The following is a 57,671-nucleotide window of genomic DNA, read 5'->3' as shown; positions in this document are numbered from 1 at the left end:
AACTTCTCTCAATCATTGCCATATCTATTGCCCCATCAATAATGTCTACTAAACGGTACTCTTTAAATTCTGTCTTATCATCTATGCTTGTAACCTCTTCTATTAAAGCAAACTCTGTTATTAAAGATTCTAGTCTTCCAAAAATAGAACTAAACCTATCTCTTTGTTTTTGAGATTCGAGCATTTGCGTGGCAATGGTCCCCTTTGCTATTGGTGTTTTTAGCTCATGCATAATATTTCGCAAAAATAAAGTTCTAGATTCCAATATATTATTAATTTTTCCTCTCGTTGCTTCAAGCTCGTTAGATATCAAAGCTATTTCATCTTTTCCATTTGTTTTAAAGGAGACATTCATATCTCCATCGCCGTAGAGTGCTATCTTTTTTCTAAGTCTTATTAGTGGTCTCAATCTAATGAGTATCAAAACAAATGATATGAAAATTATTAAAATAATTATCAAATAAGCATAAGCTAACGGATAATATTTGTACGGTTTTAACTCTTCATCAAGTATTAATACAGAAGTTGACGGTGATTGAATATAGAAGTATATTTTTTTATCTAACTCCAACATTGTGGCAGTCAAGTCTGTTACAACTTTTTGGGTGTAGAGACCCTCTTGTAGCATCATCAAAGAAGCATCAACACTTTTAAAATCTTTTGTCTTTAAAACTTTTGCTATTTTTGTAATATATTTTCTTGTATTAATATCTTTTTCTAAAACAAGGTTATATACAGCCAAGTTTGCTTCAAGCATAATTTCAGAATTAGGATTTTGTTGATGCTGACGAAGAATTTGAGTTATAGTTGTATGTTTTGAAAAAATATAATTTATGTAACGCTGTTTATTTAATAGAAAAAATTCCCAAAAAACAGCGCTCACACTTAGGAGGGTAACAACAAGTGCAAACAGTACAGTTATTAAAACAGCATGTTTTCTCATTTATTGTTCTCCTTTATAAAGGCAGTTTTCACTTAAGAAGTTTATAACCAACGCCTCTTACCGACTCTATAAGAGATTTGTCACCAAGCTTATTTCTAATTCTACCGACCATTACGTCTATGCTTTTGTTTGATGAATCTTCATTAATCGCATTAACATTATGAATCAAATCTTCTCTTGATACAACAAGCCCCTGCTTAGCAATCATATATGACAAAATTCCAAACTCTGCATTTGTCAAATCAATGTTTCTATTTTTATATGTAATCATCATTGATGATGTATCACACTTAAAATCACTCTTCGATTCTTGCTTTTCTTGGCTTTTTGCTTCATAACGTCTTAAAACAGAGTGTATTCTGGCTTCAAGCTCCCTAGGGTCATAAGGTTTTGGCAAATAATCATCAGCTCCCAGTTCAAGTGCCTTTACCTTGTCTGTCACATCGCTTCTAGCTGATGAAATAATTATTGGTATATCCTGTCTCTCTCGAATTGCTTCACAAACCTCTAAACCATCCATACCTGGAAGTGTTAAATCTAATATAACTAAATCGAAAGGTTCTAGTTTTAATATACTGACGGCTTTAAATGGATCATCTTCAGTTACTACCTCAAACTCAAATTGCTCAAGATATTCCGTCAGTATCTCTGCAAGTTCTAAGTCGTCTTCAATCATTAATATTTTTTTCATAAATGAATCTTAACCAATATGAACTAATAATGAGTTAATATTCATCCATAGATCATAGAAGTTACATTAAATGCAATAAAAGCTAGCCCATAAGCTACTATTGACGTGAATGCAAAAAGGTAAAAAAAGTATTTTATCCCACCTGCTTCACGGGTAAATACAACCGATGCAGCTAAACATGGCAAATAAATCATAATTACTACTATAAAAGCGACTGCAGATGCAAAAGGTATATTTTTGGATATTACCGTAATTAAAGAGCTGTTTTCTTCATCTACTTCACTTCCCAAAGAGTATAAAACTCCCAATGTTGAGACTACTACCTCTTTTGCAGCAAGCCCTGTTTGTAGAGCAACACTCATTTTCCAATCAAACCCAAGTGGTGCAAAAATCGGTTCTGAAAATTTACCTATCGTTCCTAAATAGCTCTGCTCAAGAAGCTCTTGAGATAACTGATTTTTTAATACCGACTTCTCATCTTCGCTTATTGCTTTTTCTACCTTAGCCCCATACTCCTCTTCAAGAATCAAATTGTGGGGATAGTTACTTAAAAACCATATCAGCATTGAAGCTGCCGCTATGTATGTACCTGCTTTTTTTAGATACATCAAAGTTTTTGTCACAACCGTATGCCAAATCAACTTCATGGAGGGGAGTCTGTACTTTGGCATCTCCATTACAAACGGCTCATTAGCCCCTTTAAATGCTGTCATTTTAAGTACTTTTGCTGCCATAAGCCCCATAATAGCACCGCTTATATAAATAAGAAACAAAATATTACCAGCCATCTCTGGACCGAAAAACGCACCTGCAAAAAGAACATAAACCGGAAGTCTTGCTCCGCAACTCATAAATCCTATAATAAAAAGGGTCAATAGTCTATCTCTGTCATTTTTTAAAATTCTAGCTGACATGTAGGCTGGGATTGAACAGCCAAAACCAGTAACCAAAGGGATAAATGACTGTCCGTGCAAACCGAATTTATGAAAAAATCCATCAAGCAAGAAAGCAACTCTCGACATGTAGCCTGTCCCCTCAAGTAGTGCAATACCAATAAAAAGAATCACAATATTTGGGACAAACAAAACAACTGCTCCAACACCCGCGATAATTCCATCTACTATAAGCGAACGTACATCTTCATTGGCTATCGTTGGACCAACCGTGTCTCCTAGCCATCCAAAGAAAGCATCTATCCAATCCATCGGTATTGAGCCTATCTCAAATGTAAGCTGAAACAGCCCCCACATAAAAAACAAAAAAATTGGAATACCAAATTTTGGATGTATTAGCACGCTGTCTAACTTATCAGTCAGTGTTCTTTTTTCAACTATTTTTTCCTCTTTTAAAACCTCGGCTACAACTCCCCGATTAAATGAGCTGTATTCTGATGCAAAAGCCTCTTTTATATCATCGCTATCGTGATGAAGTTCAATATGGTGTGACGCTTCTATAAGAATGGGCTGAAGCTCCGTCCATATAGGATTATCATGAAGTTTTGCATAAGTCACTTTGTCATTTTTTAAAAGATTTATTGCTATATTTCTGTATGAATTTTCATCTATATATTTATGTTTTGCAAGATAGTTTACAATTTCAGAGATCTCCTCCTCTACTGCCTCACTGAAAATAAGTTTTTGTTCGATGCCTTCACTCTCATACTCTTGTAAAATGGAGTCAATAAGATTTTCTATTCCATACTTTGTTGCGGCAGAGACTTTTACACAACTAATACCGATAAGTTGGGACATATATTTTTCATCTATTTTAATCCCCTCTTTGTCAGCTTCATCACTCATATTCAGAGCAATAACCATTTTTTTGCCAACACTCATAAGTTCAGCTGTAAGTTGAAGATTTTTTTCTAAATTTGTAGAGTCAACTACATTTATAATCACATCATAATTTTCTCTTGCCAAATACTCGCTTGTTACCCTCTCCTCTATTGTATAATCGTTAAGAGCGTAAGTACCTGGTAGGTCAACTACGGTAAAATGATAATCTTTATAATCAAAAAGAACTTCTCTTTTTTCCACCGTTACGCCGGTAAAATTCCCTACATGTAGATGTGCATTCGATATAGAGTTAATAAGCATACTCTTGCCTACGTTTGGCTGACCTACTAATGCAATTTTAATGTGATTTGCTGTTATTGGACAAACTTTTGCTTGGGGTTTCATATATCTTCTACCTCTATTAGCTCAGCTTCTTTGGCTCTAAGAGCTATTCTCATCTTGCCAACTTTAATCTCTATGGTGCTCTTTGCCGGAGAGTATTCCAAAACTTCAACAACAACCTCTTTCATAATACCAAAAGAGATAAACCTTTGTTTGAGTTCTGAGTCAGCATGCAACTTTAATATTTTTACTTTACAAGCTTTTTTACAATCACTTAATTTTTTCATATTTTTTCTTTAAATTATATATTTTTATAATGATAACTAATATCATATTAATAACAGATTAAATTTAGAAGTTGTAAGCAACCATTAACTGCAAGCGGCTCCAATCATTAGATGAATCTTCTTTGTCTTCTTGTATAACATATATAGCTCCTAAAAAGAAGTCTTCCTTCCACTCATACTCACAGCCAATATTATGCTCAACTATATGCGCTTTTTCTCCAAGAGAATTTTCTTTTCCTTTAAAATCTCCATATGCATATAAGAAGTTGAGTAAATTCCATTCACGCGAAACAGAAGCTAAAATAGCTCTTGCTTCTCTATCATCAGCTATTTCATCAAGTATCATAGTATCCATACTAGTAAACAGTGTTCCCCCACCATTTCCAGAATGACTGTGCTTTCCTACTTTCTTATTTGATATATTGTATGCTAGCTCAAAGCCAATGTTATAAACTGAAAACCCAGCTAAAGCGCCATAAATTTCTGCTTCTGCATTACTTACACCAATCTCTGATTCATTAAGATATTGAGCTGCAGTGTCAATAGAAAAATCTTTAGTAATATCAAAAGTATATGCAATATCAAGATAGACTGCATTAGTTAAATCTATAAAATTATAATACCAAGCATTTATTTGAACATCATATGTATAAGTTATACCACTAACATATGCCCCTTTAGAACCAACATTTACCCATTCCCCATGCTTTAGCCCAGCATCTACACCCTGCCATTTCATTAAATGACCTGCAAAAAATTCAAAATTATCAACATAATATGTAGCAATATAAGCTTCAAATGTATTTTGTACCATTCTAATATTATCACTATCAGCCAAAGGAGTATTTATAACTTGAAGACCTGCTCTAAGATTCAAATTTCCATTTCTATAGTTTATATAAGCTTCTGTTAATTCTGTATACTCCTGAGTGTCTGATGATAACTCAGTATTGTGCTTAGTGTCCTCACCCGTTGCAAAGTCAAGATCTTGTGACGTTGTAAAAGCAGCAGCAGCATTAAATCCATTATATTCTGCAAGCTCGTATTTAAGCATACCGCCAATTGCAGTTGCATATTCATTAGGATTATCTCCCTCTCTAAAATATCCAGCATACATTGATTTAAATTGACCACTCACTTTCCCATCGGAAACCATTCGCCTAAGGTTATCTACAACTGAAATCTCTTTTTCATAACCCTGAGCAAACTTATCAAGTTTTTCATGAACAGAGATCTGTTGATCTTCATGAAATCTCCCTGTTTCTGCCATTAATGGTACAGAACTAACTAAAACCAGCCCTACTGGTAAAATATGTTTTAACATTTAAAATTCCTTAAATTTATTTTCTAAGCTCACAATCACTTTTAGTAAACTAATGAAATACGAGCACCCACAATTGTTGAATCATCTATGGTTTTATCCATTGAGGGGTTTAGTATATGTTGAATAAGTGGTTGAACTACTAGCCATGAATAAAGCTCTACTTCGTAAGTAAGCTCAATAGCTGTTTCAGAAGAATCTACAACATTATCCTTAGTTAATTCATAATCTTTATACTCATTAGAGTTTATAGCACTTCCTACCGCTAAACCAAGTAAATCATCACTACGCCCAGAAAGTAGACCCTTGTAGTTTAAACCAACTCCCCAATATCTATCTACTTGATTTCTGCCTGAATCTGCAAAACCTAGTTGAAAAAAAGCACCTAAAGCTCCATTAGAGTTAGCAAAGATAGTTTTCTCACCAATTAAATAAACACCACTGTTTTTATCATCAACAATACCTGCAAAATTTTCTACTTTTGCTGTATGTTGCCATACACCTAATGCTAGTTTATAATAATCTGCTTCATAAACTTCACTACTTACCAATCCTGCTTCAAGAGATGCAAAAACTCCATCACTATTGTTTAACTCAATTGTTGTTTTTTTTGGATAATTAGGATCACCCGCAACTCCATCATACACAGCTGCTAGAACATAACTATTTTGTGTTGGTTTTACTGCAACTCTTGTTGCTAATGATGCAATAGGAAAAATGGATGGTCCAACTTGTGCAACATCAGGCTGAATACCAAATGAACTATGTGTAAATAATAAACCATATTCTAGTACAATAAATTCGCTGTTATAATCATGCATACCCACTAGAAGAGAAAGGCTGTCTGAAAATGTATGGTCATACCAAAATTCATAAAGTCTAAATGCTTCAACAGCTTCTAAACTGCTTGAAACCTGCCAGTCACCAACATGGCTAGTCATCCACTCATTGGTATATAAATTTCCCAAAAAATAAGCGAAAAATGTACCATTATCCCACAGTCCTGCTTTTTGTGTATCAAGCTCTATTGTTAAGTCAAAGTTTCCAAGTATTGTCCCATCTTCTTCAATCCCACCATCAATATTTCTTATAAAATCTGCGCTAAGTACCGCGTCAACTGTAAATCCGTCTTTGTAACTTTTTTCTTCTGCCAATAAAGATGTAAAACCTACTGAAAATAGTAAACTTATAAGTAATATATAGCGTAACATAATAAAGATTCCTTGAATTTCGAGATTATATTATTTTATACTTTAAACTCTTCCATCTTTTTATTCAACTGCTCAGTCAAACCATTTAAATGCTCTGCTGCTGCAGCTATCTCCTCAACACTTCTAGCATTTGAGGCTACAATCTCATTAGCATCGTTTATCTCATGTGATATAGCACTCACTGAAATACCGGTGGCTTCGAAATCAACAACTATTTTTTCGGTAGCTTCTGATGCTATATGCATTAAATTCAGAGTTTCAGTTATTTTTACTTCCACTCCAGAAGAGATATTAGCCAGTGACTGAATATTTTTGGAGTTTATATTCATCTGTTGACTTGTATCAGAAATAGATTGTACAATAATTCCTATACTGGATTGTATCTCTGTAAGGCTTTTTTGTGTTCTCTCTGCTAGTTTTCTAACCTCGTCGGCGACAACAGCAAAGCCTCGCCCATGTTCTCCGGCCCTTGCTGCTTCTATTGCGGCATTCAAAGCTAACAGATTTGTCTGGTCTGCTATATCTCCAATAACGTTTAAGACATCTTTTACCTGCTCTGCGTCACTACTGAGTTGGTCTATCTTTATAGCTAAATCTGCTTCAATATTTGCCGTTTCTTGAACACTTGATGTTAAATTTATAATCTCCTTAGTCGCTTCATCAAGGTTATTATTTGCCTTAACGCTGCTTTTAAGATTCTCTTTGGCATAACTAACCGATATTGCTATTTCATTTGTTATATTTTTGGCCTTTTTAGTCGCATTGTCAACTATCTGCATTACATTTTCAACTTTTTGACCCACGATAGTAGAGGTAGTTGATAGTTCGTGAGATATTGATGAGTTCTCGGTAGAAGATTTTTTTGCTTCAGTGATAAAATCTTTAAAAGAGTCCATGACCTTGGATATATTTTGAATAATCTGCGTAACCTCATTTTTAGAACCTGTTTCTAGAGTAAAATCAATATTTGAAACCTTAGCCAAAAAGGCATCTACCCCTTTAATGGAACTCAATAGTTTGTTGATAACTCCAAACGCAATAAATAATACAATTACCAATAGAGTCGATGTATAAATATTTTGTAGTTCAAAATCAGACAAACTTTTATTTAAATTCTGGGCAGATTTAATCGAATTTTCCTTATATACGGCAACCCACTCTCCGAGCTGATCGGAAAGCTTTGCTGCATAAGGGTCAAGCTTTAGCATAAGCTTATTCCCCTCTGTCGGTCCATCTTTTATATATGCATTAGCCATCTCAACACCAACATTATAGTAGTTTTGCATGTCGGACTTAAACTTTTTAAGCTTATTTGCCATCTCCTCTTCACCAATCTTGATATGCGTGGCTACAAGTCTATCTGTAATTTTATTAGCACTTTTAAAGTATTTTGCTGCCTCATCAAAACCATCATCAACACCCTCTGCTGCCCTTGTAGCAGAGATATCTGTCAACCACTGCTGTATCTGAACAACACTTAGTTGCAACTCTAAAAAGTCATAGATATTTGGCAAAACCACCTCTATCTGTTCATTAGATTTTTTTTCTATGTCACGTACACTATAATGGTTTAAAAAAAAGCTAATAAATAATATCGCAAACACCAAGCCTGATACAGCGATAATAATATTCTTTATTTTAAAATTATTTAACATTTTTTCTCCATATAATTTAACATAACAAGATTTATGCAAGAATGTCACAATTGCGATACATTTTATAACCAAGATTGTATCTTAAAAAATCTATAATCATATATAAATTGATTTTTTTTAATTACTAAATGATATAATTGCGCAAACAAAGGTAACTAATGAAATTTTTATATCAACCATCTTCACACTTCAACTTGGCAAACCTCTTTACGTTTGTAAATATTACAGCTGGCCTGCTAGCAACCTACTTTATAACTCATAACAATTTTTTTATTGCAATTTTACTAGCATGGATTGGTGGTGCTTTTGATATTTTTGATGGTAAGATAGCTAGAAAATACAACTTGTCAAATGAGTTTGGTGTTCAACTAGACAGCTTTGCAGATTTTTTAAGCTTTGTTCTTGTTCCTGTATTTTTAATATTTCAAGCTGTTTACTCTGTTTCACTCTCGGGCATATCTCTTTTATTTGCAGGCGTTGTAAGTATATATTATGTGATTTCAGGGCTTAGAAGACTTATTCACTTTAACATTAACGCAGAGGCTGGTAAAGTTGATAAGTTTTTTACAGGAGTCCCTACGCCTCTTGGTGCAATTTTGCTTTGGTTAGTTTACTTGGGTGCTACTTATGCTTTTGTACCTGCTTTTGCTGTAATAGCTATTATGGCTGCAGTTGGATGGAGTTTAAACTCCAATATAAAAGTTCCCCACCTCTAAACAGCTCTACATGTAGATATTTTTTACTTGCTGTTTACAGCGTACTTTCCACTTCCAAGCAAGAAAACAACAACAGAAATAATAAAGTATAAAAACGGCAACTCAATTACCGGTGCCCCATGCTTACCTAGTTCAAATATAGAGCTATGATAGGCTAAAAAGATTGCCATTATCATGTTGAATGCCAATATAACCGATGCGACTCTGGCATAAAGCCCAATTATAATTAGGAGTGGAAGAACAACCTCTCCAACATAAACTCCATAAGCAAAAAATTCTGGCAACCCTGCATTTACAACTAAATGTTTAACACCTTTTATTCCATTAATAATCTTATCAAGACCGTGAAAAAGCATCATTATTCCAAGTGTTAATCTTAAAATAAGTTTCGCTATATCGTTCATCATTTTTTATCCCCTATCATACGAACCTCTGTTTGCGGAAATGGTATTGTTATTTTAGCTTCAGTAAGCGCCTCTAAGACTTTTAGATTTACTTCATATTGTGTTTTATAAAAACTATTTGTGGGAACCCAATATCTATAACCAATGTCTATAGAACTAGCACCAAATTTTTCTATACCTACTATTGGCTTATTTTCATTTGAGACATCTTTACATGTAGATAGCATAGACTTAATAAGCTCTATTGCACTTTTTGAATCAGTGTCATACGAGACTCCAACGCTACCCTCAACTATGCGGTATGAATATGAATTTACTAGAACATCACCTATCATATATTTATTTGGTATAGTGATCTGTTCTTTGTCTTCATTGACTAAAATAGTATATGCCAACTTAATCTCTTGAACTTCACCATAGACATCATGAACCCTAATTGTATCACCAAGCTTAAAAGGTTTTGTTGCAATAAGAACAATACCAGCGGCAAAATTTGATACGCTCCCCTGAAGAGCCAAACCAGCAGTTAAAGAAATAGCACCAATTGCCGCAATAAATGGAGCTATAGAAATCCCGAGCTTTCCAAGTGCTAAAACAGCCATCATAGCAACTACTGTAATTCTTACAAAATTGGCTATAAATCCACTTATTGTCTCATCTATTGTTGTTTTTAAAAGTAGTTTTAAAACATATTTGTGTATATACTTTGAGGCAAAAACACCAATAACTAAGATAATAATCGCACCAATTATCTGAAAACTATAGTTAGTTATAAAGTCAATAACTATATTATAAAAATGTCCAACTTCTTCAAGTTCTTTTTCCATTATTTTACCCTTGCTTTTTCTCTCTAAACTTACAATCGCCAACACTAATTGTTTTGCCTGCTTTAACAGCTTCTTTTATATAAGCCAGTGTTCCCTTAGCAGTATCAGCACTGCCAGTTTCCTCTTCAATCATCCGAAGAAGATCAGCCTCATTTGTTGTTGTCCATATTTTTTCATATGTATATTGTGTCTCTATTTTCATACTTGTATCATATCTAAAAATTAAATTCATTACCATATTATTAACAATATCTTCATTTATTTACACAATATAAACTTAACTAATTTTAAATATACAATCTTTAAATATAAAACAAATTATATTTGGGTATAATTCCACAAATAGTTTAGGGGAAGGTGCATTGCCAAATGAGGCAATCTTGTATCAGCTCCTATTTAAAGGATAACGATGCAAGAAAATGCACAAACAAACGCAGAACAAATTAATGAAGAGCCAACAATCACATTTGATGATTTAGGTTTAAACAAAGATATACTAAGAGCAGTTAAAGACGCAGGTTTTACAGTTCCTAGCCCTATTCAAGCAGCAGCAATACCATTTATATTAGCTGGTCGTGACATAGTTGGTCAAGCACACACTGGTACTGGTAAAACAGCTGCTTTTGGTCTTCCTGCACTAAACAATATCGATCCAAAAAGTGGTGTTAGCATACTAATAATAACTCCAACTCGTGAACTTGCTACTCAAGTTAGTGATGAGATGTTCAAATATGGTAGAAATATAAATGCTAGAACAGTGACTGTTTATGGCGGTAGCTCTTACAATAGACAAATCGACCTTATCGAAAGAGGTGCTAGTGTTGTTGTTGCAACTCCGGGTAGACTTTTAGATATTCTTAAAAAGAATCTAGTTAAAGATTTCGCTCCAAGCATCGTTGTACTAGACGAAGCTGACGAGATGCTTGACATGGGATTTCTAGATGATATTAATGAAATTTTTTCATATCTTCCAACAAATCGTCAAACACTTTTATTCTCAGCAACTATGCCTAAACCTATCAAGCTTCTAGCTGAAAGAATCTTAGATAATCCAGAGTTTATATCTATCACTCAAGGCGAGACAACTAATACAGATATATCTCAAGAGTATTATGTAATCGAAGAATCTGAGAGAGATGATGCGATTATCCGTCTTATGGATGCTGAAGATACTAAAAAATGTGTAGTGTTTTGTAGAACAAAAAGTGAAGTTGATAGACTTTCAAATGTTCTATCAAATGCTGGATACTTAGCTAATGGTCTTCACGGAGATATGGAGCAACGCCAACGCGAAACTGTAATTAAAGGTTTCAAGAGCAATAGTGTTAAAGTTTTAGTTGCTACTGATGTTGCCGCTCGTGGTATACATGTAGATAATATATCTCATGTTTTCAATTATCACATACCTTTTGACCCTGAGTCTTATGTTCACCGTATTGGTAGAACTGGCCGTGCTGGAACTAAAGGTAAGGCTATTACGCTTTTAACTCCATTAGAGTTTAAAGAACTTCAAAGAATCAAATCAAAAGTTGGAACTACAATGACTCATGCATTTGTTCCAAGTAAAAATGATTTAAGAGCTTTAAACTTAAAATCAATAGTTAAAACAATAGAAGACCAACACATCTATGATGAAGCTCATCAAATTCTTGACATGTTAAAAGAGGACATAGATGAAGCTACTATTATGTTTAAACTTGTTTCCATGATTTTAGATAGACAAGCGGTAAAAGGTCCAAATACTATCGGTATACCAGCTGATAAATTAGCTGCTATTTTAGAGCGTGCTGCTAGTAGAAATGATAGTAGAGGCGGCCGTGGCGGTTATAAAGGAAATAGAAATCGTTCTGGTGGCGGTGGAGATAGAAATCGTTCTGGCGGTAGTGGAGATAGAAATCGTTCAGGTGGTGCTAGTTCTGGCGGTGGATACCGTGGTGGAAGTTCTGCTGGCGGCGGAAGTTCTACTGGTGGTGACAGAAGCCGTTCTGGCGGCGGTGATAGAAACCGTAACAGAACTAGAGACTAAATATCTCTATGTACATGTAAATCCTTCTGTTTTACATGTACAAATTTCAATAAGACTAAAATTCATAATTTACCCAAAAAACAACTCTGTTAATCAAGCTACTATTTTTTTCACTCCTATTTTCAAGTTCCAATAGACTATTAGATATATCAATCTTAAACACAAAGTTGCCAAAATTTATTGGCTCTATGTCAATGAAATCATTTGCAAATATATCTAAAACAAACTCTTTCTTCTTAAGAGTATCAGATGAAGCTCCTAAGGGACTAAACATAAAAAATGTCATAATGACGAATACTACAGTTTTCATGATTTTCCTCCATACCAATAAGTATAAATGTCAGAAAAGCACACGCAAAACTAAAAACAATTATACTTATTAAAAAATTTTGATAGATAAAGGAAAATGAGGTGTAAATACCTAGGCAGTCTGGCGATCTGTTAAAGACCCATAACTTTCCGTGCTTGCTTCGCAACAAGGTTGGCTTTTTCTAATATTTATCAATCTTACATCTTATCTATTTTTAGTATAATCTTTTCTTTAGACCCCAATAATTCCATACCAAATTAGACAACAAGCCGACTTGCTCTATAATTAGGTACTTTAACAAGAAAAAGTTACACTCAATGTTTTCACCCAACGGGTGCAACTTTTTCTGCACGAGAGAGATTATGCCTCAAACAATATTAAACTTCAATATCGAAACTACAAACGAAAAATTAACTCCTAGAACAGGTGTAGCAATATTTGGGGAGTATCTTAAGGGTATGAACCTTGAAGCACTTTGCAACACGAACATTCCTTTAGCCAAACATCCAAACGGATACACTCCGTTTGAATTTATTTATCCACTTATTCTGATGCTCCATAGCGGAGGCAGAGTCTTAGATGATATAAAAGAGATACGATTAGATAGCGCGCTCTCATTACTGCTAAAAATGAAAAATATTCCAACAGCAGGAGCATTTACAAAGTATCTTCACAGACATGCTGCACTTGGCACCGATGGAGTAAGAAATATCAACAAGCAATTTCTCAAACGATTTTTAAAATCACTCAAAAATGAAGAGCTTATTTTAGACATAGACGCTACATTTATTGAAGCTCATAAAAATACAGCAAAGTGGTCATATAAAGATGCACCTGGTTATATGCCTATGGTTGGACATATTAACAGTGGATATGTGATTGATGTAGATTTCCGAGAGGGTAATGAGGCACCTGCTAGTAAAAACCTGGAGTTTCTTAAACAGTGTCAAGCACAGCTCCCTTTTAGTGTGAAGTTTGACAGATTCAGGGCCGATAGTGCTTCGTATCAAGCTGCTATTTTTAACCACTGCGATAAAGAAAATATTTTTTTCACTGTAACAGCTAAAAAGAATAAAAATGTATTTGATTCAATCAAAGATATTAAAGATGATGATTGGCAAACTTTTTCCAAAAGAGAGAAAGTAGCAGAGTTTATGCACACGATGTGTGATACAGATAATGCTTTTAGAATGATAGTAATTAAAAAAGATATAACACCTACACTCCCAACGCTTAAGGGCTATATAGGCGATGAAGTGATGATGCAATATCAAGATGAGATTTACTACTGTATCGCCACTAATGATAATAATTTAAGCCCGCAGGAGATTATTAAACTGCACCGTCAAAGAGGTGAAACAAGTGAGAATAAGATTAAAGAGTTAAAAAATGGTTTTAATATGAGCTATCTTCCAACATCCAATACACAGGCAAATGCTTTCTACTTTTTAATAGGAACACTTGCGTATAACCTTTTCTTGATGTTTAAACAGATACTGGACACAAATCTTCAAAAGCACACCATTAAAACAATTAGATACAAACTCTACAACATAGCGGGTAAAGTAGTTTCACATGCCAGAGGATTAATACTCAAGGTAAACGAGCAGTTCCAAAATCTCCTCCAAAAAATAAGATACCGAGCTTATGAAGAGAGTTTGAAATGAAAAACAAAGCGCTGACAAACCCATCTCTTAATAAGCTTATTACAGGATACTATTGTAAAAAAAACAGTAAACCTTGCCAAAAGTGTCAACATCTGAATAAATTTGGAATTAAAACATGTGAAGCATAATTTTACAGCCTAATCCGCTGTTACTTTTCTGAAAAAAATGATATTTTTTTACAAGTGGAGAGTGGAATTCATATTATGGATTTATTTGGGTTAGAATAAAAATTGCTATAATTGATTAAGAAAGGCTTTAAATGATAGTTTACGAAGACAACGATATATATATTGAAACAGAAGATAGTGAAATACCATGGCTTAAGATATTTACAAAACAAGCCTACAAAGAGTTAGGTGATGTTCCAAAAAGTTTAAGAACAAAACTTTGGGAAGTATATGACATTATAGAATATGAGATGAAAGAGTACTACAGACCCGCTAAAATAAATATGGCATCTTTTGCGAATATGCTTCCAAGAGTTCATATACATGTGATGGCTAGATTTAAAGAGGACAGTTACTTTCCAAACCCTATGTGGGGAGAAAAATTAAGAGAAAGTGATTTAAAGCTTCCAGATGAAAAAGAGTTTCATAAAAATGTAAAAAAAGCTTTAGAGAATTTATAAAATACAAAAGCCAATAATTTTCGACATTAAAATTTTCAGTTTTGTTCTAGTTCAAGGTAGAAGTTAATTTTATTGAGGAACTCACTTATGTGAGTGACGATAGAAAATTAACCTCTAACGCCGAAATTGGGCAAAAGTGTTATTTTAGTGGTGAAAATGGGACTAGGGCTGAACCCCATGTTAGCCCCCCGCCAAAAGCATCCAAGAGCATAAGTTCACCTTTTTTAAGCTTCCCCTGTTCATAGATGTCGTTTATTGCCATCGGTATAGAAGCGCCGGAAGTATTTCCATATTTTTCAACAGTAAGAACAACTTGCTCATCATTAAGTTTTAGAGCATCACCAACTGCTTTAATTATTCTGTAGTTTGCTTGATGTGGTACGAAATGTTTTATTTCAGAACTTTGGATATTGTTTTCTTTTAAAATCTCAACAACATCTTTTGTCAAAGTTCTTACTGCTACTTTAAATGTCTCATTTCCCTTCATCTGCATAAAACAACTTGAAGCCTCTTGAGTTAAAGAGTCATGAGCAGAACCACTTCCGCCGTTAGGTGTCATTAGTAAATCTGCATATGCACCATCTGACCCAGTGTGAACATCAATAATAGCTTCTTCTTTATCATTTGTTGCGGAAATTATAGCAGCGCCAGCACCGTCTCCAAAAAGAATACAAGTGCCTCTATCAGTATAGTCAGTAATTGCTGATAATTTTTCTGCACCGATTATAAGAACATTTTTTTTCATCCCTGATTCAATAAATGCTTTAGCAATTGAAAGAATATAAACAAAACCTGTGCAAGCTGCAGAGATATCGAATGCTGTTACGTTGCCAAGCCCAAGCTTAGTTGAAATTATAGTAGCAGTTGAAGGCATACAAAAATAATCTGGAGAGATAGTAGCGCAAACAACCATATCTATGTCGCTCTTAGCTAAACCACTTCTCTGTATTGCTAATTCAGCTGCTTTTGCACCCATATCGCTTGTGAACTCATCTTCGTGCGCTATATGGCGCTCTTTTATACCGGTTCTTTTTGTGATCCATTCATCTGAAGTATCAACCATTGTAGATAAATCTTCGTTTGTTAAAATTTTACTAGGAACATAAGCACCGATAGATCTAAAGGCAGCATAAGCCATTATTTTTCCTTGTTTTTCAGGACTTCAAGTCTCTCTATAATGTGCTCATTAACGCCTGTATCAACATAATTTATTGCTTGAAAAATTGCATTTTGTATAGCTTTAGGGTTACTTTTGCCGTGACTTACTATTGCGCAACCCTTTATACCAATAAGTGGTGCTCCGCCTATCTCTGCATAATCCATCTGCGCTCTAAGAAGTCTGAAAACTTTTCTCATTAAAAGTGCACCCGTTATAGCAATTGGTGATTTTCTAATATAGTCTTTGATTAGACCAGTAATTGTAGACGCGACACCTTCGCTTGCTTTTAGGACTAGATTTCCCACAAAACCATCACAAGTTATTACATCACAACTGCCATTATAAATATCTCCACCCTCAACATTACCCTTAAAGCCTTTATATCCAATTAAGAGTTTAAATGCTTCTTTTGTAACATCATTTCCTTTTGATGGCTCTTCCCCATTTGCAAGAATCCCAATTCTAGGAGTCTGTATCTTGAGCAAATCTTCTGCGTAACATCCACCCATAACAGCAAATTGAGCAATGTGTTCAGCTTTTGAATCAACATTTGCACCCGCGTCTAATAATATTGAGCGTCTGGAAAGCTTCGTAGGCATTAATGTAGCTAGAGCAGGACGAAGTACGCCTTGAAGACGTCCGAGTCTAAGAGTTGCGAGTGTCATAGTAGCGCCACTATGACCAGCCGAAACAACACCATCCGCCTCACCATTTTTAACTAGTTCAATAGCTATATAAATGCTACTTTCTTTGCGCTTTATAGCCTCAGTAGCAGCATCACTCATTGATATAACGTCATCTGCTTCTACTATAGAAATCTTATCTCTATAACGTTTTGGTAACAGAGGTAAAATTTCTGATTTTTTTCCTACTAGGATAGGAATGAATTGTTTTTTCTTAAGCGCTAGAATACAACCCTTAACAATTGGTTCGGGACCGAAGTCCCCGCCCATTGCATCAATAGCAATCTTTACCATTGACTACTTATACTCACCAGTAGTTGGGTTGATATGATGTGGAAGTTTGTAAGTTCCATCCTTATCTTTAACTGGTTTAGCTAAAGTTATTTTATAGTGAGTTCTTCTTTTCGCTGAACGTGAATGAGATACTCTTCTTTTAGGTACTGCCATTATATATTCCTTTGTTTAAATTTTTGTTCTTATAATTAAGAACTTTTACAATTGTCACAACTGTTATAGTCGCTTTTTATAAGTTCTATTTCCGAATTCATGAGATCTTGCATATCTACTGCAGAGTTTAATACTTCTACAACATCCAATAAAGCTTCTTCACTCTTTTCATAAATACCATCTGAGATAAAAAATTCTATATCTTCATCAGCATCAAGCTTGAACTCTTCAGCACAGACATCGCAGTCTGTAGTGATTTTTCCACTTAATTTTGCTTTGAGCAAAATTAATTTGTTGGCATCATACTGTAAATAACCTTTAAAAGTTATTTCATCAGATTTTACTTCAAAATCTACTGGTGTTTGTCCAACTTTTCTAAGTATTACTTTCATAAAAACTTAAGAAATTTCTCTTTCAGAGAAAAAGAATGCGATTTCAACAGCTGCATTCTCTACAGAATCACTTCCGTGAACTGCATTTGCATCTATGTTTTCAGCAAAATCTGCACGAATTGTACCAGCTTCAGCTTCTTTAGGATTAGTAGCACCCATAAGATCACGGTTCTTTTGCATTGCATTTTCACCTTCTAAAACTGTTACAACTACTGGACCGCTAATCATAAAATCAACTAAATCACCGAAAAAAGGTCTTTCAGCGTGAACTGCATAAAAAGCTTCTGCATCTACACGAGAAAGTTGAATTTTTCTTGTTGCTGCTATTTTAAGACCAGCACTCTCAAAACGGTCTAAAATCTTACCTACAACACCTTTAGCTACGGCATCTGGTTTTATTATTGATAGTGTACGTTCCATCAAATCTCCTGTTATATCTATAAAATTAGGATGGAATTATATCTAAAAAAGAGTTTATTATAAATTAAATGGAAAAGAAATTTCGTAAGAATTGTAAAAAGTGGGTATTACAAAGTGTTTTCCACTTTGTAATATGTAAAAAGACTATTCTACTACAGGCTCTTTATTTGAACGTTGGTCGTCTGTAATATCATCACGATGCTCTGGACTCTCACCAATAGCATCCCATGTAATACATCCTTCAGTAGGACATGCAGTAGCACATGCTGGCTCATCATGATGACCAACACACTCTACACATTTGTCACCATACACATAGTAAATCTCTTCATCTGTTGGATTATCATCCTCATCAACTATCGCTTCTACTGGACACTCATCTATACAAGCACCACAGTTAATACATGTATCATTAATAATTACTGCCATTAGGATTCTCCTAGTTATTTTATTTCGAAGTAAGTTTAACAAAAGATTTTTAAAGATAGCTAAAATATCTTTTATATGAGTCTAATTATATTAATTTGTTACACTTTTAACATAAACAATCTTCCTAAACACTAGGAGATTTGATAATGATTACTATTAAAGTTCCAAGTACTCTTTAATATCTGTTGCTCTGTTTGTCATCTCCCAAGTAAAACCATCCTCTTCCCTTCCAAAGTGACCATAGGCTGCTGTCCTTCTATAGATAGGACGGAGAAGATTTAAGGAGTCTATAATACCTTTTGGAGATAAGTCAAAAAGTTTTTTTACACATTTTTCTATTTTTTCTTCTTCTACTTTACCCGTTCCATGCGTATCTACCATAATAGAAACTGGTTGAACAACACCAATCGCGTATGCAATTTGTAAAGTGACTTTATCACAGGCACCAGCAGCAACCAAATTTTTGGCTACCCACCTTGCAGCATAAGCAGCACTTCTGTCAACTTTGGTTGGATCTTTTCCGCTAAATGCGCCCCCGCCGTGAGGACAAGAACCACCATATGTATCAACTATTATTTTTCTACCAGTAAGTCCCGCATCACCTTGAGGTCCGCCAACTACAAATTTTCCAGTTGGATTGATATGAAAAACGGTATTTTTATGCATCATTTCACTAGGAATCACATGCTTAATGACTTCATTTATAACATCTTCATGTATTTTCTCCTGCGAAACATCAGGAGCATGCTGCGTTGAAATAACTACGGTTTCAACTGAAACAGGCTTGTCACCTATATATTTAATACTTATCTGAGCTTTCCCATCAGGACGAAGATAAGGGATAATTCCCTCTTTACGAACCTCTGCCAACCTTCTGGTCAAGCGATGAGCCAAGTAAATTGGCATAGGCATAAGAACATCTGTTTCACTACAGGCATAACCAAACATAAGCCCTTGATCACCAGCTCCAATATCACCATTTGCTTGATCGACACCTTGGTTGATGTCAGGTGACTGCTCACCTATACCATTTAAAACTGCTGCAGCTCTATAATCAAACCCATAAGTTGCATCTGTGTACCCAATCTCTTGAATAACTTTCCTTGCAATCTCTTGCATTGGGGCATAAGCCGTTGTTTTCAGTTCGCCTGCAATTACACAAAAACCATTTGATACCAGTGTTTCACACGCAACGCGTGCATTAGGATCATGTTCAATAATATAATCCAAAATTGCATCACTGATTTGATCTGCCATCTTATCAGGGTGCCCTTCTGTTACAGACTCTGAAGTAAATATATACTCTTTCGTCATCGATTTTCCTTATTGATATACAGAGTCCAGCTCCATAAATCACCGAAAGTATATCTTAGTATGTTAAATAAAGCTTTTTACGTAGTTTTTATTGTATTCTCTTGTGTTTTTATATACAATCGTAAATAAATTTAAATAAAAAAAATCAACATGGAGCTCTACTTTATGATACATAAAAATGCAGGACAAAAAGTTTCTTCTTCTAATCTAATAAATATTCCTAATCTTATTTCTGATTATTACACAAAAACGCCAAATGTCTTAGAAAGCTCTCAACTGGTTGCTTTTGGAACTTCAGGTCACCGTGGTTCATCTTTTAAAAACAGCTTTAATGAAGCACATATTTTTGCTACTATGCAGGCTGTTTGTGATTATAGAAAAAGTAACGGTATCAACGGCAGACTTTTTATTGCAAAAGACACACACGCTCTCTCAACGCCTGCGCAAATCTCTGCACTGCAAGTTTGTATAGCTAATGGTGTTGATTGTGCAATAGCAAAAGATGATGGTTATGTTCCAACTCCCGTACTCTCTTTTACAGTTATAGAGGCAAACAAAACCTCTAAAGAGCTTTGCGATGGTATTGTAATCACTCCATCGCACAATCCTCCCCAAGATGGAGGGTTTAAATATAACCCACCAAACGGAGGTCCAGCTGACACCGATGCAACTTCTGTTATTGAAGCAAATGCAAATGAGTATCTGAAAAATTCTCTAAATGGTGTAAAAAAAGTGAGTGCAGAAGAGGCATTAAATAAGGTAGCTCAAATAGATTTCATCACCCCTTATGTAGTAGCGTTATCAAGCATAATAGATATGGATCTTTTAAAGTCAAGTAAACTAAATGTTGGTGTTGACCCACTGGGTGGCTCAGGGATAGAGGTTTATAAAAAAATAAATGAGATTTACGGCCTTAACCTTGAAATTGTAAATGAAGATGTTGACCCTACATTTAGTTTTATGTCATGTGATCATGATGGAAAAGTGAGGATGGACTGCTCCTCGCCTTATGCTATGGCATCACTGATTGCACTTAAAGATAAGTATGACCTAGCATTTGCTAATGACCCGGACTTTGACCGTCATGGAATTGTTACCAAGAGTGTTGGACTTATGAATCCTAACCACTATTTATCTGTTGCTATTTGGTATCTTTTTCAATACCGTAAGAGTTGGTCATCTTCACTTAAAATAGGAAAAACACTTGTTTCAAGTTCTATGATTGACAGAGTTGCAAAATCAATTAACCGTGAGGTTATTGAAGTACCGGTTGGTTTTAAGTGGTTTGTAGACGGGCTAAGCAATGGAAGTATAGGTTTTGGCGGGGAAGAGAGTGCCGGCGCCTCATTTTTACGTAAAGACGGTTCTGTTTGGACAACCGACAAAGATGGAATTATTTTAAATCTTCTTGCCTTTGAAATTACAGAAAAACTTAAAAAAGACCCTGGCACAATATATAAAGAGTTAGAATCACAGTTTGGTGTCTCATACTATGAGAGAAGTGATGCTCAAGCATCACCTGAGCAAAAAGCAAAACTTAAAAAACTATCTCCTGATGATATAGTATCAGAGAGTTTAGCAGGTGAGAAAATAGATGGTATTTTCACGCAAGCTCCCGGAAATAATGAGTCTATAGGTGGACTAAAAGTTACTACAAAAAATGGCTGGTTTGCGGCACGTCCTTCAGGAACAGAAGATATTTACAAAATATATGCAGAGAGTTTTATCTCTAAAGAGCATCTCTCTCTCATACAAGAAGAGGCGAAAACATTAGTGCTTAGTGTAATTTAAACCACTAGACCCTGAATCAAGTTCAGGGTGACGGAGGTGTCGTCATTCCAAACTTGATTTGGAATCTCATTTATTCTCTAAGCAGATGGTTTAATATTTTATATAAAAAAATTCTTTATATAATTTTCAATCATTTAAAATAATTTATTTGTAAATGAAATTTTGTTAGAATTTTCCAAATAAAAAAAACTTCAAGGAATTATAATATGTTAGTAACAAACCCAGCTCCAGATTTTACAGCGACAACAGTTTTAGCAGATGGCTCAATAGTAGAAGATTTTAAATTATCAGAAAATTTTGGTGAAAAAGGTACAGTTTTATTCTTTTACCCGTTGGACTTTACTTTTGTATGTCCGTCTGAAATCATTGCATTTTCTCACAGAATTGAAGATTTCAAAAGCCGTGGCGTGAATGTTATAGGTGTTTCTGTAGACAGCCAGTTTTCACACTTTGCATGGAGAGAAACCCCGATAAACAACGGTGGTATCGGTCGTATCAAATACCCTCTTGTAGCTGATCTTACAAAACAAATCTCTAAAGACTATGATGTTCTTTTTGGTGAAGCAGTAGCACTTCGCGGTTCATTCCTTATAGATGGAAAAGGTATTGTTCGTCATTCAGTTATCAATGATTTACCACTTGGCCGTAATATTGACGAGATGATTCGTATGGTAGATGCAATGCAGTTTACTGACGAGCATGGTGAAGTTTGTGCTGCCGGTTGGCAAAAAGGTGACGAAGGTATGAAAGCAACAACTGAGGGTGTAGCTGAATATCTTGGTAAACACGAAAATAAACTGTAGTCACTTTCTTTTTTTTAACTCTCACATTTTGTGAGGGTTAACTTTTTAACCTCTTTTACAAATTTACAAAACTTTTCCTTGCATATTATTTTTATTTTTACCACTTTCAGATAAAATACAAAACCATGAGCAGACAAGAAAATAAAGACGAAACAAGAGCAAAGAAGTATTTACAAACTTTAGACTATACAAAATTAGAGCATGAGCCACTTGGAAATGTCACCCCTGATTTTCTTCTTGACAATGAAGTAGCAGTAGAGGTTAGGAGACTCAATCGAAACCATATAAATGGTGAGAAGTTGATTAGTATAGAAAACTTTGAAATACACCTCATTAAAAAAATAAAAAAAATAATTTCTACTTTTAAGCACACTGATTATAGAAATTCTGCATATATATCAATAATACTTTCCAAACCGTTACATGTAGATAGTAAAGACGGTGTTATTAAAAAAACGAAAAAAGTATTAAAAAAGCACACTCATAAAATCCATAAAAAAAAGTCATTCAAAGTATCTGATTATTTAGAAATAACATTTACGCCGATAAAGAAAAAATCAGTACAGTATATTTTTGCTGGTTGCAATAATGATCATTTGTGGATTGTAAATGAGCTTCACAAAAACATTCAATTAGTTATTGATGAAAAAGATAAAAAAATATCTAAAAACTTTAATCTATTTGACAAATGGTGGCTAATATTAGTTGACTCTATAATATATGGATTAGATAATGATGACTTTAAAGCACTTAAAAAAATCAAACTAAACAAACGTAAGTTTTCCAAAGTACTGATACTATCATCGAAAGGGAAGCTTAAAGCTTTTAAGTTTTAACAAACTCCAAAGCTTTCGAATTTACAAAAACTATCTCTCTCCACTGCTTTGACGGTGCTATAAGATTCAATCTTTTAGGGTTTGAACTTCTTGATATCGCCACATAAAACTGCGATGGTGCAAATATCTCATTAGTCTCTATTATCAAATCCTCGATAGACATACCTTGTGATTTATGAATTGTAATAGCATAAGCTAGTTTTATTGGGTACTGGTAAACACTAAAAACAGGCTCTTCAACAATCTCTTTTTTACCACTTATGCTTTTTTCTTTCCACATGCTCTTGCTTTGTGCGATTGCTTCAAGTTTTACAACAACACCGTCACTTTTTTGAACATATACAAAGTTGTTGTCAACATTTACTATCAAACCTCTCTCACCGTTAAAATAGTTCCAAGAGTTTCTTGTAAAAAGAACCGGAACTCCTACTTTTAACTCCAACTCTTTTTCTATCCTTGCATCGTCCATAAAACGCTCTATCTCAAAATCTTTAGTAGTTTTTATATGTTTAATGACCTGAGCCTCTTTTATAAACAGTTCGCTATCTACAAAAGAGAGCTGATTTTTATTGTGAAATGAAGCTGAGTTGTTTTTGCCAAAAAGAAAAGTAAACTCACTTAAATCTTCTGGAAGAGGCTTTATAAACTCATTGAGCGAGTTATGTACATCTTCATTTACAAATCCGTCTCTTACATGTGCTAAAAGTTCTATAAACTCCTTGTCATCGGTTCTATAAATATGTGTCAATTCTACTGTTTCAAACCCAAACTTATCCCAAGATGATGATTCAAAAGCAAACTTAACATCGCCATATCCACGAACTACAGGAGGGAGCTGTAAAAAGTCACCCACCACAAGAAGAGAGCCTCTAAACTCTGCCTGAGCAAGCCTAACTCTAATCATGTCAAAAAGAGTATCACTTACCATGGAGATTTCATCTATAACGATTAGCTCCATACTGGAGAGAAGTTTTTTCACCTTCGCTTTGATCTCTAGCTTGCCGTTTTTCTCTAGCTCATCTATGTTTGAAGCGATTCCCAAATCTAAAAAGCTGTGCAGAGTCTGACCGCTTATAAGAGTGGCCGCCATTCCAGTCGAGGCCAATTTTGCAACTTTTTTTGCATCTTCTTCGTAGGCTTGTATCACATCTCTTGTAATGGTTGTTTTGCCGACCCCTGCCCCGCCGGTTAAAAAAACGTTCTTTTTTGCCTGTAGTTTTTCAATAACATTTTTCAAATAATTCATGAAAAAATTATACAATAATTCACGTGCTAATCCTCTAAAAGTATAACTTCTCCAAATGGAACTTCAGTCACTTTTTGGCTTATCCATTTTACATCATAAAACGGGGCTACATGTGGAAATATTCCATCTAAATCCGTAAAATACAGAAGCAGTTTAGTATCTTCAAGCTCATTTTGTATAAACTCAAAAACAGCTCTAAAGTCTGTAGCTCCGCCACCTTTTAAATCAGCTTCTAAAATATCACCACTGTAAAAAGTTTTATGTGATTGGATTTTATCATCACAAACCAACAACTCTATTTCGTAGTTTTGAATTGTATTCATAAGAAAGTTCAACTCACTTAAAAACTCATTTAAGAGTTTTTCATCTATTGAGCCTGAGCTGTCCACCGCCACTACCAACTTAAATCTTTGGCTTATACATGAGGGCAAATATATCCCTACATGTAGAAACTTTTTATTGGGTGGCAAAAGAGTGTAGTCATCTTTATGAAACCTGTCGAGTGCCGCTTTTAGCTCATCTCGCCAATCAATTTTACTCTTACATGTAAGGTTGAAAAACCTATCTATCGCAGCTGGGATTTCGCCATTTTTTATCTCAGCCTCAAGAGTTGCTTTTGCAAACTCCTCAAAGAGTTGTTCTGCTTGGATAGTTTCATTTTGTGCTTCTTCGGCTGAGTCATTAGATAAGCTGGACTCAAGGGGTCCATTAACTTCTGAACTTTTACTAGATTCATCAGAATTAATATCATTCACATCATCAGCTTCATACTCCAAACCTTCATCCTCACGAAGTATGTCAGCTTTTAGCTCGGCATAAATCTCCTCCGCATAGAGTCCGCTAAATCTTTTTGAGTAGTGTGCCTCATGGGGTCTCTCTAAACCATTCTCAACCAACATGTCATTTACTGCATAGTCGGTCGCAAGTTGCCATAACCAGCCACTTCTGCCATTTTTACGTGACTCATGAGCCAGTGAAGCGTGCATAGCCCCGTTTGCAAAGACAAACTCCATCTCACTCAGTTCCAAGCCTTGAAAAAAATCGCTGTTATACTCCAGCTTTACACCGTTGCTTTTAAAGCTTTGTATATCATCATTTATGCTCAGCTCCAACTTTGAAGCAATTGTTCCAAAAAGTGGATAATCAACTAATAGTTTAGCTTTGGCCTGTGAGATTTTTTTCTCTATTGACATAGTTAAGTATTACCCTAAAAGAAAAGCAAACTTACGAACCCACTCTTTAAAAACTGCAGAGTTCTGCATATCCACACCGTTTCTTTGTAAATCCTGCACTATCATTACTGCAAATTCGCTCTTTAAATCAAGAGTATATGTTAGCAAGTTCTCCAAACTCTCTTCACTCTTATCTTTTAAATAGGCACTCACAAGACCTGTGCTTAAAGCATATAAAACATCGACCTCATCACTGTATTCACCACTTGCGGATGTTAAAATATTTTGTATATCAGGAAGACGATTCATAACTTTTGTAAAGCTCAAAAAGGAGACAGCAACATCTCGTCCGATTGCTCCGCCTAAAGTATCTAGAAGTAGTTCATCTGATATTGTGCTTTTTAATATTTTGTTTACATATTCCCAGCTTCTAGGTGTTGCAAAGCTCTTAACATCACTTTTGGAGTCAAATGTAAACAAGTGTTCGCTTTTATAAGAAATATATGAGATAATTCTCTCGTCTACCTCTTTGGAATATGCCCAAAAGCGCCAATCCTCTACATTTACTTCCATTTCAAAATGGACAAATCTATTTGCCAGCGGGCTTGGCATTCTGTATGTGACCCCTCTGTCTCCCTCACGGTTTCCCGCTGCGACTATTGCCCATCCATCCGGAAGTTCATACTCTCCCACTTTTCTGTCTAGTATTAGCTGATATGCTGAAGCCTGAACAGACGGGGGTGCGGAGTTCAGCTCATCTAAAAACAAAATCCCTTCACCCTCTTTTGGCAAAAAAGCCGGAGGTGCCCAAAGTGCCGTATGTGACTCTTTATCGTAAAACGGAATACCTTTTAAATCTGTGGGGTCCATAAGTGCAAGTCTTAAATCAATAAAAGAGATACCTCTCTCGTCTGCAACTTGCTTCACAATAGATGACTTCCCTATTCCCGGTGCTCCCCATAAAAATATTGGAACTTTTTGCTCTACCAAAGAGGTAATCGTGTTTATTAAACTTGTTGCCTTCAAACTTCCCATCCTATACTGTTTTGTTGAATATATTTTCCAAATGCCGGATTCTCTTTTACAACTCTCGCCAACGCAGAGTCCAGTTGCAGTTGGTATAAAATCTCAACCGGTGTGCTTTCATTTTGAGCCAAGGCTCTTAAAACTTTTTTATCAAAACTATCTCCAAGCCGCTTTAATATATGCTTTGGAGTATTCTCGTTGCATGCCAGTGAAAAATGGTTCTCTCTTTTTTCATACGCATTTTCAAGAATTGTCTGCGAAGTTGCGGAGTTTTTATAAATTGCAGACTTAACCTCTTTGGTATCCTCCCTAAGAAGCTCTAAAAGTATTCTCTTGTCTATCTTGAAGTTTGATGCCAAAGCGACTTTAACACCTTGTACATGTAAGGAGAGTAGTTTTGCCTGCATCTCAATTGAGAGAGACCCATTTTGAGCCAACTCTTGAGGATATTTTTGCAACAATGTCTCAAAAAAATCAATATTAAGTCTTACATGTAGAGCAATATTATGTGCAAATTTATCTTGATCTATAAGTTTACGCAAGAGTGTCTCGCAGAGGTTAAAATTATAAGAGAGAGCCTCATGAACATCTTCATCCATAGAGTTGTAAAGAGCTATCTGCATCTCTTCATCGCAATCATCACGCATTGCGATAATAGTTTTAATATATGAGGAAGATTTTTTTATAAAAAGATTCAGCACACTTTTTGGCGTGGCAGTTTGAGTCGCTATGGCTGTCAAAATTGTGTAGTTTGACGACTTAACATCCAGAGTAAAACTTTTTTGCAAAGGTTCTAGCTCTGCTATTGCTGCTATAAGACTACTGTTATCAGTCTGCGCTAGCAGGTGCATAAAACCAGAAGTTGCATACTGAACATTATGGTTGCGCTCTATGTTTTTGTAAAACCTTAAAATAATCGCAGCGCTAACATCCCTGTTATCATCACTCCCAAAAAAGTCTTCACCCCTCCACGAGTACATCTTCAGCAGTTTCAAAAACAGCTCATCACCCAAGGTGGAGTTTTGCAAAAAACTTTTTAATCTCTGCTTATCGTGGGATAGCTTAAGACTCATCAAGAGAGTATCTGCGTCTATATACTTTGCCAGCTCTTTTTCAAAATCATCTATTGAGATAAACTCAATCTCTTTAGAATTTTCTCTATAAAGTTCATCACTTGCTATATGCTCATAAGGACTCATCATCTTGCCCTCTACGACAAGTACGACTCCGCTGTTGTACTCTTTGCACAATGTGATTTTATGAAACTTCATCTGTGACTCAAACTCCTCACTTCCAAAAGCACGGCTCTTTCCAAACAACAGTACTGATTTGTTTTGTAAATCTTTTAAATTCATAAAAGGATTATAGAACCATTATTTAAAATATATGCTTATTTGCTATAATACAAAACTTGATTAAAGAAATTTTTATTAAAAAAATTATTAGGACACAATATGCAAAGAATTTTAATTGTAGAAGACAACAAGACCTTGGCGAAACTGATAACTAAAAAAATAGTTGCTGAGCTGAACATTGAAATTGATGTAGCATATAGCTTGCTAGAAGCAAAACTATTTTTAAAAAGACATGATTACTTTTTAACTCTTCTTGATTTAAACCTCCCTGATGCTCCAAATGGAGAAATAGTTGATTACGCTTTAAGCAAAAACAATAAAATAATAGTTTTAAGCGCAAATGTAGATAAAGATTTAAGAAAAGAACTGCTTAATAAAAACATAGTTGACTATGTAAATAAAAGCGGTGTAAATGTTATAAACTATATTATAAACACAATAAAAAGACTGCAAAAAAATCAAAACCATACAATTTTAGTTGTTGATGACTCTATGGTATTTAGAAAACAGATGAAAAATATGTTAGAAAATCTTTTTTATAAAGTCATTACAGTTGCTCACGGTGAAGAAGCTCTTGGGATGTTAAAATCCCATCCTGATTTATCTTTAGTTTTAACAGACTACTTTATGCCTGTCATGGATGGTCTAAAGCTAACAGCAGCCATCAGGGAAACACACAATAAAAATGATATTTGTATAATTGCAATATCATCCAATACTGATGATGAAGTAAATGCTATGTTTTTAAAGAATGGTGCAAATGACTATATTAATAAACCTTTTTCAAAAGAGGAGTTCTCATGTCGAGTTAACAACTCCATAGAAGCCTTGGAAAATATACAAATTATTACAAACCATGCCAATAGAGACTTTTTAACAGGACTGTATAATCGACGTTATTTTTTTAAAAATGTACAAACATATTTTAACACTGCACTAGAGAGTGGTGAAAATTTTGCTATTGCCATGGTAGATATAGATCACTTTAAAAAAATCAACGACACCTATGGCCATGACACTGGAGACAAAGCTATTGTTAATTTATCTGAGATTTTAAGAGCAAATACTGGTCAAAATGATATTGTAGCAAGATTTGGCGGAGAAGAATTTTGTATTATTTTAAAAGATATAAAACCCAAGAACGCGGTAGATGTATTTGAAAAACTAAGAGCTAACGTTCAAAACTCAGTGACTATCTCAGATAAAAATGTAGAGATTAGATTCACTATATCAATAGGATTAGTAACTCAACATGAAGACACACTAGATGAGACTGTAAATCAAGCGGACATGCTGCTTTATGAAGCTAAACAATCTGGAAGAAACAAAGTTTTGTCAAACTAAAAAGGAATATTTATGAAACTTTACGCACCATGGGAGAAGGCTTTTAAAAGAGTTGCGACACCTTTTGAAACATTTATACATGCACAAACTACAACCGGTTTAGTGCTAATGTTTATGACAATTTTTGCTCTGATACTTGCGAACACTCCGTTAACGGATGGTTATATGCATTTTTTTCATACCAAGATAGATTTTAATGTTGGAGAGTGGAAACTCTCGCACAGCATACACCACTGGATAAATGATGGACTAATGGCAATTTTTTTCTTTGTTATTGGGCTTGAGATAAAAAGAGAGATTTTAGTTGGAGAGCTCTCAAATATTAAAGTTGCCATCTTGCCAATTTTAGCAGCAATTGGTGGAATGGTTTTACCGGCACTTATATACTTTAGTATAAACTATGGCACACAAGGCTCAGTTGGCTGGGGAATTCCCATGGCAACCGATATTGCTTTTGCAATTAGTGCTTTAGTTCTTCTTGGAAATAGAGTATCACCGGCACTTGTTACTTTTTTAGTTGCTCTAGCCATTGTTGATGACCTTGGTGCAGTTATTGTTATAGCAATTTTTTATACTGAACAAATCAACATACTACCTCTTATCTTAGCAGGTGCATCTTTTCTGATTTTAGTCTCTTTTAATCGCTTTGGAATCCATGCCATTTTGCCATACTTTATAGTTGGTTTAGCGATGTGGTTTTTTATGCTAGAGTCTGGCGTTCATGCGACAATAGCAGGTGTTATTGCTGCTATGGCAATCCCCTCTAAGCCAAAATTTACTCCCGTTGATTTTACACTACATACTAAAAATCTATTAGATGAGTACGACAACTATCCTATTGGGGCAGACCATACACTACATGAAAAACAAAAAGCGATATTGCAAAATATAAAAAATAAAATAGACTCTATCCGTACTCCTGCAGCTAGACTGGAAAATGATTTGCACCTTCCAGTGAGTTTGATTGTGATTCCTCTCTTTGCGCTCGCTAATGCCGGTATATCTATAGACTTTTCCTCTTTTGGAGAGACTCTTTTAGAACCTGTCTCACTTGGAATAATTGCAGGGCTTATTTTTGGCAAAGTAATTGGAATTGCTGGAGTTTCATGGCTTGCCATAAAACTTGGTATTGCAAAACTTCCACAAGGTAGCTCAATGAGCCAAGTTTTTGGAGTTGCTTTTTTGGGAGGAATTGGATTTACAATGTCAATATTTGTAGCAGATTTAGCATTTATTGATAATGAAACACTAATTTTTCAGGCAAAAGTAGGCATCTTGGTCGCATCACTTTTTTCGGGTCTTTTTGGCTTCTTTTGGTTAAGACAAACAGTAAAGAAAGATAAACAAATATAATTATTAACATAAATTTAACAAATACTATTGTAACATTCCACAAATATTTAAATAAAGGTTTTTAAATGAAAATATTGTCTCTAATTTTTCTTTTCTCTCTTTCTTTAGTTGCTAATGATGCTGTTCACGAGTTTGCAAAAAGTGAAGAGTGTCAAGCTTGTCACACACAAATATACAGTGAATATTATGGTTCTATGCATGCGAATGCCACTCCGGATAAAGATGTTATTCACGGAGCCGTTTGGGCAAAACATCCGGCAAATATAAAGGCTAACAGATACTTATGCGGGAAGTGCCACACTCCAGCTGCTAACGACCTAGATAAAATGATGACAAAAGGTGAAGTAGCACCTGCTGATGTCAATAATGCGACCCACCAAGAAGCTATCAGTTGTGCATATTGTCACCGCATAAAAAGTATAGAGTTGCATGCAGATAGCAATACAAATATTATTGATAAAACTCCAAACAAATACTACGCAACCAAAAAAAGCGGACTTGACTCGCCGTTTCATAAGATTGAAACAGAGTCTAATGAGCATATGAGAAACGGTAATGTATGTATCGGATGCCATTCACACAGGATGAATTCACACAATCTTAACGTCTGCTCTACAAACATAGCAAATGAGATGGATGGTGCAAACTGCGTTAGTTGTCATATGCCAAAAGTCAAAGGGAGTGTTTCAACTATTAATAAAACTAAAACTCACTCTTTTCACGGTTTTGCGGGAAGCCATTTTAACTCTGAGATGTTAACTCAATATGTAGATTTGTCAATTTTGAGAAATATAGACAACTTTATTGTAAACATTGATAACAGGACTTCACATGCTCTTTTACTTCACCCGATGCGTTTGGCACTTTTAAAGATTAGCGTCAAAAGAGACAATGAAACTATAGAGCTTGAAAAAGAGGTTTTTGTAAGAGTGTTGGGCAAAGACGGCAAGCCTGCTATGCCATGGATTGCAGATACAACTCTCAAAGACACAATGATTCAAGCAAACGAAAAAAGAGCTGTTAAGAGAGAGTTTAAACTGCTTAAGGGGGATAGAGTAGATGTTGTTTTAGGGTGGTTTTTAGTAAATCCAAAAGCTGTTAAAAACTTGGGTCTTGATAAAGAAGAAGTTGCAACTAAATTTAATGTGTTTAAGAAACAGAGTTTTGATTTCTAGTCTCTAAACACAACTTTATTTCTTCCGGAGCCCTTCGCCTCATAAAGGGCGGAGTCTGCTTTTTTCAACAACTCATCTAAACTTTTCATATCAGAAGAGGCTTTAGCCAGCCCCTCACTTATAGTAAACTTTATACTTTTTTTGTCATCTGATAGAACCTCAAGAGACTCTATAAGCTCTCGTATGTTTTCAATATGGGATTTTATTAGCTCCTGTGATGGTGAATTGCATATAATAACAAACTCTTCACCTCCCAATCTTGCAAATATAGCTTCGGCTCTTATATTATTTTTTATTGTAGTTGCAACAAGTTTTATAACCTTGTCTCCGGTTGGGTGTCCGTACATGTCATTGATAGGTTTAAAATTATCAATATCAATCATAACTGCATACAAATCATCTGCTTTGTCTTTAAACTTTTCATTTGCTAATTCAAAAAATTTCCTTCTATTATATACTCCTGTCATAGAGTCGTGAGAAGCGATGAATTCTAAATTATTTATAAGTTCTTTTACTTTTAACTGTGTTTTTACCCGTGCTAGAAGTTCTCTTGGTTTAAAAGGTTTTGTTATGTAGTCAACCGCTCCAACGTCATAAGCTTTCTCAATACTCGCTTCATCCGTTTTTGCTGTTATAAAGATAACCGGTATATTTGCACTTTTAGCATTTGCTTTTAGGATTTCACACACTTCGTACCCATCCATATCCGGCATCATAATATCTAGAAGTATTAAATCTATATCATCTTCGTTTACAATCTCTAATGCACTTTTACCATCTAGAGAGACCATAACATCATACTCATCGCCCAAAAGCTCAAGTAAAATATCTATATTCGTCTCTGTGTCATCAACTATTAATATTGTTTTTTTATTATCTTTCATATATATATTATAATCAATTTGAGTCTCAAAAAAGTCTTAAAAATCAATTTGAGACTTTTTTGAGACTCATTTGCGCTAAAATAACATACATAAAGGTTAATATTGAAAAAAATTATATTTTTACTACTACTGTCAACACTTCTTTTTTCATCTGTAGAAAAAGTGACTGTGCAACTTGAATGGAAACATCAGTTTGAATTTGCAGGATTTTATGCAGCTTTAGAAAAAGGGTACTACAAAGATGTGGGTATTGAAGCTGAAATAAAAGAGTTCAACAATAACATAAGCATTACGGATGATGTTCTAAACGGCAAAGCAGCCTTTGGTGTCTCCTCCTCTTCTCTTATTTTAGAGAGATTAAAAAACAAACCTGTTGTTTTACTTGCTTCATATTTTAAACAAAATGCTTTGGCTTTAGTAACCAAACCTGATATAAAAAAACCCGGTGATCTTAAAGATAAAAAAATAATGGCACTCTCATCCGAGATGGAGCGCACCAGCTTAGGTGCTATGCTTAAAGATAGTAATATAGAAAAAAGTGACTACACTTTGGTAAATCACAATTTTGGTGTTGATAAATTTGTAAATGGCGAGGTTGACGCCATGAGTGTTTTTATAACTTCACAACCATTTTTATTAGATACTTTAGGTGTAAAATTCAATATATTAAACCCTTCAGACTATGGAATATACTCTTATGACGTCGAACTTTTTACAAGTGAAAAATTTGCAAAAGAGCACCCTCTAATAGTAAATAAATTTTTACTGGCAACAAATAAGGGGTGGGAATATGCCCTGAATAATAAAGAAGAAATCGTTGAGTTAATATATAACAAATATTCAAAACAAAAAACTAAAGAGGCTTTACTCTACGAAGCTCATAAAACTGAAGATCTTTTTAAAAGAAATATATTTCAAATTGGTGCTGTTGTACCTGAGCTTATAAAATTAAATATTGACATGTATAAAAAACTCGGTCTTGTAAAAAAGGATGTTGGTGTTTCAGATATCTACATTAACTATTTTTTAAAAAAAAATAAAAGTAGCCTATCCCAATACAATTTTACAAAAGAAGAGTTGTATTTTTTAAAGAAACATAAAATTATAAAAGTCGCAAATGTTTCGAGTATCGCTCCATATGATTTTTATAAAAATGGCAAACCACAAGGTCTTTCAGTTGACTATATGAATCTTTTAGCCTCAAAAATTAATTTAAAGACAGTATATAAAACCGGGCATTGGAATGAACTTCTAAATAGTGTAAAAAACAATGAAATAGACATTATGCTAGATATTGCAAAGACAAAAAGCAGAGAGGAGTATTTGAATTTCACCTCATCATACACTGATACCTTGGATACTTTATATGCTAAAGAGGGTTCGCCATATAAATCTCTTTCAGATTTAAATAACAAAACTTTAGCAATATCAAAAGGGTTCTATCAAGAGGAACTTATCAAAAACTTATACCCGAACATAAAAATACTTTTAGTAAAATCACCTGTGGAGGCCTTAAAGGCAGTCGCATATTCTGAAGCTGATGCGACGATAGGTAATTTTGCTATATATAATTTTTTAATTGCCGAGCACACCATAACAAATATAAAACCAATATTTGAGGTAAAAGAAGACGGGTTTAGCTTAAAGTTGCATTTCGCCACCCACAAGAGTAACACGACTCTTTTAAATATACTGGAAAAAGTAAAATCAACAATACCTGAAGATGAGATAATCAAACTAAAGGCAAAATGGCTATCCAATACACAAGAAGATGAGAAAATCAATTTAACAATAGAAGAAAAAAAATATTTAACAAATAAGAAAAAAATAACTATATGTATCGACCCGGAGTGGATGCCATTTGAGAGCTTTAAAAAAGGGAAGCATGTGGGACTTACGGCAGACTATTTTAAAATATTTCAAACTAAAATAGAGACTCCGTTTATTCTACTTAAAACACGTACTTGGAGTGAGTCTTTGGAGTTTGCCAAGCAAAGAAAATGTGATATTTTATCTCTTGCAATGGCAACCTCAAGTAGAAAAGAGTATCTAAATTTCACATCACCTTATCTGAGTATCCCTCTTGTTTTGGCGACTAAGAGCGATGTGTCGTTTATTTCAGATTTCAGCACTTTAACAGATCAAAAACTAGGCATTCCGACAGGATATGCATTTGTAGAGATACTTAAAGATAAATATCCAAACCTAAATATAGTAGAAGTGAAAAATATAAAAGATGGTCTTACTAAAGTTAAAGAAGGGAAGTTGTTCGGTTATATTGGGACACTTGCCAGCGTTGGGTATATGCTTCAAACCGAGTTTACGGGCGAGCTTAAAATTGCCGGCAAGTTTGATGATAAATGGACTTTAGGTGTTGGTGTCAGAAATGATGACAAAATACTTTTAGAAATATTTGAAAAAATAATCCAAAGCATTAAAGAGACTCAGCATAGAGAAATACTCAATAAATGGATCTCCATCAAGTATGAAAATATTGCTGATTATAAGTTAGTTTGGAAAATTATTTTTATTTCAATTATTATATTGTTGATTATCTCATTTTGGAATAGAAAATTATCAACCCTAAATATAGCCCTGAAAAAAGCAAAAAACAAGGCAGAAGAAGCAACACTGACAAAATCTAATTTTTTGGCAAATATGTCACATGAGATTAGAACTCCGATGAACTCAATTATAAGCATGGTCTACCTGATAGAGCAGACCAAACTCAACGAGATGCAAAAAAGATATATTAAAAATATACAAACTGCTTCAAACAGCTTGCTAACGCTGCTTAACGATATTTTAGATTATTCAAAAATTGAAGCAAAAAAGCTAGAGCTTGACAACAGTGATTTTAATCTAATTGAACTACTTGATAATATTTCAAACATTCTAAAAATAAAAGCTGATGAAAAAGGTTTAGATTTTAAAATCGATTATGACAAAGATGGCTTTATTCATCTGCATGGAGATTCTCAAAGACTTTCTCAAATACTCACTAATCTGCTCTCAAATGCTATCAAATTTACAGATAACGGAAAAGTCGAGTTGATTGTAGAACAGTTAGACGGAATATTTAGATTTTCGGTCTGTGACACCGGAATCGGATTAACGCAAGAAGAGATAGATAAAGTTTTTTTATCATTCACGCAAGCCGATACAAGCACGACAAGAAGATATGGCGGAACCGGACTAGGTCTAAGCATCAGCAAACAACTTGCAGAACTTATGAATGGCAAAATCTGGGTTGAAAGCGTAGTAAATCAAGGAAGTAAATTTATATTTGAAGTGCCACTAGAGAGAAGTGATATCACAGAGAAGAAGAAAACTTTTTCTGATAATGCGGTAAATATTTCTGAGCTAGGCATCACAAGTGAAAAATTGGCATATGATGATAGCAAAGAGCTATTTAACAAACTTGAAGTTGCAGTTGCCTCAAGAAGACCTCATCTTTGTGAACCGATTATTCAACAGATGCAAAACTCTCATTTAAGCCAAGAAGATAAAGAACTTTTTGAAGAGATAAAAAAACTAGTAAATAAATATAAATTCAATGAAGCGAAGGAGTTGCTACATGCAAAAAAAACAGACAATCCTAATAGTTGACGATACAAAAGAGAACATTGATGTGCTTATGGAACTGCTTTGTGAATTTGACCTAATAACAGCATTGGACGGTCAAACTGCCTTAGATATAGTTAATGCAGAAGAGAATATTGACCTTATACTTCTTGATATAATGATGCCTGAGATGAATGGATTTGAAGTATGCAAGATATTGAAAAACTCTTCCAAAACCAAGCATATACCAATTATATTTTTAAGCGCAAAGAGTAAACAAGAAGATACCCAAAGAGGGTTTGAGCTTGGAGCGGTAGACTATATAACCAAACCTTTCAATCCAAATGAGCTTATCTCTCGCACCAATACACACCTTAAACTAAGAGCCTATGAGAAAAATCTAGAAAAAAGAGTAGCAGACGAAATTGCAAAAAACAAGCTAAAAGAGCAGATGATATACCAGCAGTCAAAACAGGCGGTGCCAGGTGAACTTCTTATGCATATCGCATATCAATGGAAGCAGCCTTTGGCAACCTTGGGCTCAATAAATCTTCTCAACAAACTAAAACTAGAAGCAGATAGCTCTGCTGACAACAAAGAGCTAATAAAGTCTGTTAAAAAATCTGAAGAATTGATTATGTTTATGTCAGACACCATTGAAACTTTTAAACATTTCTACCAACCATCACATGTAGATAAGAATTTTTTAATTTCCGAATGTATTTTGGATGTTTTATCTATTATTGAAGCAACCTTCTATTTTGACAATATTAAAATATATATTATTTCCCATGAAGAAGAAGAAACCTTTGGTAATAGAAATGAGTTTTCACAAGTTGTTTTTTCTATTTTAAATAATGCAAGAGAAATCTTTAAAATAAGAGGGACAAAAGATCCGGAGATTCACATAGCAATAGAAAACAAGAAAATATCTATTCGTGATAATGGAGGAGGAATAGACGAAGATCTTATTGATGACATATTTTTGCCATTCGTAAGTAGTCACAACAGAGCTGGAACTGGTCTGTACTTATCTAAAGAGATAGTTGAAAAAAACAGTGGAGTAATAACCGCTTCAAACACCAATGATGGCGCAAAGTTTACAATTGAGTTTATAACATGGATAATCTAAGCGGGTTAAATTTACTATTTTTAGAGAGCAATGAAGAGTTTGCAAAAAACATAACTGAGTTTTTAAATATCTACTTTAGACAAGTGTTTCATTCTAGCTCTATAAAAAATGCTCTTAGTATTCTTGCTGACAATAAAATAGATGTGATAATAACTGATGTGAAACTTTCCGATGGCAGCGGTTTAGAGTTTATACAAAATATTAGAAGAAATGGCAATAACGTACATATAGTTATTCTTAGTGCTTTCAAAAACGAGGAGATTTTACTTCAAGCGATACCGTTAAATTTACTCTCGTATGAGATAAAACCAATTAGCTACGACAATTTTATGTCACTTCTTGAAAAAATATCACATGTATTTGAACCTAAAGGAATTGTTTGCTTATCTAGTAAAATAAAGTATGACACCAGAAAAAAAGAGTTTATACTTCATGACAAAACAATAGCATTGACAAAAAAAGAGATACTCTTTATAGAGCTTTTATTGAAAAACAACACTGAGATTGTAACTCATGAAATGATTCAAATAAATGTTTGGCAAAACAAACAAATGAGTGACTCTGCTATAAAAAATCTTGTCTTGAGACTGCGCAAAAAAATTGATGCTGAATTTCTTACTAATATTGCAGGTGTTGGTTATAAATTATCTCACAGCCTTTAAACTCAAAATCAAGCTCACTTGAGGGCTCTTTATAAAGTAGAGGGCTGTCTAAATCTATATATTTAACAACATCTCTGTATGCCATTGCTAAATGCAAAGCAATATTTATAGAATACGGACCTTCGAGCATAGAGCCTAACATACATATAACATCATTTTTTCTAGCATACTCTAAAATCTCTACTGCTTTTGTCACCCCTCCGCACTTCATAAGTTTTATATTTATCATATCTGCACTTTTAGACTCTATGACTTTTTTAGCATCCTCTAGTGTAAACACTGATTCATCTGCAAGTATTGGTATGTGTGAATACTCTGTAATCTTCTTTAAACTCTCTAAGTCCGAAGCGACTACGGGTTGCTCTATGAGTTCTATATTTACACCTTTCATGGCATCTATAAATCTTAGTGAATCGTTTAAGCTCCATGCCTGATTTGCGTCTACTATTATCTCTACATAAGGGAGCTCTTTAGATATTGTTTTTATTACATGTATAGCATGAGTTATATCTTTGCCTAATTTTACTTTGAGTATTGACATATTCTCTGCATAAGCTTTTTTTGCATCTTCTAGCATAACATCCATGGAATTTAAACTTATTGTTACATCTGTTTTTAGGGGGCTCAAATCTGTTGTATTAAAATACTCTATAAAAGTTTGCTTTTCTTTTTTTGCCTGTAGAGAGACATAGGCCATATCAAGAGCGGCTTTTGCACTTGAGCCTATAATATCAAAATTTATAAAATCTCTTTTTACGCTATTAATAGAGTTTAAAATATCTTCAATACCCTCACCTGTTATAGCCTTTGTTGCTGGAGCTTCTCCTATGCCGACCAAACCATTTTCAAGCTCTACATGTACTCTTACAAACTCTACATGTGAAGTTTCTCTAAGAGCAGTTTTAAATGGTGTTTTTAACTCTATATATTTAACTTCTGTAATTATTTTAGCTATCTTCATTTTGCAAGTCCAATTAAAATATTTCCAACAACCAAGCCGCCAAAAGTTCCAATAATATATCCCATAATTGCCATTAAGACTCCAACACTAACAAGTGCCTTGTTGTAAGTTGCTGCAAGTATCGGAGCAGAAGCGACTCCCCCAATGTTAGAGAGTGATGCTATGGCGATAGAGAAGAGGTCAAGCTTAAATATTTTAGCCCCTATAACCATTATGATTGCATGAACTACTAAAATCATAAAACCTGCAAAAACATAATAACCGACATCAGTGAAACTATCAAAAATTGCATGTGAGCCAATGAGCGCAATAAGAATATAAAGCATAGTAGTTGCGACTTCGCTAGAGCCGTTTATATTTTTTAGTTTTGTAAAAGAGCCTAAAATTCCAAAAATTGTCGCAATTATAACAGTTGTGGTTGTATAGTTTAATATTTGAAATTTATAGGCTATTGTATTTACAAAGAGTGCGACTCCGATTGATAAAAACACAAAAAGCCAGTACCTTTTTGCCCCAATATTACAAGCACAACCTATCTCTGCCAAATAAGCAGTGCTTTGCTGTGATAAAGTAAAGTTATTAAAATAAGAGGCGAATGGGACCAAAAATAGCAAAAACATAACCCATATTGTGTAGTTAACACTATCAACAATTAGAGCAAATCCAAATGCAACATCACTTACATTTAGAGCTGAACCGACGGCAATCATATTGGCAGTTCCTCCCATCCAACTACCGGCCAATGCTCCAAAAGCAGATGCCATATCTTGGTTAAAATTGAAAACTAAAGAGACAACCACAAAGGAAAAAGCTAAAGATAAAACTGCTAAAACATATGAAATAAGCAAAGAGCGTCCAAGCTTGAAAAAGTGTCTGAAATCAACTTGCAAGAGCATTAAAAACAGCATTGCAGGGAGAAGATTTTTTTTTGTATTTTTATATATCTCATCAATGTGTTCATTTTGCTCGAAAACTCCCATACCTGCTAAAGTCATGCTAAAAGCGTAAATCATAACAACTGCCGGAACAAACTTAAATATTCTAAATTTTGTTTTTTGCTCTAGCAGACTAAAAAAAGTTGCAACCAAAGCAAGTGCAAAAAGGTATATAAGGGGTGAACTAATCACATGGTGCTCTTGTAAAATAGTCTAATTTACCAAATAAATCATCCATAAATCTTTTTGATGGATCATCTTTTTTTGTTCTATAACCTTTGTCCTTTTCAAGCCATAGATCATCACCCTCAAAACATCTATACTCATAATGACCTATAACATACCTAATGCTTGCGTATTTTTGTTGCAAATATTTTATAATCTCTACATTTGCTTCAAGTTGTGCCTCTGTTAGGTTATCTATAGAATTCTCACCACCAACATTTTCAATCCCTATTGAGTTGTAGTTTAGTCCTATAACGTGCCGCGCCATATACTTTAGCGGCATAAGTTGATGTATGGTGCCATCTCTTTCAACCATAAAATGTGTAGACACATTCACGCTAGTACTTCCATTGTCTAAATCGGGCCTATCACTTGGGAGTCGTTCATCCGTAAATCTTCCTAATGATTTTTTATAATCATCTATGGCAGTGTGGTGCACAACTACTATTTTTGGAGTTATATTTATGTTTTTTGCATCTATCCCGTAGTGAGTTTTAATATACTCTTTCGTAAGTTGATACCTAAATTTTGTAAATTTTATTGGTGTTTGTCTAATTTCTATCGCAGACAAGAGGATACTTAAAGACACTAATAATAAAAAGGGTTTATGCACAAAAGAGTCCTGTATTTTTAAAAGTGTAACATAATTAACTGCATTTATGCAGTCTTAATACGAAAAAATATAATATACAAGTATGATTAGCAATGAGATAAAGAAGCAAAGATTAATGTCAGAACCACTCAGCGAGAATGCGCTTAAGTTGGCTCGTGGTTTGTATAATACTTATATTACATATGATGATTTTGATATGAATATAAAGTTTACGACTTTCTTCAAACTTTTAAATCTTCATCCTTGTACAGATTCAATAAGAGATATTAGAAATCTGCTAGAAGAGTTAAATGAACCGTTGGCTGTTAAAAACTTTGAATTTCAAGGTAAGACGCACCAACTAAAATTTATTCAATTTTGCAACTATGAAATTGGAGAAGAAACCATACAAGTTAGGTTAAGTCCAGAGTATTTACATGCTCACGATAAATATATGTTAGACACATTTTTAAATAGTTAAGGGAAAATATTTGGCAAAAAGATACATAATTTTAGATACGGAAACAACAGGTACTGGGGATTTGGACAGGGTTATTCAGCTAGGGTATGTAGTTCTAGGAGAAAAAATAGTGGAGGTGCAAAACGAGTTTTTTAGCTCTGACGTTCCCATTAGTTTTGGAGCTATGGAAGTTCATGGAATAACTCCAGATTTGATTGAAGGAAAACCTACATGTAAAGACTCTGCATCTTATAAAAGACTTCAAGAGTTAAATATAGCAGACAATTATATGATTATTCATAATGCCCCATTTGATTTGGGCATGCTTGAAAAAGAGGGTTTTAACACTCAAATGAAAGTAATAGACACACTAAGAGTTGCAAAGCATATTTTACCTGATGAAGATGCTCATAGACTTCAATACTTTCGTTACAAGATGGAACTTTACAAAGAAGAGCAAAAAGAGGCTGACGCCTTAGGTATTGTTGTTAAAGCTCACGATGCGATTGGTGATGTTCTGGTTTTAAAACTGCTACTCAGCAGACTTAAAGATGAAGTATCTAAGCAATTTCCAGGTGAAAATCCTGTTGAGAAAATGGTTGATTTAACAAATACACCAATTCTTGTAAAATCATTTAGATTTGGAAAACATAAAGGTAAAACTCTTCAGGAGGTAGCAACTAGTGATGCAGGCTACTTAAGATGGATGTTAAGCTCTATGGAAAATCTAGATGAAGATATGAAATATTCTATAAACTCTGTTTTAAGTTCTTAAACTATACTAAAAACCACAAACAAAATCAAAGCAACTGCTCCACTTATCAAAGCGTAAGGGAGTTGCGTTTTTACGTGCTCTACGACATCACACTCCGTAGCCATTGAAGATATAATCGTCGTGTCTGATATTGGTGAACAGTGATCACCAAATACACCGCCTGATATCACAGCACCGATACAAAGAGCTACATCTGCATCCATAGCAACTGCCATTGGAACCGCGACAGGAATCATAATACTAAATGTTCCCCAACTTGTTCCCGTTGAGAATGCCATAATTGAGCTAAGTAAAAATATAACAGCCGCTAAAAGATATACACTTAAAGTATCGCTCACTAAAGATGCTAAGTACAAACCTGTTTTAAGCTCACTAGTAACCTTTCCTATCGCAAATGCTAGCAAAAGTATAGATGCTATTGGAATTAACTTTTTAGCCCCTATAAGGGTAGTTTTACTCCACAGCGACATAGTCATATTTTTTGTACCAACATAATGAACAAGAGTAAAAAGCAATGTAACAATCATTGTATAAAAAATGGAACTCGAGCCACTACCTTTTGTTATGTTTCCATTACCTGTTATATATAAAAAAATAAATACTAAAAAAACCATTAATACTATTGGCAAAATCATGTAGTACATGCTAGAAACTTTACTGTTTTTACTTTTTTGTTCTTCTAGATGTACATATTTACTGTGCTTCATAGCTCCAATATCTATACTAAACCATATTGTTAAGAATGTCACCACTAAAGCACTCATTGCATAGAAATTATAAAATACAGAGTCTATTAAAATATCAACTGCATTTTCATCTATCATACCAAGTGATATTTGAGTAGATATTAAACCAAGTAAAAGTGCCCCCCATCCATTTAATAATAATAATGAACAAACTGGCGCTGATGTTGAATCACAAACATATGCTAACTTTGCACGAGGCACTTTGTAATTATCACAAAGTTTCTTTCCAACTGCACCCGATATAAGTGCCGTAATAGACGACTCAATAAAAATAACAACACCTACGATATAACTTAACATTAGTGATGAGCGAGCAGATGTTACAAAAGCCTTTTTATTCTGTATAAACTCTATAAAACCCTCAATTCCGCCAGACTTTTCAACCAAAGCCATGATACTTCCAACTAAAATAGCAAAAGCCAAAGTTTTAAGTATCCATGCTTCTGATAGTAGGGAAAGAAAAAGTGAATATGTAGATTCAAAAGATGTAGCTAAAGCGAAGTTATTTAATACCAACACCCCTAAAACTACACCTCCAAAAAGAGACAAAAGAACATTTTTAGAATATAGGGCTAAAGCAATAGCCAAAAAAGAAGGAAGAAGAGAAAGTGCAGAAATTTCTATGTTAAACCAATCAAAATTCGTATGCTAATAAAACAAAACCTGCTCTACCAAACTTTTCTCTATATAATTCACACTCTTTTTGTTTAACTTCTTTGAATCCAAGTTTTTTGTAGTAAAGTAAAGTTTCCAAAGAACCTATTTCTACTACCGTTTGAGCTATCCTATAGCCTTTTAGTCTTGCGGTAAGAAGGCTCTTATGCATCAATGCTTTTAAAACACCGACATCTATAAAACCTTCTAACTCTTCCATAAAATCAAAGATTAGAGTCCTTGTGTTGATATCAAAATTACAATAATTAAGTATCTCTTCATACTCGCTGTCCTCACTATCAACACCTATCTCTTTTAGTGCATCGAAGAATGACTCTCTTGTTGATATTCTTGGCTCATAGCTACAAAGAGATCCTACACTTTTACCATCCATCTCGGCAATTAAAAAGTTAGTATAGTGGCAACTGCTTTTTGCTACTGTTGTTGTCAATTTTTCTAAATTCGCTAAAGTATCTTTATCATTGTTTGTACCAAATATTAAATCATATATACAAATCTTTTTTCCAGCTCTTGAACTTTGTAAAATCATCTGTGCCAAAAATGCCGCATCTTCACTGGTCGCTTTTCTTATTATTATGCTCATCACCCTATCCATATATAAATATTAATCTGTTTCATATTTTAGTAATAGTAACATACTTTATGGTAAAAAGTTTCTTAATTGTAATAAGTATTCAAATATTCTTGTTTTCTAGTGAACAGATAATTTTAGTTGTTAGTAATGATTTCAATTCAAGCGTTGCTAGCTTAAGAACTTTTGAGGATGGAAAAAAGGTATTTAACTCTTTCAAAGTCAATATTGGAAAAAATGGTCTTGGATGGGGAATTGGAAAAATAGCCCTAAAACAGGAAGATTCAGAGCCTGTAAAATATGAAGGAGACAAAAAAGCGCCAATTGGAATATTTGCACTTGACTCAACTTTCGGTTATAAGAAAAATGAAAACCTAACGATGAAATATCTTCATGCAACAAAAGAATTAATTTGTGTAGATGATTCTAATTCAGGCTACTATAATAAAATAATCAATATAAAAGATGAAAAACCTAAAAGTTTTGAGTATATGAAGAGAGATGATAGTCAGTACGAGTTAGGTGTTGTTGTAGCTCATAATCCAAAACAACTCAAAAATAGAGGTTCTTGTATATTTCTACATGTTGAAAAAGCTAAAGATGAACCAACTGCAGGTTGCACCTCTATGAGTTTGCAAAACATGAAAAAGATTGTTAGTTGGCTAGATAAAAGCAAAAATCCGATTCTTATTCAAGTTCCAGAGTCTAAGCTAAAGCAGATAAAAGAGTTGTATCCTGAGTTGAAACTTGATGAGTGAAGAGGCTACTCTTCCTCTTTACTCATATAATCTTTTGCAGCTATCCCCATAAGAGATAAACCTGTTTTTAGTGATAGTCCCACAACCATAAGAAGCTTCAGAAGTTTCGCTTCATCTTGTGTTCCTATAATTCTGCAGTCGTAGTAAAACTTATGCAAAGATGCAGCAAGTGATTTTAAATAATCAGGAAGTTTTTGAACCTGTCTTGAACTAAAAGCATCTTCTACTATTTCAGGCAGAAGCAGTGCATCAAATAGCAAAATATCTGCATTCTCTTCTAGATTTTTTAAAGTTGCCGACATAATCTCTTCTTCACTCAAGTCACTCTTAGCAAGTATTGTTTTAATCCTTGCATGTGCATATTGAATATAAAAAATAGGGTTTGAACTGTCTTGTTTTTTAAACTCTGCCAAGTCAAATTCTAAGGCCGTATCGCTCTTTTTAGATGCAAAAATAAACCTGAGTGCATCAGAACCAATCTCTTCAACAATATCACTCATTAGAATGACGTTACCTGCACGCTTACTCATCTTGTATGGCTCACCATCTTTAAGAAGGCTAACCATCTGAGAAAGAAGTGTTTCGAGCTTATTGCTGTCATAGCCTAAATACTCAATAGCAGCATTTACACGAGGAATATAGCCGTGATGATCAGCTCCCCAAATATTGATATAGTGATCATACCCACGCTCAAATTTTTGATTGTGGTAAACTATATCTCCTGCCAAGTAAGTTGGACGGCCATCTTCACGTACAACAACCCTGTCATTATCATCGCCCTTGGCTTCAGATGCTATCCATACTTTATCATCATTTTTATAGATACCATCACCCATCTTGACCATAACTCTATCCCAGTCATTATATAGAGATGACTCATTTACGAATGTATCAAAGTGAATGTTTAAGTTTGCCAAAGAATCAATAACTATTTCCATTACACCATCTTTAGCCCATAATGCAAGTTCTTTATAGCGAGACTCATCAGTAAAGATCTCCTTACCAAACTTCTCCATTGCACCTTTTGCTAATCCCTCTAAATAATCACCACGATAGTAAGACTCAGGGTACTCCACTGTTTCGTTAAGAATATTTTCACGAGCATAAAGAGCAATCGAAAGACCAAGTAGGTCTATTTGATTACCAGCATCATTTACATAATACTCAGCTGTAATATCGTAACCCAAGTGCTTTGCTAATCTGTAAAGAGTATCTCCATAAACAGCTCCGCGAGCATGGCCTATGTGAAGAGGTCCAGTTGGATTAGCACTAACAAACTCTAAAAGAATTTTTTCTTTTTTCTCTTGTTTTGCAAACTCTGATTCATTATCAAGTGCCCAAGTAGCATATTCACTTAAAAAGTTTTCACTAAGGCGAAAATTCAGATAACCTTTTACTGATTCAACACTGCTAAATATTTCTGATTTATCAAAAGAAGATGCTAGCTCTTCAGCAATTTTCATAGGAGACTGTCTAAGTTCCTTCGCTAAAGAGAAAGCTATTGGGGTAGCAAAATGGCCAAAAGAGCGATCTTTTGGCTTCTCTAAAACAACTTCACGACCAAACTTTTCGCGCAAAAGCGCCGATACTCGTTGTTTCAAGGTCTATGCTTGTGTAGTGTTTTTTGGAGCTTCTGTAGATGCAGTTTCTTCGCTGCCTTCTACTTTTTTTGGAGCTTCTGTAGATGCTGTTTCAACTTCATCTATTTCTTTCATTTCACTTTTAAAGTTCTTGATCCCTTTACCAAGACCTTTTGCTAAGTCAGGTATTTTTTTCGCACCAAACAATAGTACTACGATTGCTAATATTATTAATAGTTCTGTTCCACCAGGCATTCCCATGCATATTCCTTTTGTAAATTAAAGTCTAGAATTGTATCTACTATTTGCTGTAAATTCTCTTATCAAATAAATATATTACTGTTATAGGTCTATATTTTCCCATTTTTGCACAAATTCATTTATTTCATTATCTGGAATCTTGAGTCTTGAGGCTTTGGCAATTGTTCTTAAAATCTCTGCTGATTCCTTGAGGTTATCATTAATTATTAAATAATCATACTCGCTAATTCTCTGAATCTCTTTTTTTGCCATCTCAAGACGGCGCTGTATAACATCTTGAGTGTCAGTGGAGCGATCTTGCAAGCGTTTTCTCAGTTCTGACAATGTTGGAGGAGAAATAAAAACTGAAGTAGAAATATCCCCTAATCTATTGTTTACTAACGTATTTCCTTGAACATCAATGTCAAATAAAACTAATTTACCTTCACTTAAAGCTTTTTTAACAGGCTTTAGTGATGTGCCGTAGTAGTTTCCATGCACAAAAGCGTACTCTAAAAAACTATCTTCTTCTATGTCTTTTTTGAACTCTTCTTCAGTTACAAAGTGATAATGTACGCCATTTTCCTCTCCATTTCTAATAGCCCTAGTTGTTGTAGATATAGAGAAGTAGCATTCACCGATATCATTTATAACTTCATTCAACAATGAACTTTTACCTGCTCCGCTTGGACCTGAGAGTACTAAGATTGCGCCTGTATTATTATTCACTACTTGTCACCTAATGTTATATTAATATTTATTTTCATACCTTTTAATGAAGCTGCAACATCTTTATCTGAAAGAGCTTTAAGCAATTTTTTTAAAGCTTCTACTCCGTCATTATTCTCCAAAGAATTAGTCACTTTTTCGTCTACTTCCTCTTCTTCCGAGCTTAATTCAGACTCTACCTCTATTTCTGTACTTTGAGCAGGTTCAACAACACTCTCTTCTGAAACTTCCTCACCAATCGCCATTTTTATATCTCTGCTTGTTATGGAGTCTATGCTAAATAAAATATCTTCATCAATTTCACTTTGCAAATCCTCTTCACTCAACTCATCAACAGCATTTTGTATCTTGACTTCAAGATCTTTTGCTTCATCAAGTCCTAGCTCTTCTTCTGGCTCTTCGATTTCAAGCTCATCTTCAAGTTCTAACTCTTCTTCTGGTTCTTCAAGTTCAAGCTCATCATCAAGTCCTAGCTCTTCTTCTGGCTCTTCGATTTCAAGCTCATCTTCAAGTTCTAACTCTTCTTCTGGCTCTTCGATTTCAAGCTCATCTTCAAGTTCTAACTCTTCTTCTGGTTCTTCAAGTTCAAGCTCATCTTCAAGTTCTAACTCTTCTTCTGGTTCTTCAAGTTCAAGCTCATCTTCAAGTTCTAACTCTTCTTCTGGTTCTTCAAGTTCAAGCTCATCATCAAGTCCTAGCTCTTCTTCTGGCTCTTCGAGTTCAAGCTCATCATCAAGTCCTAGCTCTTCTTCTGGCTCTTCGATTTCAAGCTCATCTTCAAGTTCTAACTCTTCTTCTGGCTCTTCGATTTCAAGCTCATCTTCAAGTTCTAACTCTTCTTCGGGCTCTTCGAGTTCAAGCTCATCATCAAGTCCTAGCTCTTCTTCTGGCTCTTCGATTTCAAGCTCATCTTCAAGTCCTAGCTCTTCTTCGGGCTCTTCGAGTTCATCATCCATCTCTAGAAGACCTTCAATCTCTTGAATATCATCTTTATCGAGAATACTCTCCCCTCTTTCTTCATCAAAATCATCTAACTCATCAAAATCAAGTTCTTCTTCTTCATCATCTTCTAAGCTATCCAAATCATCTAATTCTAGTTCTTCTAGATTAACAACTTCTGCTCCAATATTTATTTCATCGTCTTCGTCAATTTCATCCAAATCATCAAGACCATCAAAATCAAATTCATCACCAGTTTCATCTAGTGAATCCAATTGTATATCCCCTTCATCTTCTATATTCTCTTCTTCTTTTCCTAAAACTGCAAATAGCTCAACTAAATCTGTTGGTAAAAAAGGTTTTTTTAAGATTGAAGTAAAACTCTCTACTTTTTGGGCATCTTTAACGCATAAATATAAAGATTTACTATATACTATTTTATCGTTAAGCTCTTGCATAATTTCTTCACTATATTTAGCGTCATCAACCACTAAAAGATCATAATTATTAGACTCTATTTCATCTACGTTGCTAACAACATCCAGCTCATCGGAAGTCTTCTGTGCACTTAGTGTAACTAGCTTATTAACTACTGGATTATCATTTAAAAGTAATATTTTCATTACATGTTCCCTCTTGGAAGCTCTTTTGCCATTATTGTATCAAAAAAAACTAAAAAAGTATCTCTAACAGATTAAAAGCTTCTTGCATTTGCGTCTTTAAAATAAGCATTGTTGCACTGAATGTTACTATCAATACAACGAACGAGACCATAATTTTTATTGGAAAACCAATAACAAGAAGGTTGAACTGAGGCATAGTTTTCATTAGCATTCCAAAGATCACATCTGCCAATAAAGATAGAGCAATGATTGGAAATGCAATCATAAAACCAACCATAAACATATTGGATGTTGCTTTGATAATGTAGTTAAAAAGATTTTCACTCATTAAAAAACCACCCAGAGGAATATTCTGTAAAGAGCTATCAACAAAAAGAAGTACCCAGTGGTGCATGTCTATTACAAATAGAACCATTAGTGCCATAAGGGAGAGAAATTGTGAGATAATAGGCATTGATATACCAGACTGCGGATCAATTGCACTTGCCATTGAAAAACCCATCATAAAAGATATCTGTCCGCCGGCAAAGGTTATAACATTAAATGCAATTTGGAGCATCAGTCCTACTGCCAAACCAAAAAACAGCTCGCTTAATATTGCCATTACAATACTTGGTACTGTTATTGGTATTGCTAAAGGTGGCATAGATGAGTAAAAAACAATTGCAAAGAAAAAAGCCATTGCAGCTCTTAGCGTAATAGGAATACTTTGGTGAGAGAATATCGGAACAGCCATAAAAAGAGCGGCAAATCTAAAGAATAGAAGAATGAATCCAACTATGTAAGCATCGCTGAAAACTTGTGTCCATGCCATTATTAAAGCTCAAATAATCTAAATTTATTAAACATTACTTTAGTAACTTTAATTCTTTATTGTGCACTCTATATACTTTGTGACATCTGTGAGCAAGCTCTTCATCATGAGTCACAAGTATCATCCCTGCACTGTTTTTATTGATATACTCAAAAAAAATGTCCATGACATCATTTGCAGTAGCTTTATCGAGATTACCAGTTGGTTCATCAACAAATAAAATACGGGGTTTTTTTGTTAAAACTCTAGCTATTGAGACTCTCTGCTGCTGTCCTCCGGAGAGTTCTGTAACTTTTTGATTTATTGCATCTAAAATATTAAGTTTTTTTAGAAGTTCATCATCAATATTTTGACTTGAAAGCATTGCCGCTACTTCAAGGTTTTCTAAAGCGCTAAAGCCTTTAAAAAGATAGTGAGATTGAAAAACAAGTCCAAGCTCATCTCTTTTTATTTGAGATAATCTTTTCTTACTCATTTTTAAGACATCTTCACCAAAAATAGATAATGAACCCTCATCAGGAGTCAAGAGTGTTGATAAAATATTAAGCAGTGTGGATTTTCCACTTCCTGATGTGCCAATTATTGCTATAGACTCTTTTTCGTTCAACTCTATACTAACATTAGAAAATAATTGATACTCAAAGGTATGTGATAAGTTTTTTGCAGATAATAAATTCATACATGGATTATAGCAAAGAATGAGTACTATATATATAATTTTAAATGAAACCGTACGCAAATTTTATTAAATTGATTTCCACACCGCTAACGTAAAATGTACCAAAAAAAAGTATATAATAATATTATTATTTTACCTGGAGATTTATGTTAGAAACAAAATATAAAAATATAAAAATAGTTGCAGAAGAGCTAAAAAGTGCAGATATACTTAGTAGTATAATCGAGCATTTAAAAGCACATTACGATATCATACCTACTATTCACTCATCAAAGGAAATATTTAATGAGCTTAATAGTAGTGAACTCTTTTTGCTCTACCTTAGCGATGATGAGATTAAGATATTTTTTAAAAATCATTTAAACATAGGTATAAAAATTGGAATAATTCCAAATCACACTTCTCCCAATACTATAAGAAACTATGCAATATCTAAAGATATTTATGAGGCTATTGATGATGCTTTTAATGATGAACTTTTAAGCAAAGTGGATATACTCAAGTGTAATGAAAACATAGCTTTAAGCCGTGTAATTATCGGTGATATGCATGGTATGAATAGACTTGATTTTAATGAGAATAACATATGGAATAAAATAAAAATATTTTTTCGAAATTTAATAAACCTAGAGTTCAAAAACTATACACTTACTACGTCCAAAGATCAAAAAATAGAAACGGTCGCATCAGGAATAACAATACTTGAGCATACTATCACAGGTGAAAATTCAGCAATAAGCGATGAACTCTCAATTCATGATGGAAAATTAAATGCTTTTGTTTTGGCGCCGACTTCACTTTTATCGTACATTTGGTACCTATTGTCAATATTTATTTATCAACGAGTTTCAATAGCAACTTTGCCAAAAAGTTTAGGTTTTATACAAACTTCTAAACTTACAGTTTGCTCAAACCAACCAATAGATTACATGCTTGACAACAATTTATTAAGTGCAAAAGAGCTTGAACTTGAAGTGTTGCAAGATTCTATAAATATACACCTAGGAAGAGTTTTACTTCAAAAAGTTAAAAATGATGATAATCATATAGAAGAGAAAGATATTGTTCATCTGAGTACTTTGCCAAGAGGTGAATTAAGTAGTATTCTTATAGGTGGTAAACTCCCCCTTTTTTAAAAAGCTAGTGATGATGACTTTAAAGAGTTATTTATAAGTCTAAAAAGCAGCGCAAAACTCTCATATGTATTTTTAACTCTGATGGTTTTAAGTACTCTTCTTGCAACAACTGGACTCTTCGCAAACTCAGCACCTGTAATAATCGGAGCTATGATTTTAGCACCACCTATGGCACCGATTGTGTCTTTGTCTATGGGAGTCATAAGAGCTGAAAAGTCTTTGATGAAAGATAGCGTAAGGACACTTATTTACGGGATTGCAACAGCCCTTACTTTTTCGGCTTTGTTTACATTTTTTATACCGCTACAGCAGATAACACCTGAGATGCAAGGGAGACTAAATCCTAATTTACTAGATTTAATGGTTGCTATATTTTCTGGGATTGCAGGTGCTTATGCAAATGCAAAAGAGGAGATTGCAAAATCTTTGGCCGGCGTAGCAATTGCTGTCGCTTTAGTTCCTCCTCTTAGTGTTACGGGCATTGGAATAGGACTTGGCAATGTTGATGTGATTTACGGCTCTTTTTTACTTTTTATAACAAACCTTGTTGGTATAACTTTAAGTGCGGCTATGACATTTGTTGTGCTTGGTTATGCACCCATAAAAAGAGCACAAAAAGGGATAATTTACACATCTGTCATGATGTTTATTATAGCTATTCCACTTCTAATCTCTTTTATTCATATGGTTGAAAAGAATGATTATTATAAAAAGATTGAAGCCTTCAGATATATGGAGCTGAGTAATACAAAAATAGAGCTCAATATTTTACATATACAGACACAAGACGATTCAGTTTTGATTGACCTTGAGGTACTCTCAACAGATGCGATTACAAATAAAGATTTGCAAGTAATAAAAAATTTAATAGAGGATAAAATAGAGAAAAATGTAGTTTTAAAAGTTACATCTAAAATAATTTTCAAATAACTTTTAAACTAGATTCCGTGTCAAGCACGGAATAATGAATTTATTAACAGATTTATTCCAAGTAAAGGGACTCTATAGCATATTTACTTAATTGGTTTAGTTCATCTATCCCTGGTATGTTAAACAGCAGTGTTGTCCCCACTCCTCCCCATAAAATTATCACACTACAGACAATTATAAAAGAGAATGAGAGCTTATGCCCATAATCTATTTTTTCATGAATACTATCTTCAAAGTACATGTGAACAATTACTTTAAAATAGTAGTAAATAGAGATAAATGCGGTTACTGCACCAAAAATAGCAAATGGCGTGTACCCTGACTCAATAGCTGAAGTAAATATATAAAACTTACCGATAAATCCTATGGTAGATGGAAAACCTGCAAGAGAGAGTAAAAAAACTGTAAGAGATGCCGCAATAATAGGATTGGTCGCAGCTAGTCCGTTCAAGTCATCAAAGTTAATAACTTTTTCGCTTCCTCTGCTGATGTAGCTTAAAACTCCGAATGCTCCTATGGCACTGATGAAATATGCAAAGAGATAAAACAAAATAGCACTTGAAGAGCTAACTGTTCCTGAGCCGGCAGCGGCAAATGCTATTAGTATATATCCGCTATGAACAACTGATGAAGCTGCCAACATTTTTTTAACACTTGTTTGTATAACAGCTAAAATTGAACCGCCAAACATTGTAACAACTGACGCTCCCAAAATTAAAGGAGCATATAAATCACTCAAAGATATATAGCTTCCTAAAAACAGTCTAAGGGCAAAAGCGAAAACTGCAATTTTAAATATACCTGCCATATAAGCTGTTATAGGGAGTGAAGCACCTTCATAAACGTCTATTACCCACGCACCAAAAGGGACTGCTGCTATTTTAAATAAAATTGTAATCATAATAAGCAGACCGCCGGCGATAACTAAAAGCTGTGAATTTAAGTCTGTTCTCAACATGTACTCAGCAATTACCTCCAGATTTGTACTTTTTGCCTGCGCATAGATAAGCATCATTCCTAGCAGATAAAAAGAGGCTGCAAACGAGCCTAAAAGGAGGTATTTAAAAAATGCTTCCGAAGCTTTTAAAGAGTTTCTGTTTAGACCTACTAGGATATAAACAGACATAGAAGCTATTTCAAGGGAGATAAAGGCAGTTAGAAGCTCATTTGACATGCTAAGGACTACCATCCCAAACAGTGAAAAAAGAAGTAGAACAAATGACTCAAAAGTGAAATACGTTGTATTATAAATAAATGACTTTGCTATTGCCAAAGTCAAAAAACCACCAAATAAAAACAACGATATAAACGTAGCGCTGAAAGTATCATAAACTACCATTGAGTTGAAAAGCTCAGGAAGTAAATCTACAGAGTGTTTTTCACTTAAAGCATTAGCTGAAATAAGCAAAGTTACAAAAAGAGTTGCGAGGGTTATATAATAACCTCTAGCTTTTGTATAGTACGAACTAAGCCCAAAAAGCAAAATAAAAATAGCACTAAACAGAAGTAGTGCCGGAACGGCCAATGCAATAAACTCATTAGTCATTATATATCACCCCAATCTTTTGTGAGTAAGACTCAGCCGTAGGCTCAATCTTTTTAATAAAATAGTTCGGAAAAATCCCCATCGCTAAAATAAGCAGCGCCAACGGAACAAGGGCAACAAGCTCATGCAGGCGTAAATCTTTAAAATCTTTTGTCGCCTCACTTAGCTCACCATATAAAACTTTGCTTACAGTTTTAAACATAAACAACATTGCAATTAAAATTGTAGTCGTCGTCAATAATCCTATGTATATATTGTACTTAAACGCTCCTAGGATAATTAAAACCTCAGCAACAAAACCGGCTGTAAAAGGAACGCCAACAATACTAAGAGAAAAAAATACGAATAATAGTGCAAATTTAGGTGCTACTCTGGCTATACCACCAAGATCATCTATTCTATACGCCCTTGTTCTCTCAAACATAATACCAACCATCAAAAAAAGAGCTGCAGATGAGAGAGCGTGAGCTACGATAAGGTACGATGAGCCGATAAGTCCATACACATCATATATAAAAAACCCGACAACAATCAGTGACAAATGCGAGGCTGATGAAAATGCAAACATCCTTTTTATATGCGTTTGAGTCATAGCAGAAAATCCAAAATATATTAGCCCGAAAAGTCCAATACCGATAAAAAACGGTGCCACTGCATGTGATGTTTCATTAAATAAAGTAAATAAAAATCTCCAAATAGCGTAAACACCGAGTTTCGCCATAAGCGCTGACATAACAATAACTATCCCTGTTGGTGCACTTCTGTATGTGTCGCTAAGCCAGGTGTGAAATGGAAAAATCGGAATTTTGATTGCAAATGCGAGCATAAAGCCACTAAATACAAGTAGTGATTCTCTTGTTGAGAGAGTCAATTTTTTAAGTTCATCTAAATCAAAAGAGTATGAACCGAACTGCTCTTTGTATTGAACTGCAATATATAAAATGGCAATTAACATCATAAGTGAGCCAAAGATTGTATACATGTTAAACTTCATCGCTACATAGTTCTTCTTAGCGTAGCCGAAGAGTCCGAGCATAAAGAAGATTGGCAACAACATTAACTCCCAGAATAGGTAAAAGAGCATTAAGTCAAGTGAAAGAACCGCCCCCATAATACCACCTTGAACAAACAGCAGGTTAATCCAATACCCGTTTTTATCCCTAAGTTTATGCAGAGCAAGAGTGACTAGCGGCATTATAATGGCATTCATCATAACTATACCCAGAGAAACTCCATCAACTCCCACATGGTAGTTGATTCCGTACTCTGATATCCAAGGGTGATATTCAATAAACTGCATTGATTTAGCAGGATCAAAATCAATATATAATCCAACTGCCAAATACAAGACACTCAGCGTTACAATCATATATACTGTTTTAACAATTGCAATACTTGGTCGTGTAAAAAATAAAAACAGTGCTGCTATAATGGGTAAAAATATTATTATGCTTAAAGTACTCATATAGCAACCCTTAAAAGAATATATAGATAAACTGTCCCCAGCATTGCCCCTATCATCATATAGAGTGCATAAAAACGGATATTTCCATTTTCTATATAAGAGAAGAATCTTCCTGCTTTTGCATAAAAGAGCGCCATAAAATTAATACTGTTATCAATAAGAATATTACTGATGTTTTTATCTAAAAAGCTTGATATGTAGTAAATAGGTTTAACAATCATAATATTATTTATCTCATCAATATAAAATTTATTTGCAATAATACCCTTGTCATTCTCAAGTTCTATAGCATTTGTATATGCATATTTTTTATATGTATAAAAAATAACCCCTAAAATAAGCAGAGTATTAACTGACATTAAAATATACTCTGTAGAGTGGGCTATAATAAAAACTTTGTCCTCTACATGTAGCCACTTTGAGATGTTTGAATTCCCGCCGAAAACTTCAGGTAAATTAAGCAAACCAGTAACTATAGAGAGAAGTGCTAAAGCAACCATAGGGTAAATCATAGAAGCACTGCTTTTATCTCCTAAAAGTTTACTTTTACTAAAAAAGAGAACAAATATCATTCTAAACATATAAAAAACAGTTAAAAGAGAAGCTGTTAGAGCTATAAACAATATATCTACATGTCCGCTTGCATATAAAGAGCTTATAATTGCATCTTTAGAGAAAAATGCAGATAGTGGTGGAATAGCACTTATGGTAAGCGTACCAATCATCATCATTATAAATATCATCGGCGCACTCTCTCGAATTCCGCGAAGTTCTCTTATGTCTTGCTTGTGGTGAAAGGCAACGATAATAGCTCCAGCACCCATAAACAGTAGTGCTTTGAAAAAAGCATGAGTGAACATATGAAAAAGTGCCGTTGAGTAAGCCCCTACTCCAAGTGCCATAAACATAAAACCTAACTGGCTCATTGTTGAGTATGCAAGAATCTTTTTTATGTCATATTGTCTTATTGCTACAATTGCTGCAAAAAGTGCACTAATAGCTCCTATGTAGGATATAAAGAGAGAGACATCAACTGCTATATTATACACAGGTGCAAAACGGGCAACCATATAAACACCGGCTGTTACCATAGTCGCGGCATGAATCAATGCTGAAACGGGTGTTGGTCCAGCCATCGCATCAGGCAGCCAAACAAAAAGAGGTACTTGAGCAGATTTACCCATAGCTCCCACAAAAAGCAAGAATGCTATAAGAGTCAGCATAGATGGCTCAATTGTAGCAATATTTAAAAAGATAGATTCAAATGTAAATCCTTTACTTCCTATCTCTACAAACAACAACATCAAGGCGCTAAGTAACCCAAAGTCCCCTATTCTGTTTACTATAAAAGCTTTATTGCCTGCATAGGTGTTTTTAATATCTTCAAAATAAAAACCAATCAGAGCGTAAGAGGTGAGTCCTACCCCTTCCCAACCGATGAACATAATAATCGGATTGTCCCCAAGGACTAGCAAAAACATAAAAAATATAAATATATTAAAGTAGGCAAAAAATCTACCATAGCTTTTATCTTTGTCCATATATCCAGTTGCATAAACATGAATTAAAAAACTAACTGGTGCAACAAACAAAACCATAAAAGCGCCAAGTGAATCTGCTCTTAGAGCCACCTCAACAGAGAAATCACCAATATCCAGCCAAGTGAAAAGGTGTGAAGTAAAAAGTTTCTTTTCAAAGTAACTGTAATAACTTATATACAAAGCAATAAAAGCGCTTACACCCGAACCTGCGAGAGCTAAAAATGTATAAACATACTGCTTTACATGTAGAGATGAAATATTAATTATAAAAATCAGAAATGCACTTACAAAAGGTGCTAAAAGCAGAGTGTTTAGTAACATATTATCACTCATTTTTTACTCCCTAACATATCAAACAGGTTTGCATCAAGAGAGGCTCTATTTCTAAAAAGGACAACAAACAAGGACATAAAAAGTGCAGCTTCAGATGCCGCTATAGCGATAATCACAAGAGAGATTACTTGAGCTGAAGAGTCCGCTAAATCTGCGCTAATAGCTATCAAGGAGAGATTCACCGCATTTAGTAGAAGTTCCACCGACATGTACATTACAATAATATTTCGTCTGCTTACAAGACCGACGACTCCTATTGAAAAGAGTATGATTGAGAGTACCATATATGCTTTTAACATCAATCTTCCTTTTTCGACAGAGTTACTGAACCGACAAGGGCAACAAGCAGAAGAATAGATACTAACTCAAAAGGGAGTATCCATTTACTAAAGAGTGTCAATCCAACATCTTTAATTGTTCCAAAATTT

At 34.4% G+C, this 57,671-nt stretch carries 58 protein-coding genes, 1 pseudogene and 1 riboswitch (2 of these 60 only partly in view); of the genes and pseudogenes, 20 read left to right on the top strand and 39 right to left on the bottom strand.

What is annotated here, in order from left to right; translation table 11 throughout:
• The 7 genes and pseudogenes from HUE88_RS01690 to HUE88_RS14125 all read right to left on the bottom strand — a co-directional run.
• Positions 1-943, bottom strand: the 5' portion of a protein-coding gene (locus HUE88_RS01690) for an ArsS family sensor histidine kinase (RefSeq protein WP_194370487.1). 332 nt of this gene lie to the left of the window's left edge; 943 of the gene's 1,275 nt are visible here — the first part of the coding sequence; its start codon is at positions 941-943; its stop codon lies off the left edge, out of view.
• Positions 944-971: 28 nt separating this feature from the next.
• Complete coding sequence (locus HUE88_RS01685) at positions 972-1,634, bottom strand: response regulator transcription factor (protein WP_194370485.1); 663 nt, start codon at positions 1,632-1,634, stop codon at positions 972-974.
• A gap of 41 nt (positions 1,635-1,675) precedes the next feature.
• Positions 1,676-3,814 carry a ferrous iron transport protein B gene (gene feoB, locus HUE88_RS01680; protein WP_194370483.1) on the bottom strand — a complete coding sequence of 713 codons (2,139 nt, stop codon included), beginning with the start codon at positions 3,812-3,814 and terminating at the stop codon, positions 1,676-1,678.
• Complete coding sequence (locus HUE88_RS01675; RefSeq protein WP_194370481.1) at positions 3,811-4,038, bottom strand: FeoA family protein; 228 nt, start codon at positions 4,036-4,038, stop codon at positions 3,811-3,813. The genes feoB and HUE88_RS01675 overlap by 4 nt, the downstream gene beginning before the upstream one ends.
• 64 nt (positions 4,039-4,102) lie before the next feature.
• Positions 4,103-5,362 carry an OprD family outer membrane porin gene (locus HUE88_RS01670; protein ID WP_194370479.1) on the bottom strand — a complete coding sequence of 420 codons (1,260 nt, stop codon included), beginning with the start codon at positions 5,360-5,362 and terminating at the stop codon, positions 4,103-4,105.
• Between the two features lie 41 nt (positions 5,363-5,403).
• Positions 5,404-6,570 (bottom strand): carbohydrate porin, encoded by a 1,167-nt coding sequence (locus HUE88_RS01665; RefSeq protein WP_194370477.1) that lies wholly within the window; start codon positions 6,568-6,570, stop codon positions 5,404-5,406.
• Positions 6,571-6,605: 35 nt separating this feature from the next.
• Positions 6,606-7,244, bottom strand: a pseudogene (locus HUE88_RS14125) (methyl-accepting chemotaxis protein); the annotation flags it as partial.
• 1,139 nt (positions 7,245-8,383) lie between these two features.
• Between HUE88_RS14125 and HUE88_RS01655 the strand changes: the two are divergent.
• A complete protein-coding gene (locus HUE88_RS01655; protein WP_194370472.1) occupies positions 8,384-8,941 on the top strand; it encodes a CDP-alcohol phosphatidyltransferase family protein in 558 nt (185 codons plus the stop codon).
• Positions 8,942-8,964: 23 nt separating this feature from the next.
• On the opposite strand, the gene HUE88_RS01650 is transcribed toward HUE88_RS01655, so the two are convergent.
• Genes HUE88_RS01650 through HUE88_RS01640 form a run of 3 tightly spaced genes read right to left on the bottom strand, consistent with a single transcriptional unit; the run spans position 8,965 to position 10,404 of the window.
• Positions 8,965-9,348 carry a DoxX family protein gene (locus tag HUE88_RS01650; RefSeq protein ID WP_194370470.1) on the bottom strand — a complete coding sequence of 128 codons (384 nt, stop codon included), beginning with the start codon at positions 9,346-9,348 and terminating at the stop codon, positions 8,965-8,967.
• Positions 9,345-10,172: a mechanosensitive ion channel family protein gene (locus tag HUE88_RS01645; RefSeq protein ID WP_194370468.1), complete on the bottom strand. Its 828-nt coding sequence runs from the start codon at positions 10,170-10,172 to the stop codon at positions 9,345-9,347. Before HUE88_RS01645 ends, HUE88_RS01650 begins: the two co-directional genes overlap by 4 nt.
• 4 nt (positions 10,173-10,176) lie before the next feature.
• A complete protein-coding gene (locus HUE88_RS01640) occupies positions 10,177-10,404 on the bottom strand; it encodes a hypothetical protein (protein WP_229860118.1) in 228 nt (75 codons plus the stop codon).
• A gap of 177 nt (positions 10,405-10,581) precedes the next feature.
• Between HUE88_RS01640 and HUE88_RS01635 the strand changes: the two genes are divergently transcribed.
• Positions 10,582-12,198: a DEAD/DEAH box helicase gene (locus tag HUE88_RS01635; RefSeq protein WP_194370466.1), complete on the top strand. Its 1,617-nt coding sequence runs from the start codon at positions 10,582-10,584 to the stop codon at positions 12,196-12,198.
• Positions 12,199-12,253: 55 nt separating this feature from the next.
• On the opposite strand, the gene HUE88_RS01630 is transcribed toward HUE88_RS01635, so the two are convergent.
• On the bottom strand, positions 12,254-12,508 hold the full coding sequence (locus tag HUE88_RS01630) for a hypothetical protein (RefSeq protein WP_194370464.1): 255 nt from the start codon (positions 12,506-12,508) through the stop codon (positions 12,254-12,256).
• A gap of 111 nt (positions 12,509-12,619) precedes the next feature.
• Positions 12,620-12,694: riboswitch (cyclic di-GMP riboswitch) on the bottom strand.
• 176 nt (positions 12,695-12,870) lie between these two features.
• Here HUE88_RS01630 and HUE88_RS01625 point away from each other — a divergent pair.
• From HUE88_RS01625 to HUE88_RS01620, 3 genes are all read left to right on the top strand, one after another.
• Positions 12,871-14,175 carry an IS1380 family transposase gene (locus HUE88_RS01625; protein ID WP_194370462.1) on the top strand — a complete coding sequence of 435 codons (1,305 nt, stop codon included), beginning with the start codon at positions 12,871-12,873 and terminating at the stop codon, positions 14,173-14,175.
• The gene (locus HUE88_RS13945; RefSeq protein WP_268245919.1) at positions 14,172-14,303 is read left to right on the top strand and encodes a hypothetical protein; all 132 of its coding nucleotides are present in this window, start codon (positions 14,172-14,174) and stop codon (positions 14,301-14,303) included. Before HUE88_RS01625 ends, HUE88_RS13945 begins: the two co-directional genes overlap by 4 nt.
• A gap of 131 nt (positions 14,304-14,434) precedes the next feature.
• A complete protein-coding gene (locus tag HUE88_RS01620) occupies positions 14,435-14,803 on the top strand; it encodes an HIT family protein (RefSeq protein ID WP_194370460.1) in 369 nt (122 codons plus the stop codon).
• A gap of 139 nt (positions 14,804-14,942) precedes the next feature.
• Here the strand turns inward: HUE88_RS01620 and HUE88_RS01615 are convergent, their stop codons facing one another.
• The 7 genes from HUE88_RS01615 to metK all read right to left on the bottom strand — a co-directional run bounded on the left by HUE88_RS01615 (position 14,943) and on the right by metK (position 19,647).
• Positions 14,943-15,941, bottom strand: coding sequence for a beta-ketoacyl-ACP synthase III (locus HUE88_RS01615; protein WP_194370457.1), 999 nt, complete (start codon positions 15,939-15,941; stop codon positions 14,943-14,945).
• Positions 15,941-16,939 (bottom strand): phosphate acyltransferase PlsX, encoded by a 999-nt coding sequence (plsX, locus tag HUE88_RS01610; protein ID WP_194370455.1) that lies wholly within the window; start codon positions 16,937-16,939, stop codon positions 15,941-15,943. The genes HUE88_RS01615 and plsX overlap by 1 nt, the downstream gene beginning before the upstream one ends.
• A 3-nt stretch (positions 16,940-16,942) precedes the next feature.
• On the bottom strand, positions 16,943-17,092 hold the full coding sequence (rpmF, locus tag HUE88_RS01605) for a 50S ribosomal protein L32 (RefSeq protein WP_008335740.1): 150 nt from the start codon (positions 17,090-17,092) through the stop codon (positions 16,943-16,945).
• 35 nt (positions 17,093-17,127) lie between these two features.
• Entirely contained in the window at positions 17,128-17,484 is a 357-nt protein-coding gene (locus HUE88_RS01600) for a DUF177 domain-containing protein (RefSeq protein ID WP_194370453.1), read from the bottom strand.
• Positions 17,485-17,490: 6 nt separating this feature from the next.
• Complete coding sequence (gene ndk, locus HUE88_RS01595; protein WP_194370450.1) at positions 17,491-17,904, bottom strand: nucleoside-diphosphate kinase; 414 nt, start codon at positions 17,902-17,904, stop codon at positions 17,491-17,493.
• A 144-nt stretch (positions 17,905-18,048) separates the two neighbouring features.
• Positions 18,049-18,333 (bottom strand): 4Fe-4S dicluster domain-containing protein, encoded by a 285-nt coding sequence (locus tag HUE88_RS01590; RefSeq protein ID WP_194370448.1) that lies wholly within the window; start codon positions 18,331-18,333, stop codon positions 18,049-18,051.
• Between the two features lie 156 nt (positions 18,334-18,489).
• On the bottom strand, positions 18,490-19,647 hold the full coding sequence (metK, locus tag HUE88_RS01585) for a methionine adenosyltransferase (RefSeq protein WP_194370446.1): 1,158 nt from the start codon (positions 19,645-19,647) through the stop codon (positions 18,490-18,492).
• 165 nt (positions 19,648-19,812) lie between these two features.
• Between metK and pgm the strand changes: the two genes are divergently transcribed.
• From pgm to HUE88_RS01570, 3 genes are all read left to right on the top strand, one after another.
• Positions 19,813-21,438, top strand: a complete 1,626-nt coding sequence (pgm, locus tag HUE88_RS01580; RefSeq protein ID WP_194370444.1) for a phosphoglucomutase (alpha-D-glucose-1,6-bisphosphate-dependent) — start codon at positions 19,813-19,815, stop codon at positions 21,436-21,438.
• A gap of 206 nt (positions 21,439-21,644) precedes the next feature.
• Positions 21,645-22,241 (top strand): peroxiredoxin, encoded by a 597-nt coding sequence (locus HUE88_RS01575; RefSeq protein WP_194370442.1) that lies wholly within the window; start codon positions 21,645-21,647, stop codon positions 22,239-22,241.
• Between the two features lie 125 nt (positions 22,242-22,366).
• Complete coding sequence (locus HUE88_RS01570; RefSeq protein WP_194370439.1) at positions 22,367-23,077, top strand: hypothetical protein; 711 nt, start codon at positions 22,367-22,369, stop codon at positions 23,075-23,077.
• Here HUE88_RS01570 and HUE88_RS01565 read toward each other — a convergent pair.
• From HUE88_RS01565 to HUE88_RS01550, 4 genes are read right to left on the bottom strand one after another with little or no spacing between them, the layout of a single operon-like run.
• Positions 23,067-24,323, bottom strand: coding sequence for an ATP-dependent DNA helicase (locus HUE88_RS01565; protein ID WP_194370437.1), 1,257 nt, complete (start codon positions 24,321-24,323; stop codon positions 23,067-23,069). The genes HUE88_RS01570 and HUE88_RS01565 overlap by 11 nt on opposite strands.
• A 26-nt stretch (positions 24,324-24,349) precedes the next feature.
• Entirely contained in the window at positions 24,350-25,516 is a 1,167-nt protein-coding gene (locus HUE88_RS01560; RefSeq protein ID WP_194370435.1) for a vWA domain-containing protein, read from the bottom strand.
• A gap of 9 nt (positions 25,517-25,525) precedes the next feature.
• On the bottom strand, positions 25,526-26,521 hold the full coding sequence (locus tag HUE88_RS01555) for an AAA family ATPase (protein WP_194370433.1): 996 nt from the start codon (positions 26,519-26,521) through the stop codon (positions 25,526-25,528).
• Entirely contained in the window at positions 26,518-27,876 is a 1,359-nt protein-coding gene (locus HUE88_RS01550) for a hypothetical protein (RefSeq protein WP_194370431.1), read from the bottom strand. The genes HUE88_RS01555 and HUE88_RS01550 overlap by 4 nt, the downstream gene beginning before the upstream one ends.
• Before the next feature lie 99 nt (positions 27,877-27,975).
• Here HUE88_RS01550 and HUE88_RS01545 point away from each other — a divergent pair, with 99 nt between their 5' ends.
• The 3 genes from HUE88_RS01545 (at position 27,976) to HUE88_RS01535 (ending at position 31,748) form a co-directional block, all read left to right on the top strand.
• Positions 27,976-29,220, top strand: coding sequence for a response regulator (locus HUE88_RS01545; RefSeq protein ID WP_194370428.1), 1,245 nt, complete (start codon positions 27,976-27,978; stop codon positions 29,218-29,220).
• A gap of 12 nt (positions 29,221-29,232) precedes the next feature.
• On the top strand, positions 29,233-30,573 hold the full coding sequence (gene nhaA, locus HUE88_RS01540; protein WP_194370426.1) for a Na+/H+ antiporter NhaA: 1,341 nt from the start codon (positions 29,233-29,235) through the stop codon (positions 30,571-30,573).
• A 65-nt stretch (positions 30,574-30,638) separates the two neighbouring features.
• The gene (locus tag HUE88_RS01535; RefSeq protein ID WP_194370424.1) at positions 30,639-31,748 is read left to right on the top strand and encodes a multiheme c-type cytochrome; all 1,110 of its coding nucleotides are present in this window, start codon (positions 30,639-30,641) and stop codon (positions 31,746-31,748) included.
• Here HUE88_RS01535 and HUE88_RS01530 read toward each other — a convergent pair.
• Positions 31,745-32,632 carry a diguanylate cyclase gene (locus HUE88_RS01530; protein ID WP_194370421.1) on the bottom strand — a complete coding sequence of 296 codons (888 nt, stop codon included), beginning with the start codon at positions 32,630-32,632 and terminating at the stop codon, positions 31,745-31,747. The genes HUE88_RS01535 and HUE88_RS01530 overlap by 4 nt on opposite strands.
• A 102-nt stretch (positions 32,633-32,734) precedes the next feature.
• On the opposite strand from HUE88_RS01530, the gene HUE88_RS01525 reads away from it, so the two are divergent.
• From HUE88_RS01525 to HUE88_RS01515, 3 genes are read left to right on the top strand one after another with little or no spacing between them, the layout of a single operon-like run.
• On the top strand, positions 32,735-36,241 hold the full coding sequence (locus HUE88_RS01525) for an ABC transporter substrate-binding protein (protein ID WP_194370419.1): 3,507 nt from the start codon (positions 32,735-32,737) through the stop codon (positions 36,239-36,241).
• On the top strand, positions 36,210-37,328 hold the full coding sequence (locus HUE88_RS01520) for a hybrid sensor histidine kinase/response regulator (protein WP_194370417.1): 1,119 nt from the start codon (positions 36,210-36,212) through the stop codon (positions 37,326-37,328). Before HUE88_RS01525 ends, HUE88_RS01520 begins: the two co-directional genes overlap by 32 nt.
• Entirely contained in the window at positions 37,316-37,990 is a 675-nt protein-coding gene (locus tag HUE88_RS01515; protein ID WP_194370415.1) for a response regulator transcription factor, read from the top strand. The genes HUE88_RS01520 and HUE88_RS01515 overlap by 13 nt, the downstream gene beginning before the upstream one ends.
• Here HUE88_RS01515 and HUE88_RS01510 read toward each other — a convergent pair.
• Genes HUE88_RS01510 through HUE88_RS01500 form a run of 3 tightly spaced genes read right to left on the bottom strand, consistent with a single transcriptional unit; the run spans position 37,947 to position 40,700 of the window.
• Complete coding sequence (locus HUE88_RS01510) at positions 37,947-38,951, bottom strand: dipeptide epimerase (protein WP_194370413.1); 1,005 nt, start codon at positions 38,949-38,951, stop codon at positions 37,947-37,949. The genes HUE88_RS01515 and HUE88_RS01510 overlap by 44 nt on opposite strands.
• Complete coding sequence (locus HUE88_RS01505; RefSeq protein WP_194370411.1) at positions 38,948-40,078, bottom strand: DUF819 family protein; 1,131 nt, start codon at positions 40,076-40,078, stop codon at positions 38,948-38,950. The genes HUE88_RS01510 and HUE88_RS01505 overlap by 4 nt, the downstream gene beginning before the upstream one ends.
• Positions 40,071-40,700, bottom strand: coding sequence for an N-acetylmuramoyl-L-alanine amidase (locus HUE88_RS01500; RefSeq protein ID WP_229860117.1), 630 nt, complete (start codon positions 40,698-40,700; stop codon positions 40,071-40,073). The genes HUE88_RS01505 and HUE88_RS01500 overlap by 8 nt, the downstream gene beginning before the upstream one ends.
• 106 nt (positions 40,701-40,806) lie before the next feature.
• On the opposite strand from HUE88_RS01500, the gene HUE88_RS01495 reads away from it, so the two are divergent.
• Both HUE88_RS01495 and HUE88_RS01490 read left to right on the top strand, forming a co-directional pair.
• Positions 40,807-41,184 carry a hypothetical protein gene (locus HUE88_RS01495; protein WP_194370407.1) on the top strand — a complete coding sequence of 126 codons (378 nt, stop codon included), beginning with the start codon at positions 40,807-40,809 and terminating at the stop codon, positions 41,182-41,184.
• Positions 41,185-41,194: 10 nt separating this feature from the next.
• Positions 41,195-41,938 carry an exonuclease domain-containing protein gene (locus HUE88_RS01490; RefSeq protein ID WP_194370406.1) on the top strand — a complete coding sequence of 248 codons (744 nt, stop codon included), beginning with the start codon at positions 41,195-41,197 and terminating at the stop codon, positions 41,936-41,938.
• Here the strand turns inward: HUE88_RS01490 and HUE88_RS01485 are convergent.
• On the bottom strand, positions 41,935-43,077 hold the full coding sequence (locus HUE88_RS01485) for a Na+/H+ antiporter NhaC family protein (RefSeq protein WP_194370403.1): 1,143 nt from the start codon (positions 43,075-43,077) through the stop codon (positions 41,935-41,937). The two genes, HUE88_RS01490 and HUE88_RS01485, sit on opposite strands and share 4 nt — an antisense overlap.
• On the opposite strand from HUE88_RS01485, the gene HUE88_RS01480 reads away from it, so the two are divergent.
• Positions 43,076-43,336 carry a hypothetical protein gene (locus HUE88_RS01480; RefSeq protein ID WP_194370401.1) on the top strand — a complete coding sequence of 87 codons (261 nt, stop codon included), beginning with the start codon at positions 43,076-43,078 and terminating at the stop codon, positions 43,334-43,336. The genes HUE88_RS01485 and HUE88_RS01480 overlap by 2 nt on opposite strands.
• Here HUE88_RS01480 and HUE88_RS01475 read toward each other — a convergent pair.
• Positions 43,319-43,942: an acyl-CoA acyltransferase gene (locus HUE88_RS01475; protein ID WP_194370399.1), complete on the bottom strand. Its 624-nt coding sequence runs from the start codon at positions 43,940-43,942 to the stop codon at positions 43,319-43,321. The two genes, HUE88_RS01480 and HUE88_RS01475, sit on opposite strands and share 18 nt — an antisense overlap.
• Positions 43,943-44,001: 59 nt before the next feature.
• On the opposite strand from HUE88_RS01475, the gene HUE88_RS01470 reads away from it, so the two are divergent.
• A complete protein-coding gene (locus HUE88_RS01470; RefSeq protein WP_194370397.1) occupies positions 44,002-44,688 on the top strand; it encodes a L,D-transpeptidase family protein in 687 nt (228 codons plus the stop codon).
• Between the two features lie 5 nt (positions 44,689-44,693).
• Here HUE88_RS01470 and argS read toward each other — a convergent pair whose 3' ends face one another.
• The 6 genes from argS to HUE88_RS01440 all read right to left on the bottom strand — a co-directional run bounded on the left by argS (position 44,694) and on the right by HUE88_RS01440 (position 50,292).
• Positions 44,694-46,289, bottom strand: coding sequence for an arginine--tRNA ligase (gene argS, locus HUE88_RS01465; protein WP_194370395.1), 1,596 nt, complete (start codon positions 46,287-46,289; stop codon positions 44,694-44,696).
• 3 nt (positions 46,290-46,292) lie between these two features.
• Positions 46,293-46,529, bottom strand: coding sequence for a twin-arginine translocase TatA/TatE family subunit (gene tatA, locus HUE88_RS01460; RefSeq protein ID WP_194370393.1), 237 nt, complete (start codon positions 46,527-46,529; stop codon positions 46,293-46,295).
• A gap of 81 nt (positions 46,530-46,610) precedes the next feature.
• Positions 46,611-47,237, bottom strand: coding sequence for a guanylate kinase (gmk, locus tag HUE88_RS01455; RefSeq protein WP_194370391.1), 627 nt, complete (start codon positions 47,235-47,237; stop codon positions 46,611-46,613).
• Positions 47,237-48,799, bottom strand: a complete 1,563-nt coding sequence (locus tag HUE88_RS01450) for a DNA topoisomerase IV (RefSeq protein WP_194370389.1) — start codon at positions 48,797-48,799, stop codon at positions 47,237-47,239. The genes gmk and HUE88_RS01450 overlap by 1 nt, the downstream gene beginning before the upstream one ends.
• Positions 48,800-48,848: 49 nt before the next feature.
• Positions 48,849-49,613, bottom strand: a complete 765-nt coding sequence (fliR, locus tag HUE88_RS01445; RefSeq protein WP_194370387.1) for a flagellar biosynthetic protein FliR — start codon at positions 49,611-49,613, stop codon at positions 48,849-48,851.
• 34 nt (positions 49,614-49,647) lie between these two features.
• Positions 49,648-50,292 carry an ABC transporter ATP-binding protein gene (locus tag HUE88_RS01440; protein ID WP_194370385.1) on the bottom strand — a complete coding sequence of 215 codons (645 nt, stop codon included), beginning with the start codon at positions 50,290-50,292 and terminating at the stop codon, positions 49,648-49,650.
• 146 nt (positions 50,293-50,438) lie between these two features.
• Between HUE88_RS01440 and HUE88_RS01435 the strand changes: the two genes are divergently transcribed.
• Positions 50,439-51,428, top strand: a complete 990-nt coding sequence (locus HUE88_RS01435; RefSeq protein WP_194370383.1) for a hypothetical protein — start codon at positions 50,439-50,441, stop codon at positions 51,426-51,428.
• A gap of 81 nt (positions 51,429-51,509) precedes the next feature.
• Positions 51,510-52,358: a TIGR00341 family protein gene (locus tag HUE88_RS01430; RefSeq protein ID WP_229860116.1), complete on the top strand. Its 849-nt coding sequence runs from the start codon at positions 51,510-51,512 to the stop codon at positions 52,356-52,358.
• Positions 52,359-52,410: 52 nt separating this feature from the next.
• Here the strand turns inward: HUE88_RS01430 and HUE88_RS01425 are convergent, their stop codons facing one another.
• The 5 genes in view from HUE88_RS01425 to HUE88_RS01405 are tightly spaced (each overlapping or abutting the next) and all read right to left on the bottom strand, a layout consistent with a single transcriptional unit that may run on beyond the window.
• On the bottom strand, positions 52,411-53,904 hold the full coding sequence (locus HUE88_RS01425) for an NADH-quinone oxidoreductase subunit N (RefSeq protein ID WP_194370381.1): 1,494 nt from the start codon (positions 53,902-53,904) through the stop codon (positions 52,411-52,413).
• Complete coding sequence (locus HUE88_RS01420; protein ID WP_194370379.1) at positions 53,897-55,369, bottom strand: complex I subunit 4 family protein; 1,473 nt, start codon at positions 55,367-55,369, stop codon at positions 53,897-53,899. The genes HUE88_RS01425 and HUE88_RS01420 overlap by 8 nt, the downstream gene beginning before the upstream one ends.
• Complete coding sequence (gene nuoL / locus HUE88_RS01415; RefSeq protein ID WP_194370377.1) at positions 55,366-57,243, bottom strand: NADH-quinone oxidoreductase subunit L; 1,878 nt, start codon at positions 57,241-57,243, stop codon at positions 55,366-55,368. The genes HUE88_RS01420 and nuoL overlap by 4 nt, the downstream gene beginning before the upstream one ends.
• On the bottom strand, positions 57,240-57,542 hold the full coding sequence (gene nuoK / locus HUE88_RS01410) for an NADH-quinone oxidoreductase subunit NuoK (protein WP_194370375.1): 303 nt from the start codon (positions 57,540-57,542) through the stop codon (positions 57,240-57,242). Before nuoK ends, nuoL begins: the two co-directional genes overlap by 4 nt.
• A protein-coding gene (locus tag HUE88_RS01405) for an NADH-quinone oxidoreductase subunit J family protein (protein ID WP_229860115.1) crosses the window boundary here: on the bottom strand, positions 57,542-57,671 show its 3' portion. The gene runs 371 nt beyond the window's last position; only the last 130 of its 501 coding nucleotides appear in the window; its start codon lies beyond the right edge, outside the window; the stop codon is at positions 57,542-57,544. Before HUE88_RS01405 ends, nuoK begins: the two co-directional genes overlap by 1 nt.

The sequence above is a fragment of the Candidatus Sulfurimonas baltica genome, from assembly GCF_015265455.1.
Taxonomy (GTDB): domain Bacteria; phylum Campylobacterota; class Campylobacteria; order Campylobacterales; family Sulfurimonadaceae; genus Sulfurimonas; species Sulfurimonas baltica.
Note: the sequence above shows the minus strand (reverse complement) of the source record. Positions and strands in the feature narration are given on the sequence as shown.

Coding starts and splice junctions, on each gene's coding strand:
- feoB (WP_194370483.1), bottom strand. CDS start 3,814: ATGAAACCCCAAGCAAAAGTTTGTCCAATAACAGCAAATCACATTAAA.
- pgm (WP_194370444.1), top strand. CDS start 19,813: ATGATACATAAAAATGCAGGACAAAAAGTTTCTTCTTCTAATCTAATA.
- HUE88_RS01510 (WP_194370413.1), bottom strand. CDS start 38,951: ATGAAGATAGCTAAAATAATTACAGAAGTTAAATATATAGAGTTAAAA.
- HUE88_RS01520 (WP_194370417.1), top strand. CDS start 36,210: ATGCAAAAAAAACAGACAATCCTAATAGTTGACGATACAAAAGAGAAC.
- HUE88_RS01685 (WP_194370485.1), bottom strand. CDS start 1,634: ATGAAAAAAATATTAATGATTGAAGACGACTTAGAACTTGCAGAGATA.
- HUE88_RS01425 (WP_194370381.1), bottom strand. CDS start 53,904: ATGACTAATGAGTTTATTGCATTGGCCGTTCCGGCACTACTTCTGTTT.
- HUE88_RS01635 (WP_194370466.1), top strand. CDS start 10,582: ATGCAAGAAAATGCACAAACAAACGCAGAACAAATTAATGAAGAGCCA.
- fliR (WP_194370387.1), bottom strand. CDS start 49,613: ATGGCATGGACACAAGTTTTCAGCGATGCTTACATAGTTGGATTCATT.
- HUE88_RS13945 (WP_268245919.1), top strand. CDS start 14,172: ATGAAAAACAAAGCGCTGACAAACCCATCTCTTAATAAGCTTATTACA.
- nhaA (WP_194370426.1), top strand. CDS start 29,233: ATGAAACTTTACGCACCATGGGAGAAGGCTTTTAAAAGAGTTGCGACA.
- HUE88_RS01420 (WP_194370379.1), bottom strand. CDS start 55,369: ATGAGTACTTTAAGCATAATAATATTTTTACCCATTATAGCAGCACTG.
- HUE88_RS01495 (WP_194370407.1), top strand. CDS start 40,807: ATGATTAGCAATGAGATAAAGAAGCAAAGATTAATGTCAGAACCACTC.
- HUE88_RS01565 (WP_194370437.1), bottom strand. CDS start 24,323: ATGAATTATTTGAAAAATGTTATTGAAAAACTACAGGCAAAAAAGAAC.
- nuoK (WP_194370375.1), bottom strand. CDS start 57,542: ATGTTAAAAGCATATATGGTACTCTCAATCATACTCTTTTCAATAGGA.
- plsX (WP_194370455.1), bottom strand. CDS start 16,939: ATGGTAAAGATTGCTATTGATGCAATGGGCGGGGACTTCGGTCCCGAA.
- HUE88_RS01630 (WP_194370464.1), bottom strand. CDS start 12,508: ATGAAAACTGTAGTATTCGTCATTATGACATTTTTTATGTTTAGTCCC.
- tatA (WP_194370393.1), bottom strand. CDS start 46,529: ATGGGAATGCCTGGTGGAACAGAACTATTAATAATATTAGCAATCGTA.
- HUE88_RS01550 (WP_194370431.1), bottom strand. CDS start 27,876: ATGAATTTAAAAGATTTACAAAACAAATCAGTACTGTTGTTTGGAAAG.
- HUE88_RS01475 (WP_194370399.1), bottom strand. CDS start 43,942: ATGAGCATAATAATAAGAAAAGCGACCAGTGAAGATGCGGCATTTTTG.
- HUE88_RS01480 (WP_194370401.1), top strand. CDS start 43,076: ATGATACTTCCAACTAAAATAGCAAAAGCCAAAGTTTTAAGTATCCAT.
- HUE88_RS01655 (WP_194370472.1), top strand. CDS start 8,384: ATGAAATTTTTATATCAACCATCTTCACACTTCAACTTGGCAAACCTC.
- HUE88_RS01575 (WP_194370442.1), top strand. CDS start 21,645: ATGTTAGTAACAAACCCAGCTCCAGATTTTACAGCGACAACAGTTTTA.
- HUE88_RS01545 (WP_194370428.1), top strand. CDS start 27,976: ATGCAAAGAATTTTAATTGTAGAAGACAACAAGACCTTGGCGAAACTG.
- HUE88_RS01620 (WP_194370460.1), top strand. CDS start 14,435: ATGATAGTTTACGAAGACAACGATATATATATTGAAACAGAAGATAGT.
- HUE88_RS01675 (WP_194370481.1), bottom strand. CDS start 4,038: ATGAAAAAATTAAGTGATTGTAAAAAAGCTTGTAAAGTAAAAATATTA.
- HUE88_RS01435 (WP_194370383.1), top strand. CDS start 50,439: ATGTTAGAAACAAAATATAAAAATATAAAAATAGTTGCAGAAGAGCTA.
- HUE88_RS01535 (WP_194370424.1), top strand. CDS start 30,639: ATGAAAATATTGTCTCTAATTTTTCTTTTCTCTCTTTCTTTAGTTGCT.
- HUE88_RS01485 (WP_194370403.1), bottom strand. CDS start 43,077: ATGGCTTTGGTTGAAAAGTCTGGCGGAATTGAGGGTTTTATAGAGTTT.
- HUE88_RS01600 (WP_194370453.1), bottom strand. CDS start 17,484: ATGAAAGTAATACTTAGAAAAGTTGGACAAACACCAGTAGATTTTGAA.
- HUE88_RS01515 (WP_194370415.1), top strand. CDS start 37,316: ATGGATAATCTAAGCGGGTTAAATTTACTATTTTTAGAGAGCAATGAA.
- HUE88_RS01665 (WP_194370477.1), bottom strand. CDS start 6,570: ATGTTACGCTATATATTACTTATAAGTTTACTATTTTCAGTAGGTTTT.
- metK (WP_194370446.1), bottom strand. CDS start 19,647: ATGACGAAAGAGTATATATTTACTTCAGAGTCTGTAACAGAAGGGCAC.
- HUE88_RS01615 (WP_194370457.1), bottom strand. CDS start 15,941: ATGGCTTATGCTGCCTTTAGATCTATCGGTGCTTATGTTCCTAGTAAA.
- nuoL (WP_194370377.1), bottom strand. CDS start 57,243: ATGAGTGATAATATGTTACTAAACACTCTGCTTTTAGCACCTTTTGTA.
- HUE88_RS01645 (WP_194370468.1), bottom strand. CDS start 10,172: ATGGAAAAAGAACTTGAAGAAGTTGGACATTTTTATAATATAGTTATT.
- HUE88_RS01440 (WP_194370385.1), bottom strand. CDS start 50,292: ATGAATTTATTATCTGCAAAAAACTTATCACATACCTTTGAGTATCAA.
- HUE88_RS01640 (WP_229860118.1), bottom strand. CDS start 10,404: ATGAATTTAATTTTTAGATATGATACAAGTATGAAAATAGAGACACAA.
- HUE88_RS01430 (WP_229860116.1), top strand. CDS start 51,510: ATGGTTTTAAGTACTCTTCTTGCAACAACTGGACTCTTCGCAAACTCA.
- HUE88_RS01570 (WP_194370439.1), top strand. CDS start 22,367: ATGAGCAGACAAGAAAATAAAGACGAAACAAGAGCAAAGAAGTATTTA.
- HUE88_RS01670 (WP_194370479.1), bottom strand. CDS start 5,362: ATGTTAAAACATATTTTACCAGTAGGGCTGGTTTTAGTTAGTTCTGTA.
- rpmF (WP_008335740.1), bottom strand. CDS start 17,092: ATGGCAGTACCTAAAAGAAGAGTATCTCATTCACGTTCAGCGAAAAGA.
- HUE88_RS01650 (WP_194370470.1), bottom strand. CDS start 9,348: ATGATGAACGATATAGCGAAACTTATTTTAAGATTAACACTTGGAATA.
- HUE88_RS01625 (WP_194370462.1), top strand. CDS start 12,871: ATGCCTCAAACAATATTAAACTTCAATATCGAAACTACAAACGAAAAA.
- HUE88_RS01530 (WP_194370421.1), bottom strand. CDS start 32,632: ATGAAAGATAATAAAAAAACAATATTAATAGTTGATGACACAGAGACG.
- ndk (WP_194370450.1), bottom strand. CDS start 17,904: ATGGAACGTACACTATCAATAATAAAACCAGATGCCGTAGCTAAAGGT.
- HUE88_RS01560 (WP_194370435.1), bottom strand. CDS start 25,516: ATGTCAATAGAGAAAAAAATCTCACAGGCCAAAGCTAAACTATTAGTT.
- HUE88_RS01470 (WP_194370397.1), top strand. CDS start 44,002: ATGGTAAAAAGTTTCTTAATTGTAATAAGTATTCAAATATTCTTGTTT.
- HUE88_RS01450 (WP_194370389.1), bottom strand. CDS start 48,799: ATGAAAATATTACTTTTAAATGATAATCCAGTAGTTAATAAGCTAGTT.
- HUE88_RS01590 (WP_194370448.1), bottom strand. CDS start 18,333: ATGGCAGTAATTATTAATGATACATGTATTAACTGTGGTGCTTGTATA.